Here is a 54,313-nt window from a genome sequence, read left to right on the forward strand (position 1 = left end):
GAAACCGGCTATAGGAGCCAACTTCATGAAGAAGACGCCTACGCTTGCGCGGAAGTGGTTCAGGCCTACTGGCGCAATCCTGGTGATCCTCTCGTTCGCAATCCCGGTACATGCACAGCCCAGTACGTCGACGCCCACAGGACCGTCAGCGCCAGAAACTGAGACGAGGGACACTGTGACCGACGAGCAGCGCGACATGGCCTTCAGAATATTGACCACGGCAATGGCGATCCTGCGGGACGACCAGCCCTTCGATCCCGCACATACGATATTCGGCCGCATTCTTGCGGCGCGGCCTGAGCGCGGTGTGGTGGGTGTTACGGAGTATTCCTTCGTGAATCGGGTCTTGCCGGATACGCAAATCATCGTAGTTGCGATACCCGATCCGCTCGACCCCTCCCCCGACCGCGCAAAAGTGAAGCAAGTCGCGACGCACTTCACGATCCGCTTCAGTCCACTATTGACCGACGTTAACCGCTCGACACTGGAAGATCTCCTCCAGGTCGATATCGGTTACTGGATCGACGGCAATGGCGAGAGGCGGCCCGGCAACGATATGGGAACAGTACCGCCGCAGGTTCGTCTGCATCACTATCGCTATCGTGCCTCAGACCTGCCAACCAGCCGATTTCCGGTGGACGTCGAGTTTGCTTTCGGGGACCCCGACCCAAAGGACTCGGCGCCTGACGAATCCAAAACGCCGGTCCTGATGGACGTTCATCTTGATCGCGACTATTCCGCGCTGCGACCGCACCACCGTGAACAGAATCCGTCGTGAACAGCTGGTGGCAAAGGGTGTCGCCCGATGACGAAGAACAGGAGTGAACTGGCGCGGCCCCATACCGTTTTCACAGGCATTTCAAAAGCAAACGCCAGGCACAAACCCGTTCCCCGGTGAATCTAGCCTCAGCTCCGAAAACTATCCCTCCCCAACCGTCTCGACATAGTTATCAACCGCGCTACTGACCGTCGGATGAAAACACGCATCGCCGATCAGATCGGTCAGCTCGAAGCGCCTGAGCTTGTCGCGAACCGGATCTTTCATCTCCGCAAAGTGCAGTGCAATCCCGCGCTCGTCGAGCGAGCGCGTCAGCTCCCGCAGCATGTCGGCCGAGGTGACGTCCACGCTCGTCACCGGTTCGGCCGCCACCACCACGCGCTTGACGGGTGCCGGCGATTCGGCGACGGCTTCGAGCAGGCGCTCCTGAAACTGCTCGGCATTCGCAAAGAACAGCGGTGCATCCCAGCGAAACAGCACGAGTCCGGGGATTCGCTCCGCGTGCGGATAACGCTCCAGGTCGTGATAGCCGCGCAAACCCTCGACGCGACCGAGCACCGCGTAGTGTGGTCGCCAGCCGTCCCACAGAAACTCGATAATCGCGATCACCACCGCGAAGCCGATGCCTGGAATCGCGCCGAACACCGCGACGCCGGCAAAGCAGGCCATCGACAGCCAGAACTCCCATTGCTGGATGCGGAAAATCCGCTTCAGGTCCGTGATCTCGAACAGGCCGATCGCCGCCGCGATGACAACCGCGGCGAGCGCGCTGTTGGGCAGGTAGTGCATCAGGTTGGGCGCGACCAGCAGCAGCGCCGAGACCGCCAGCGCGCCGACGACGCCCGTCAGTTGCGTCTTCGCGCCCGCCGCCTCGGCGACCGGCGTGCGCGACGAACTGCTGCTGATCGGGAAACCGTGGAACAGGCCGGCCGCGAGATTGGCCACGCCGAGCCCGACCATCTCCTGATTGGGGTCGACGCGGCTGCGAAAACGTGCCGCGAAAGTCCGCGACAGCACGCTGGTATCCGCGAACGAAATCAGCGCGACCGCGCAGCCGCCGAGCAGTATCTTCACCAGATCGGCGTCGGTGAGCCATGGTAGCGCAAAGGTCGGCAGGCCTTGAGGGATCTTGCCGAGCACTCTCACGCCGACGCTATCGAGGTGCAATGCGCTCACGCATAACGTCGCGACGATCACGGCGATCAGGATGCCCGGCAGTTTCTCGAAGCGCTTGAGAAACAGGATCAGCACGAGGCTTCCCGCGCCCACCGCGAAGCTGTACCAGTTGGATTTGCCATCGGCGATGGCCTGCACGAGGCTCACGATGTCCCGCAATGGCCCGCGCTCTTCGATCGAAATGGCAAACAATTTGGGTAACTGACTGATCAGCACGGCGAGCGCGATGCCGTTCATATAGCCGTATCGAATGGGCTTAGACAGCAATTCTGTGATGAATCCCAGCCGCAGCAAGCCCATCACGATACAGAACACGCCGGACACGATCGCCATCATGCTGGCCGCCGCAATCGCGCGCGACGGGTCGCCCGCCGCCACTTGCACGACGACCGCCAGAATCGGAGCCGCAAGCGCGGAGTCGGGGCCGAGCACGAGAATCCGGCTCGGGCCGAACAGCGCGTACGCCAACAACGGGACGATCGTCGCGTAGAGGCCGAACACGCCGGGGACCCCCGATGCCTCCGCGTAAGCGATGCCGACTGGTACCAGCATCGTGGTCAGTACCAGTCCGGCCGTCAGATCGCTCGGCAGCCAGCTCAAGCGGTACGCCTTGAGCACCGTCAGTCCCGGCAACCAGCGCATCCAGCGGTGCGCGCTGCTTGCAGTGGTCTGCTCTTTGTGAGGAACTGGCCTGTCCGCTTCCATTTTTGGAATGTTCGCAGTCGAGGACGCCGCGCCACGGATTGTGGGCGGCCCTGTCATTCGTAGGATAGTCCAGACCTTTCATCGGCGACAGGGAGGAGGCACACCGATTGCGTATCAAGGCCGTTTGCGCCTCAGCAGCCACCCGACGCCCCCTGCCAGCGCCAGCACCGCCGCGCCATACACCGCGTTGCGATGCCGATCGGTAAACAGCTCCCAGCAGTACGCGCGCGCTTCATCGTCAAAGCGGCCATGCGCGGTGTAGTGGCCGGGCACCGGCTCGTAGAGATTCGCGGGCGCATCGGCGGGCAATGGTTCATCGGTCAGTTGCCCGTCGTAACCCGCACGCGCGAGATAGTGGTCGAGCAGCGTCGGCGCGATCCGGTTCGCGAGGATCGCCTTGACCGTCGACCACCCGACCCACACCTGCCGCCGCCGATGAGTGGCCGCAAAGTAGATCGCCCGCGCCGCCACTTCCGGCTGAAATACCGGCGCCACCGGCCGCGCCCTGCGCCCCGTGCGATTGAGCGCCCAGTCGAATTGCGGGGTATTGACCGCGGGCAGATCGACCATCGTCAGATGGATATCGACCTCGTCGTGCAGCAACTCGGAACGCAATGAATCGGTAAAGCCGCGCACAGCGAACTTCGCGCCGCAATAGATCGACTGCAACGGCACCGACCGGTACCCGAGCGCCGAGCCGACATTGACGATCGTCCCGTGCCGGCGCGCGCGCATCACGGGGAGCGCCGCCAGCATGCCGTTGACCTGCCCCAGATAGGTCACCTGCGTGCCGCGTTCGACATCGCGCGCACTGAGCGCGGACACCGGCGCAAACGCGGTCGCCATCGCGACGTTGACCCACACGTCGATGCCGCCCAGCTCGCGATTTACGCGCTGCGCGGCACGCTCGATCGCATCTGCATCGGCGACGTCGGCGGGCAACGCGAGTGCGCGCACGCCATAGGTCGCGGCGATCTCCTCGGCGGCACGCGCGAGCCGTCGCGGCTCGCGCGCGATCAGCCCAACGTCATAGCCCTGCCGCGCGAACTCGGACGCGGTGGCGCGCCCCACGCCGGCACTTGCCCCTGTAATGACGACGACGCCCTCGCGCTCGACGTCGCCGCTGCGGGTGTCGGTTTGCACCGTCATAGCGTCGCTGGCCACTTTGAACACCTCCCAGGTTGCGCATCCAGTGAGGTGTGAAGCAAAGCGCAGTCCCGCCGATTCGAGGCGGACAGAGGCGCCGTAAAAACAAATGGCCGCAGCGCGAGGCTGCGGCCATCCGGTAGCGGCTAAAGAGGCTTAACTCACGTCACGTTCATCGCCAACGCACTCTCGCGATAGTGCTCGCTCGCCTTGTCGGTGTCTCCAAGCTGCTCGTGCAGACGCGCGAGCGCGCGATGCGAACGGATCTTCAGCGTCTCGTTGTCGGCGAGCTTCAGCGCGCGTTCGAGGAACGACTGCGCCTTGCCCCACAACTGCTGATGCAGGCACAGACGCCCCAGCGCGAACATCAGGTCCGCGTCTTCCGGCCGATCCTTCTGCCACGCCTCGGCCTTCTGGATGAGCGGCAACGCATCGCCGCCGGCCGTGTCCGGATAGCGGCGCAACAGGCGCGCATCCCAGTTCTGCGCAAGCGCTTCCTCGACGATCTTGCGCGCCTCCTGCGGACGATTCAGCGCAACCAGCAGTTCGGCGGCGGTATCGGCGAGGCGCGGCGAATGACGCTCGGTCGCCGACAGCGAATGCCACAATTCGAGCAGCGCCTCAGCGTTGTGGCGACGGTCGCGCAGCAAATTTTCCGCCGCCAGCTGACGCAGCCGCACCGCGACCGCCGGATGGATCGCCTCGCGCTTCTCCAGCGTCTTGACGAGCTTCAGCACTTCGCCCCAGTTCTTCAATTGCTGCTGCGCACGCAGCATGATCTGCTGCGCGTGGATGCGCCGCGCCCCTTGCGATTGCATCTCGGTCAGCGCATGGAGCGCGCCGTCGGCGTCGCGGCCGTCGGCGCGCATGTCGGCGGTGGCCATCAGGCGCGCGTCCTGCCACTCGGCTTCGTCGATCTGCGCGAGCCATTCGTCGCGCCGTCCGTACTCATGCATGCGATGCGCGGCGGTCGCCGCGATCAAACCGGCCGCGCCCTTGTTGTCGCCATTCGTGAGCGCGTCCTTGGCAGCCTTTTCCGCGCGCGAGAAACGTCCCGCGTACAGGTTGCCGATCGCGTCGCGCAACGCCGCGTGCGCCTTCGCGACACGCGCGCGCGCCCGGTACGCGGCGACGCGCTGCGGCATGCGCCAGATATTGCGGATAATGCGCAACAGCGCGTAGAGCAGGATGAACAGCACCACCAGCCCGACGATGAACAGATTCAGCGACATGTCGACGCGGTACGGCGGATAGATCAGCAGCACCTGCCCCGCGTCGAAGCGCCCGCCCACCGCGAGCATGACCGCGACGGCGAACAGCGCCGCGAGCCACAGAAGTCCCCGGATCGCCATGATTAACCCCGGTTCCGGTATTGATTGACGGCCTGCAGGCTCGTATCGAGGTTCGGCAGCTCGACCGCGGCCGAACCGGCGTCCACCTGCTTGACGAGATCAATGACCATCTGCGTGTCTTTCGATGAAGTGTCGAAGTAGCGCGTCAACGCAGACTGCGCCGCCTGCAGGTCGGACTTCAGCGTGGTCTGGTTGCGCGACAGCAGCGCGAGACGCGCCGATAGCAGACGCAGCTTCAGGTTCTGGCGCACGAAGTAGCCTTGATCCGGCGTGACTAGCATCGCGTCCGCGTTATCGATACGGCGCACCTGCACGAGGCTCGACAGCTGTTCGCCGATGCCGTGCGTGACCTCGTCGATCCACACTTCCCAGCGCGGCTTGCCAGTGGCCGCCGCCACCTTCGCGGTGTCGGCCCACGCGGCCGCGTGCGGCGTGGCACGCGGAATCGGTGCTTCACCCGACAGCGGCAGGCCGCTCACGTGATCGATCGCGTTGTCGAGTTTGATCGCGAGGCCGGTCAGATCGGTGGACGGTGCGGCCTTCAGCTTATCGATGTCTTGCGCGATCGCCTTGCGCACGGCGAGCGCCTGCGGGCTATCGGACGCCGCGAGGCGCGTATCGGCGCTTTGCAATGCGAACAGCGCGAGCTGGGTATTGCCGGTCAGCTGCAACTGCTGGCTGGCCGCCGACAGCATCTGCCCGACTTCGGCGAGCGTCCAGTCGTCGCGATTGCGCGCGAGATCCGCGTACTGCTGTTGCAGCGCCTGCTGCGCGGCCTGCGCATCGGCAAGCTTGCCTTCGAGCTGCGCGACCTGCGCGTCCGATTGATGCACGGTGGCGAGCGCCTGGTCGATCTTGATGCGCAGCTCGTTGGTCTGCGTGTCGTTGGCCTGCTGACGCTGCGCGAGCTCCTGCTCGGTGCGCACCAGCTTGCGGTTCATCGCGAAGCCGCCCACGCCCACCGCGCATGCGATCACCACGATGACAAGCCACAGCAGCGGTCCGCTCGTGCTGCGGCGCTTTTGCGCTTCGTACGGCGTGAAGGGTTGATTCGGCGGCAAGGCGGCGCTTGCCGGCGGCTGAGGTGAGGCGTTCGTGGATGCGTTCGTTTCAGTCATGCGTGGTTGAGCCGGGTTGGACGATACCGGTTGGACGACGGGAGGCACGGCGGCCGCGGCCACGAGGGCGCGGACTATGCGCTCGTCGCCCGCGCCGGACACCGTAATCCTATCAAAACCCAATGCCCGCGCGGTCTGCGCGATGCGGGGATGCGGCGTGACGAGCGGCGCGTGTTTGATCTGCTCGATCTCGCCGGCGGTTAGATGATCGTGCGCGAGTTCCTGCAGATTGCGTACGCCTTCGGAGCTGGTCAGAAGCCATGCGTGCGGCGCGCCCGCGAGCAGTTCGTGCACGCGCGCCCAGGCGCCGATCGACGGCTCCGGCACGATGCGCCGGTACGCGGCGACCGTGTCGACTTCGGCGCCAGCTTCACGCAGGCGCTCGCTGAGCCATTCGCGGCCGCCGTCACCGCGCACGATCAGCACGCGCTTGCCTTCGAGGCCCGCGGCGCCGAGTTGCGCCTCGATCGCCGCAAACAGGCCCTCGGAGTCGAAGCTCGTCGATTCGTCGTCGGCACCCGCCGCGGGGCTGATCACGCGATGCTCCGGCGCGCTGACGCCGTGGCGCGCGAGCGCATGCACGCTGCCCGGACCGACCACGCCGACCGGCAGCGCGTGCGGCCAGATATCGTGATGGCGCGCGAACGCGTGATCGACCGCGTTCGGCGACACGAACACGACCAGCGCGTAGCGTTCGAGTGACGCGAGCGCGGCGCACAACGGCGCCTCGTCGATGACGGGCGCGATGTCGATCAGCGGAAAGTCGAGCGACGCGAGTCCGGCTGCTTCGAGCCGTTCGACGAGTTCGCTCGACTGGCCGGCCGGCCGCGTGATCACGACCGTGAACGGCGCCTTCCCGGGCGTGCCGGCGGCCATCACTCGCTGGCCGCCGCGCCGGGCGCGGCCGCGGGACCGCTCGCGGTGCTGAGCGCGCGGACGATCTCGAGCGCGCCTTGCTGCGCGAGCGACTGCGCCACTTCCTCGCCGAGCGCGAGCGCACGTTCGATGGTGGGCGCCGGCGCCGACGCCTGCGCGCTCAGTACGCGCTGGCCGTCCGGCGTCGCGACGATGCCGCGCAGATGCAGCGCGCCGTCGCCCCACGTTGCGTAGGCGGCGAGCGGCACCTCGCAGCTGCCGCCGAGCGCGCGCGACACCATCCGCTCCGCTTCGACGGCCGCCGCCGTGTGCTGATGATGCAGCGGCGCGAGCCATGCGGCGAGGTCCGCGCGATCGGCACGAATCTCGATGCCGAGCGCGCCTTGTCCCGCCGCGGGCAGACTATCCTCGGGATCGAGCAGCGCGCGGATGCGCTCGGCGAGACCGAGACGCTTCAGCCCTGCCGCGGCCAGAATGATCGCCGCGTAGTCGCCGCGATCGAGCTTGGCGAGTCGGGTATCGAGATTGCCGCGCAACGGCCGCACGTCGAGATGCGGATAGCGCATGCGCAGCATCGCTTCACGCCGCAGGCTCGAGGTGCCGACCACGGCACCGGCCGGCAGCGCGGCGAGCGAGTCGTACTGATTTGACACGAGCGCGTCGCGCGGGTCCTCGCGCTCCATGATGGTGGATAGCGCGAAACCGGCGGGCAACTCCATCGGCACGTCTTTCAGCGAATGCACCGCAAGGTCGGCGCGGCCATCGGCGAGCGCGGCTTCGAGCTCTTTCACGAAGAGCCCCTTACCACCAACCTTCGACAGCGTGCGATCGAGAATCTGATCACCACGTGTCGTCATTCCGAGGATTTTTACGTCACAAGATGGATATAATTTGTGCAGCGCACATCGCACGTGCTCGGCTTGCCACATGGCAAGGCGGCTCTCTCGCGACGCAATGACAAGCGTGTGGGGTGGCGTGGAAAACGTCTCGGTGTTCATTAGCTTGCTGCTTGATGTCGGGATCGAATAACAATCAATGTTAGCACGCGCCCTTATTTGTGCCCTTGGGTTCCAAGGCACCGCAGGGCGCTGTGCGCAAGCGGTATCGACGGAGGAGACGGGCTCCGCGCCGCGCGCGAAGGCCCCCATTCAGCGTTGTCACGCACGGTCGTTCGCGCGCCGCGCGGCGGCATGCGGGATGATGCAATGCGGCGAACACGCTGCGGCAATGCGTGCCGCGTGTTCAGTCTCTTCGCGGGCTGGCAGCCCGTGGTTCCCTTCTCCCTCGTCGGCGTCGCGCGATCGGCAGCGCTTGCGTGGTTCCTCGCACGCGGTGCGGCACGCGCGGCTCGATTGGTAGCGGGTCGGCAGTCGCCGTTTGCAGTCCGCCGTCTCAGGTCTTTATTGCAGTCGCATTAGCAGTCTGTCTTATAGTCCGTTGCGCAGTCCCTGTTGCACGCAGTTCACGTTGTACTTGCTGGTTGCAGTTCGCAGTCGCAGTTCATCAATCAACAGACCCTGGCTTCCCCGAGGAAACTCATCGTGACGTCTTCCGGATCGGCGCGCCCCGCCCGCCGCAACACTGCCTCGCCCACCGCTCGCCCGGCCGACGCCGCGGCGCCCGACGTCCTGTCCAACGCTGCCGCGCAAGCCGCCAAGGCCTCGAAGGCCTCGCAAACCTCTGTGCCCGTCAAGCAGGACAAGGCGCCCAAAGCAACGAAATCCGGCAAGGCCGAAAAAGCCGCGACTTCGGCCACCGCCAGCAAGCCGGCCAAGGTCAAGATCAAGATCGAAGGCGACGCGACACCCCCGCGCGCCGCTGAAACGGAAAAGCTCGAGGCCGTGTCGCAAGCTGAGCCCGCCGCCGCGCCCACCGTGAAGAACGGCGGCCGCACGCGCGAGGACAAGGACCACCCGCTGTTCCAGGACATCCGCTATCTCGGCCGGCTGCTCGGCGACGTGCTGCGCGAGCAGGAAGGCGACGCCGTATTCGACGTCGTCGAAACGATCCGGCAGAACGCGGTGCGCTTCCGTCGCGAGGACGATAGCGCCGCCGCACAGACGCTCGACAAGAAGCTGCGCTCGCTGACGCCGGAGCAGACCGTCAGCGTCGTGCGCGCGTTCAGCTATTTTTCGCATCTCGCGAACATCGCCGAGGACCGCCACCGCAACCGTCGTCACCGCATTCATGCGCTCGCGGGCTCGGCCTCGCAGCCGGGCACGATCGCGCATGCGCTCGAGCGGCTCGTCGCGGCCGGTGCCGCCGCGACGCCGGTGCTGCAGCGGTTTTTCGACGACGCGCTGATCATGCCGGTGCTGACCGCGCACCCGACCGAGGTGCAGCGCAAGAGCATTCTTGACGCGCAGCACGACATCGCGCGGCTGCTCGCCGAGCGCGACCAGCCGCTGACGAATCGCGAGCGCGCGCACAACGAAGCGATGCTGCGCGCGCGCGTCACGTCGCTGTGGCAAACGCGGATGCTGCGCGACGCGCGTCTGACGGTCGCCGACGAAATCGAGAACGCGCTGTCGTACTACCGCAGCACCTTCCTCGAAGAACTGCCGGCGCTGTATGCCGACATCGAGGAAGCGCTGAAGGAGCATGGCCTCGAAGCGCGCCTGCCGCCGTTCTTCCAGATGGGCAGCTGGATCGGCGGCGATCGCGACGGTAATCCGAACGTCACCGCCGAAACGCTCGAAAACGCCATCACCCGTCAGGCCGCGGTGATCTTCGAGCACTACCTGGTGCAGGTGCACAAGCTCGGCGAGGAGCTATCGATGTCGAATGTGCTCGTCGGCACGAGCGATGCGCTCAACGAGCTTGCGGACATCTCGCCCGACCACTCGCCGCATCGCACCGACGAGCCGTATCGTCGCGCGCTGATCGGCATCTACACGCGGCTCGCGGCGAGCGCGCGCGTGCGTCTCGGCGAAGGCAGCGTGCCGCTGCGCAGCGCCGGCCGCGGCGTCGCGCCGATTCGCGCTATCCCCTACGACGACGCCGCCGATTTCGTGCGCGACCTGCACGTGCTGATCGATTCGCTCGCCGAGCATCACGGTGCGCCGCTCGCCGCGCCGCGTCTCGCACCGCTCGCTCGCGCGGCCGAAGTGTTCGGCTTCCATCTCGCGAGCATCGATCTGCGGCAAAGCTCCGACATCCACGAAGCGGTGATCGCCGAGCTGCTGAAGCGCGCCGGTGTCGAGGACGACTACGCGGGGTTGTCGGAAGCGGACAAGCTGAACGTGCTGCTCGCCGAACTCGCGCAGCCGCGCGCGCTGCGCGTGCCCTACGCCGAGTACTCCGACCTCGTGAAGAGCGAGCTCGCGGTGCTCGAGGAAGCGCGCCTCACGCGCGAGAAATTCGGCGCGCGCGCGGTGCGCAACTACATCATTTCGCACACGGAGACCGTCAGCGATCTGGTCGAGGTGATGCTGCTGCAGAAGGAAACCGGCCTGTTGCGCGGACGTCTCGGCGACGAGCACGACCCAGCGCGCGCGGGCCTGATGGTGATCCCGCTGTTCGAGACGATCCCCGATCTGCGCAATGCTCCGCACATCATGCGCGATCTGTTCGCGCTGCCGGGCATCGGCACGCTGATCGAACATCAGGGCAACGAGCAGGAAGTGATGCTCGGCTACTCGGACAGCAACAAGGACGGCGGCTTCCTGACGTCGAACTGGGAGCTGTATCGCGCGGAGCTGGCGCTCTTGTCGCTGTTCAACGAACGCGGCGTGACGCTGCGTCTGTTCCATGGACGCGGCGGCACCGTCGGCCGCGGCGGCGGCCCGACCTATCAGGCGATCCTGTCGCAGCCGCCGGGCACCGTCGACGGTCAGATCCGTTTGACCGAGCAGGGCGAAGTGATCGCGAGCAAGTTCGCGAATCCGGAAATCGGCCGGCGCAATCTGGAAACCGTCGTGGCCGCGACGCTCGAAGCGTCGCTGCTGCCGCACGACCACACGTTGGCCGAGCTGCCGGTGTACGAGGAAACGATGCAGCAGCTGTCCGATACGGCGATGGCCACCTATCGCGCGCTCGTCTACGAAACCCCGGGCTTCAAGGAGTATTTCTTCGAGTCGACGCCGATCGCGGAGATCGCCGAGCTGAACATCGGCAGCCGCCCCGCGTCGCGCAAGCTGCAGGACCCCAAGCAGCGCAAGATCGAGGATCTGCGCGCAATTCCGTGGGGCTTCTCGTGGGGCCAATGCCGGCTGCTGCTGACCGGCTGGTACGGCTTCGGCAGCGCGGTCACCGAGCATCTGGACAGCGCGCCGTCGGACGCGGAACGCGCGCGCCGCCTCGCGCTGCTGAAGAAGATGCACAAGAGCTGGCCGTTCTTTGCGAACCTGATGTCGAACATGGACATGGTCATCGCGAAGACCGACCTCGCGGTCGCGTCGCGTTATGCGGCGCTCGTGACCGACAAGAAGCTGCGCAAGCACGTGTTCGAGCGCATCGTTGCCGAGTGGGAACGCACGTCGAAGGTGTTGTCGGAGATCACCGGCAAGAGCGAGCGGCTCGCCGAGAATCCGCTGCTCGCGCGCTCGATCAAGAACCGCTTCCCGTACCTCGACCCGCTCAATCACCTGCAGGTCGAACTGCTCAAACGCTATCGCGCGGGCGACACCAATGCGCGCGTGCGGCGCGGCATTCATTTGTGCATCAACGGGATCGCGGCGGGGTTGCGCAATACCGGTTGAGCTCGACGCTGAAGCAGGCAAAAGCCGGGTGTGGCCGACGCAGGTCACACCCGGCTTTTTTCATTGCACGTCGACATGGCGAACAACGCGTTGCGCGAATCCAGCCGCTACAATAGAGCCCGCCATGTACCAGTACAAGTCCGGCAATTATTCTGGTATCTCTATTACTCCCCTCCACGCTCAGCCGATAGCATGACGACGCCGTCCTCCGCCGATCACCCGCCGCCGCTCGACGCCACGCCGGCCCGCGCACTCGGCGACTTCATCCGCGCCCATCGCGAGCGGCTGTCGCCGCAGGCGGTCGGTCTGCCGCCAGGGCCGCGCCGCCGCACGCCCGGTCTGCGGCGCGAGGAAGTCGCGCAGTTATGCGGCGTGAGCCCGACCTGGTACACGTGGATCGAGCAGGGCCGGCCGGTGTCCGCTTCCGCCGATGCGCTCGCGCGCATCGCGGTCGCGTTGCAGCTGTCGCGCGCCGAGCGCGCGTATCTGTTCGAGCTGGCCGCGCAGCGCGATCCGGCCGAGCCCGATCCCGCCGCCGCCGACGCACCCGCCACGCTGCTGCAAACCGTGCAGCTCATCGACACGCCGGCCTACGTCCTCGACCGGCAGTGGAATGCGCTCCGGTGGAACGAGCGCGCGGCCGATCTGTTCGTCGGCTGGCTCGACGGCGCGCACGACCGCAACCTGCTGCGCTACACGTTCACCGAGCCGGCCGCGCGCGCGTTGATCGTCGATTGGGAAACGCGCGCGCGACGGCTTGCCGCCGAATTCCGCGCCGACTCGATCCGCCATCTGAACGATGCGCCCACGCGTGGGCTGATCGATTCGCTTTCAGCCGCGAGCGACGAGTTCGCGCGCTACTGGGCCTCGCAGGACGTCGGCGGGCGCGAGGGCGGCAGGCGCGAGTTCAACCATCCGCGCGACGGGCGCATCGTTTATGACCAGATCACTTTCAAGCCCGCGCATCGCGAAGATCTGAAGCTGGTGGTGCTGGTGCGCGAATAGGCCCGCGAATGGGTCCGCGATGGGCGGCAGCGCCTTGGCCGCCCTCGCCCGGTGTTAAAATCTCCGTCTTTCTTCGCTGCGGCGGCGCTTCTGCACGACTCGCGCACTCGCGTCGCCAGCCTCTTCACCGCTCGTTTTTACCGCCCAACACCATGACGTCCCAACTGCACAAAAAAGGCGAAGCCTGGTCGGCTCGCTTCTCGGAGCCGATGTCGGATCTCGTCAAACGCTATACGTCGTCGGTCTTCTTCGACAAGCGTCTGGCGTTCGTCGACATCGAAGGGTCGCTCGCGCACGCGTCGATGCTCGCCGCGCAGAAGATCATTTCCGCCGACGACCTCGCCGCGATCCAGCGCGGCATGGCACAGATCAAGGGTGAAATCGAGCGCGGCGAGTTCGAATGGCAGCTCGATCTCGAAGACGTGCACCTGAACATCGAAGCGCGCCTGACCGCGCTGATCGGCGACGCCGGCAAGCGCCTGCATACCGGCCGCTCGCGCAACGACCAGGTCGCGACCGACATCCGCCTGTGGCTGCGCGGCGAGATCGACCGCATCGGCGGGCTGCTCACCGAACTTCGCATAGCGCTGCTCGACATCGCGGAGCAGAACGCCGCGACCATCATGCCGGGCTTCACGCACCTGCAGGTCGCGCAGCCGGTCACGTTCGGCCATCACCTGCTCGCCTACGTCGAGATGTTCTCGCGTGACGCCGAGCGCATGGTCGACTGCCGCAAGCGCGTGAACCGTCTGCCGCTCGGCGCGGCTGCGCTCGCCGGCACCAGCTATCCGATCGATCGTCACGCCGTGGCGAAGACGCTCGGCTTCGACGGCATCTGCGCGAATTCGCTGGATGCGGTTTCCGACCGCGACTTCGCGATCGAATTCACGGCCGCCTCCGCGCTCGTGATGACACACGTGTCGCGCTTCTCCGAAGAACTGGTGCTGTGGATGAGCCCGCGCGTCGGCTTCATCGATCTGGCCGACCGTTTCTGCACCGGCTCGTCGATCATGCCGCAGAAGAAGAACCCGGACGTGCCCGAGCTCGCGCGCGGCAAGACCGGCCGCGTGAACGGTCATCTGATGGCGCTGCTCACGCTGATGAAGGGCCAGCCGCTCGCGTACAACAAGGACAACCAGGAAGACAAGGAGCCGCTGTTCGACACCGTCGATACGGTCGCAGACACGCTGCGCATCTTCGCTGAAATGGTCGCCGGCATTACGGTCAAGCCGCAGGCGATGCGCGACGCCGCGCTGCAAGGCTTCTCGACCGCGACGGACCTCGCCGACTATCTGGTCAAGCGCGGCCTGCCGTTCCGCGACGCGCACGAAGCCGTCGCGCTCGCGGTACGCGTATGCGCCGACCGCGGCTGCGACCTCGCGGACCTGACGCTCGACGAAATGCGCAGCGAACTGCCGAACGTCGCGCATCTGATCGGCGACGACGTATTCTCGTATCTGACGCTCGAGGGCTCGGTGGCGAGCCGCAATCATCCGGGGGGCACCGCGCCCGAGCAGGTGCTGGCCGCGGTGAAGGCAGCGCGTGCGGCGTTGAAGTAATCGAGGGCAGCGCCGTGAGCCTGGGCTTGCGGCGTGGCTGGTTGAACCGAGAGCGAAAAGGCGGACCCGTTTGGCGGGTTCGCCTTTTTTGTTGCCGCGTGCAATTGGCGAATCGCAGGTAGAAGAAAGCCCGCGAGAAGCGGGCTAAAAAGACTTCCACCGATGCCTCAGCATGAGGCCGCCAGAGTGTAGGCGGGTTCCGCCCGCCGACCAACGCGCGCATATTTCCGGCCATTACATCCGAAAGCGAAGCGCGTCAGCGGCGCATGCGCAATGACATTCAGCGGGCGAACGCCAATTGAATCCCGCCGGTTTTTGACTACCATTCAATCAGGTTCTCCTCGCGGTTGGTCGACGATGCTCTCACGCACTTCTGCCCGTTCTGTTCCCCGTGTGGCCCCGCACTTCTTCACCGCAGCACCCAGGCATCGGCTGTTGCTCGCCGCGCTTGGTGTCGTTGCCGTGGCCGGTTGCACGATCACTCCGCTCGCGCCGCACGAAACCGTCAGCACACCGGTCGCCGCGATCAACAGCGCGACGCTCGATCAATATCGCGACGCGGTCGCGCGACGAATCGTCGAGCGCAATCCGTCGTATGTGCTCCAGGGCAGGCCTCAGCCGATGCTGCGCTCGCTGGTGGTGGTGTCGTTCACGGTCGATCGTGATGGACGCATCGTCCAGTCGTCGGTGTATCGCACCAACGGCGACGACGAAGCCGAAAGCACCGCGCTCGCGTCGCTGCGCCGCTCGGCGCCGCTGCCGCTACCGCCCGGCAAGCTGCTGAACGGCCGCGGCCAGCTCGAGCTGTTCGAAGACTGGCTGTTCAACGACAACGGCAAGTTCCAGTTGCGCGAGCTCGCCTCGCCGCAAGCGGAAACGTACGAATGAGCGTGCTTGGCGCGTGCGCTGACACGCGTCATCTCGCGCATCACCGCATCGGGCAGGCCACAGGTGACCTGCTCGAGTCATTGCGCATAGCTCTCAACGCACCCCTCGTTGCCGCGCAAGCTTACGCCGCCATTGCTGCGCGACGAGCGCGCTCGCTATAATTTTCCGATTCCCCGCGCCGGAGCCTTCCGGCATGGCTCACGCCGCCCGCACACCCGTCGGCGCGGCGCATGAGCCGACTCAGTGCCGCGGCGCCACCCGCGTGCGGCGCCCAAACCTATACCTCAACGAGGATGCCGCCCTCGCGCGCCGCCTTGCGAAGCAAGGCTCGGCGCGCCGCGGCCTCACGACAATTGGAGACCCCTGCATGTCCACTTCGCCGATTTCCGCGGCTCAGCCCGCGAGCGGGCAAAACAGTCGCGCGCGGATCATCTTCGCGAGCTTCATCGGCACCGCGATCGAGTTCTACGATTTCTATGTCTACGCGACCGCCGCGGCGCTCGTGATCGGACCGGTGTTCTTCCCGCATGGCTCGGCCACCGCGCAAGCGCTGTCCGCGTTCGTCACGTTCGGCATCGCGTTCGTCGCGCGACCGATCGGCTCGTTCCTGTTCGGCCACTTCGGCGATCGCATCGGCCGCAAGTCGACTCTGGTTGCGTCGCTGCTCGTGATGGGCCTGTCGACCACGCTGATCGGCTTCGTGCCGGGCTACGACGCGATCGGCAGCCTCGCGCCGATCCTGCTGTGCGTGCTGCGTTTCGGCCAGGGTATCGGCCTCGGCGGCGAATGGGGCGGCGCCGCGCTGCTCGCCACCGAAAACGCGCCGGCCGGCAAACGCGGCTGGTTCGGCATGTTTCCGCAGCTTGGACCGTCGATCGGCTTTCTCGCGTCCAACGGCCTGTTCTTCGCGCTCGCCATGTCGCTCTCCGACGAGCAGTTCCGTAGCTGGGGCTGGCGCGTGCCGTTCCTCGTCAGCTCGGTGCTGGTCGCGCTCGGCCTGTACGTGCGGCTGAAGATCGCCGAGACGCCCGCGTTCCAGGCCGCGATCGAGCGCAAGGAACGCGTGCGCGTGCCGATCGCGACGCTGTTCTCGCAGCACTGGGTGCCGACCGTGCTCGGCGCGCTCGCGATGGTGGTCTGCTACACGCTGTTCTACAACGCGACGACGTTCTCGCTGTCGTACGGCGTCGGCTCGCTGCATATTCCGCGGCAGACGTTCCTCGGCCTGCTGTGCATCGCGGTCGTGTTCATGGCGATCGCGACGCCGCTGTCGGCCCGCGCGAGCGACCGCTTCGGGCGCAAGCCGGTGCTGATCGTCGGCATCATCGCGGCGATCCTGTCGGGCTTCACGATGGCGCCGCTGCTCGGCAGCGGTGAGCCGTTGCTGGTGCTGCTGTTCCTCGTGATCCAGCTGTTCCTGATGGGCGTGACGTTCGCGCCGATGGGCGCGCTGCTGCCAGAGCTATTTCCGACCAATGTGCGCTATACGGGAGCCGGCGTCGCATACAACCTCGGCGGGATTCTCGGCGCGTCGGTCGCGCCGTATATCGCGCAGGTGCTGGCCGCGCATGGCGGCTTGCCGTGGGTCGGCGCGTACGTGTCGGTCGCGGCGGCCGTGAGTCTCGTCGGCGTGCTTTGCATGCGCGAGACGCGTGACGCGAGTCTGATGAAGTGATGCAATGCGAATCGACGCAACCACGCTTGCGTCGATTCGCGTTTGCCGAAGTTCGACCGATGCCGCTCACGCGCAGTTTTTACGCGTCTGCGCCAATATGCAATGGGCATTATTGCTTCGACATTTCCGCTCGGCGGCCCGGGTAGTCCCCCGCCTTGCGCGTCTTTTTGACTTGCCTATACTCCCTGACATAACCCTATAAAAATCAGGGAGACTCGCATGAACGTCCATCTTCACAATGCCGATATCGTGATGATCATCGCGCTGGCCTTGCTCGGCTCGCTGCTGCTCGCGCTGCGCTTCCGTCCGGCGTCATGGAAATCCATCGTGGTCGAGGCGCTGGCCGCGAACGCCGCGGCTATTGCCGCGGTGGTCGCATTCGAAATGCTGGTCGCCTGAGACCAGTGGATCGAGGAGCTCGAGCGCGGCTTAGCGGTAGTAGCCGTGATGGTAGTAGCCACCGCCGCCGTAGTAGTAGCCCGGCGCCGGCGCAATGACGCAACCGCCGAGCGCCGATGCCAGCAGTGCGCCGGCCACGAGAGTCAGGATCAAGCGTTTCATGTTGTTCTCCATCGAGTCGGATTGATTCGAGCGCAAACCCCGAATGACCCGATTGGACACGATGCGCGCCGCGGCGAACGTTGCCATTTGTAAGGGAAGATCACCGGGCCGTTACAGGATCGGCGCGGTGGACCGGCGTGTTCGAACGACCTGCCCCGCTATCGCCTGATCACGCCGCCCTGGCGAAAAACACCGCCTATACTCCGTTGAGCGCACTGTCGCGATCGAAGCCTTGCTGGCCGCGCCAGCGTCGCCGCAATCGAGCGGTTCAACGCGCGCCGCGCGAGCCTCGATGCACCGCGACCTACCCGCTGGCCGCCTTGGCGTGCGCGCATCGGACGCTGCGGCGTCCAACGAAAAGCGACAGTTTTAACAGACGTGTAATCGATTCCTCTCCGCCCGCTGTTCCCCGACACGGGCGTTCTTCGAGGCGCGACGATGCAGTCCCCGCCCGCAGGGGTGGACTACGCGTCGCGCCTCTTTTTCTTTTGCGCAAACGATTCCGTGAACTCAGGCGGCGGCCGATCCGTGCTGCATAGCGAGGACCGGCTCTGCCGCGTGTACATAGTCGATCGCTTCGAGCGCCGCGCTAATGGGCGGTACCGAGCGACCGTCACCGATCGAGGTCGAGCGATACGGCGTCTCGACGCCGCAATGCGAGGGCGACGTCGCGACGAAGATCATCACGGTGCGCTTCTGCAGCGCATGCGCGAGGTGCACGAAGCCCGTATCGGTACCGACCACGAGCGCGCACGCGTCGATCATCTGCGCGACTTCGGTCACGCTCATTTGCGGCAGCACGGTCGCGCCCGGCACTTGTGCGGAGATCTGCAAGGCTTCGGCAAGCTCACCGTCCGAACCCCACGGCAGAACCACACGAAACCCGCGCTCGCTCAACTCGCGCCCGACAGCCACCCAATGGGTGAGCGGCCATTTCTTCTCGGCTTTCGAGGTGGCATGAAAGAGCGCCGCGACAGGCGCGTCCTGCGTCGCGAACGGCTGCGGCACGACTGCAGGTAGCCGCAGGCCGTAGATGGGCGGGCCTTCCACTTCGTAGCCGAGCACCTCGCTAGCGCTGATGCGCATGCCGTGCCACGCGCTGCCTTGCGGGCGTGGACCGAAACGCCCGGTATAGGCGAACGAGGCGCCCCGCTCGCCCAGATCCTGAGACTGATAGCCGAAGCGCCGCGACGAGCGCGCGAGGAAGGCGATGATCGCGCTCTTGTAGACGCCGTGAATATCGATGATGTAGTCGTAGTGATACGCGCGCAGCTCGCCGATCGATGCCCAGATCGCCTTCAGATCGCTCCAGCGACGCGACTTCTTGAAGCGGCGCAGCGGCGCGCATAGCACGCGATCGACGCCCTGGCTCCACTGCACGACTTCTGCAAATGCTTCGTCCGCCGCCCAATCCACCTGAACACCAGGAAATGCGCGTTTGATATCGGCGACGACTGGCAGCGCCTGCACGATATCGCCTAGTGAAGTGACCTTGACGATTAGGATTCGCTTCATTGAGGGTCTCTTCGTTTTCCGAAGTGGAAACTATTCTAGCCGACGTTATTACCGCTCCCCTGCCAAATGGCCATTGTGCCCGGTCCGGTTTTCAATACGGCGAATTACAACAAAAGATATACGCCTGACAATCCATCGTAGTTCATTTTTTCAAAAGTCTTTCACGCATTCAGGCCTGTCCCGCACGTTTTATACTGGGCCCTTTGCACGAATCCAATTCATGTCCCGGCCCTTCCCTTCCCGTTCGCACGCTGTCATGCGGCGCACGAAACGCCTGTGGCGGCAATACGGCATCTTCTGGCTCGGTGCCATCGCCGTCGGTCTGGTCGCGGTGCTCTATGCGCGTCTGATCGACTGGGGTTATGACGCGTTTCTCGATGTCCGGCAGCGATATCCGTGGGCACCGCTCGTGATCACACCTGTGGTCGCGGCGCTCGCGGTCTGGCTCACGCGCAAGTTCTTTCGCGGCTCCGAGGGCAGCGGCATCCCGCAGGTCGTCGCGACGCTGCACACGAAGCAGCGCGGGTACGGCGCGAGGCTGCTCTCGCTGCGAATTCTGCTCGGCAAGATCGGAGTATCGTTTATCGCGATTCTCGGCGGCTTGACGATCGGCCGTGAAGGACCGACCGTGCAGGTCGGCGCCGCGCTGATGTTCAATCTGCGCCGCTTCTATCCGCGCTCGAATGCGCAGATCGAACGGCAGCTCGCGTTGGCGGGCGCGGCAGCGGGTTTATCGGCGGCATTCAATACGCCGCTCGCGGGCGTCGTGTTCGCAATCGAGGAATTGACGCGCAGCTTCGAGGCCCGCACGAGCGGTGTGCTGATCACCGCGATCGTCGTTGCGGGTGTAGTCGCGCTGGGCCTGAATGGCAACTACACGTATTTCGGCACGATCAGGATCGGCGCGCATTTCCCCGATCTGCTCGCCGTCGCGGTGGTGCTCACCGCAATCGTCACGGGCATCGCGGGCGGCATTTTCGGCTGGCTGCTGCTCAACACCGCGCGCTGGATTCCGGCGCCGCTGCGTCAGTTGCACGGCGAGCGGCCGGTCGTGTTCGCCGCGCTGTGCGGCTTCGCAATCGCCGTGGTCGGCGTAATCGCGGGCGGCACGACGTTCGGCAGCGGCTATACCGAAGCGCGTGGCCTGCTGGAGGGACACGGGCAGTTGTCGGTGTTCTATCCGTTCCTGAAGATGATCGCGATGGTCGGCTCGTACCTGCCCGGCATTCCGGGTGGCATCTTCGCGCCGTCGCTGTCGATCGGCGCGGGCTTCGGCAATCTGCTGCACATGGTGTTCGATTCGATGCAGTTGCCGATGCTGATCGCGCTCGCGATGGTCGGCTATCTGGCCGCGGTCACGCAGTCGCCGATCACGTCGTTCGTGATCGTGATGGAGATGATCGACGGTCACGCGCTCGTGATTTCGCTGATGGCCACCGCGTTGATCGCGAGCCGCGTGTCGCGCCTGTTCGCACCGCCGCTTTATGAGTCGCTCGCCGAGCGCTACATGGCGCCGCTGCCGCAACCGGCGCCCGCGCCGGTGCCGGAAGTGCCCGAGGTCGAGGTGCCGGAAGCGGGAAGCGTCGACGGCGAGCCGCCCGCCGGTGATGCCGCAGACGACATCACGACGGATGCTTCCGGCTCGCCGCGTCAGTAGACGACCACGCGCGGCGCGGCGCAAGCACGATCGACGGCCGCATCAAGCCCAGTGTCCCGGGACCCAGCGATAGTTCGGACCATGCTCGATCCAGTGGCCGGGCATCCAGTGATAGCCGACGCGCTCGGCCTGCCAGTGCCCGGCGACCCACACGTAGCGGCCGTGATCCCAGCGCCAGTGACCGTGATCCCACACATAGCCGGCGCGCGCCGCGGGCACCGTTTCGAAGCGTTCGACGGGCGGCGCGGACGGCGCGACGATGATGACTTCCGCGGCCGAAGCCGAGGCGATCGCGGCGGCACCCGCGGCGATCAGAACGGTGTTGGCAAGCAGCAGGCGAAAGCTTCTGTTCATGATTTCCTCTTAGGTTGAACACCGGATGCGGCGTTACCCGTTTAATGCGCGAGGGCGACACGAGGCTGACGATGCGCGTGTAACGGCACCCGCTGAAGTGCAACGGTTTATTTCGACCGGGAAATGAGGAGCGCCGTGCAGGCGCGAAGAGACGGCTTCAGACAGAAGCCAGAGGAACAGCCGAACGCCGCACGCCATCGCGTCGAACCAACGCGATGCAATGCGACGTCCTGCACATGATGCGAGATGGACCGCGGTCCATCGGAAGCTCAGGCCTGCGGTATTTCGATCTTGACTTCGAGCACTTCGAGATCGTCCTGACGCTCGAGACTCACGCGAATGTCGTCATCGGAAATCTTCACGTACTTCGAGATCACGGCCACCAGTTCGCGTTGCAACGCAGGCAGATAATCGGCGGGCGCATGGCCGCCGGCGCGCTCGTGCGCGATGATCAACTGCAGGCGTTCCTTCGCTACCGACGCGGACTTCTTTTTCTCGCCCAGCAAAAACGAAAGAATCGACATTACGTGCGCTCCCCTTACTTGGTGCCGAAGAGGCGCTGCAGCAGCCCGGGCTTCTGGTAATCGACAAAGCGAAGCGATTTCTGCTCGCCGAGGAAACGCGACACGACGTCCTTATAGGCTTCGGCCACATCGGTGCCGTCCAGATGCACGGCCGGCAGACCCTGGTTCGACGCGTGCAGCACCGCTTCCGACTCCGGAATCACGCCGATCAGATCGATGCGCAGAATTTCCTGGATGTCGGTCAGCGACAGCATTTCGCCTTCGCTGACGCGCTTCGGGTTGTAGCGGGTAATCAGCAGATGCTCCTTGATCGGCTCCTTGCCTTCGATCGCACGCTTGGTCTTCGACGACAGGATGCCGAGAATGCGATCGGAGTCGCGCACCGACGACACTTCCGGGTTCGTAACGATCAGCGCTTCATCGGCGAAGTGCATCGCAAGCAGCGCGCCCGACTCGATACCGGCCGGCGAATCGCAGACGATGTATTCGAAGTCCATCGCGATCAGATCGTTGATGACCTTCTCGACGCCTTCCATCGTCAGCGCGTCCTTATCGCGCGTCTGCGAGGCCGGCAGGATGAACAGGTTCTCGCACTTCTTGTCTTTGATCAGCGCCTGGTTCAGATTCGCTTCGCCCTGGATCACGTTGATCAGGTCGTACACGACGCGGCGCTCGCAGCCCATGATGAGGTCGAGGTTGCGCAGGCCGACGTCGAAGTCGATCACGGCGGTCTTGCTGCCGCGCAACGCGAGGGCCGACGCAAAGCTCGCGCTCGTGGTCGTCTTGCCCACGCCACCCTTGCCCGAAGTCACCACAATGATTTTTGCCATTACCCTTACCTTGTGTTCGTCAAATGCGTCAATTGATGCGCGGCGCGCGTCGCCCTGAAACGCCGCGTGCCGAAATCGCTCGGGCAGCGCGCGTTTCTCGGCGCTTTACGTGAGCCGCAGCGGTTCGATCATCAGTTTTTCGTCTTCGAGCCAGATCTGCACCGGCTTGCCGAGCACGTCGGCCGGCAGCGGGTTCTCAGTCGTTCGATAGATGCCCGCGATCGAGATCAGTTCCGGTTCGAGACACGTACAGAAGATGCGCGCGTCGTGATTGCCCTGCACGCCGGCCAATGCCCGGCCGCGCAGCGGCGCGTAAATATGGATGTTGCCTTCCGCGATCACCTCGGCGCCATAGCTGACGAGACCGAGCACCACCAGATCGCCTTTCGCGTAGATGCGCTGGCCGGAGCGCAGCGGCTTGTCGACCACCATCGTTTGCGGCGACGTGGCGAGGCGCACCGGCTCGGCGGCGGAGGTGGGTTCGACGGCGGCGGAAGCGGTGCTGGCGGTTGCGGATGCGGTGCTGGTGGCCGCGCTCGTGCCGGCGCTTGCCTCGGCGCCTGCCGCCGCGCTTGCCGCGCTCGCCGTGCTGTCCTCATCGGCCTGTCTGGCCGGCGCGCCGCGTCGGTCGCGCGCTTCGAGCAGCGGCAATCCCGACTCCGTCGCCCACTGTTGCTCCGCATTCGCGACCACACCGACCGGACGCATGCGCACGCTGTCGAGCAGTTGCGCGATATCGGCGAGCGGCACGCGTTCGCTGTCGGCGAGACGCCGTACGTCGATCGCGACGACGTCGTTAGCGAAGAATTCGGGGGTCGCCTCGAAGCGTCGCGTCAGCTCGACACGCATCGCATCGAGGTCGGTCGTTTTGACCACGAACATCAGCGTGTCGACAGAGCCGCTGCGCAGTTCGAAAAAGGGCGATTTCTTGGGCGACATAGCGTTCGGCAAAAAATTTTGCGTATTTTACAGGCGTACGTGCGCGCGGCCACTATTTTTCCCGGGAGAATCGGTGCTCGCGCGCGTGGGCGCGACGCGTGTCGTCGATGCTATCGACGCGCGACGGTGCGCAACAAAAATACTGGGGGGAAAAAGACCGTGATGAACGGACGGCGAAGACGAGCGGCACGCGCAACGCGCCGCCCGGGTGATCACTGTTGAAGCACCTGCGAGGTAGTCGGCACGTGCCGCACCAGCAGACTTTCGACCTGCTCGGGCGCGCGCTCGACGCGCCGGTGCTCGCCGGTCGGGCCAAAGCCGAGCGCCTCGTAGAAGCGCATCGCGTTGCGGTTCGTGTCGGCGACCCACGCGTAGATTTCCGTGGCGCCCGCATTCGCGAGCCAGCTGCTCGCGGTGTCGACGAGCAGTTCGCCGCCGCGCAGATGACGCACGGCCGGCGCCACCCACAATTCGCAGACGAACGCGCGGCGCGCCGCGGTGTCGTCGAAATGCGCCTCGACGAGGCCGGCCGGATGGCCCTCGGTGTAGAGCAGGAAGGTGCCGACGGACTGCGAAACCGCGTGATTCGCCGCGGTCGCGTCGAAACTGGCGGCATCGGCCGACAACGCATCCTCGAGCGTCGCGCCGAAGGCATATGGCGCCTCCCGCAGCGAGGCGGTGCGGAGTTCGCGAAAAACGGCGCCCTGATCAGCAGTGATGCGGCGAACGGTCAATGACGGACTCATGCAGACGAAAACCCCTGGAAACCCTAACGCGTAGCTTTAACCGAACCGGCCGGCGAGTCAAATTTATTATTGACCAGAATATGCGATCCCGCTCACGGTGCGTCGTAGTCGCCGGTGCCGTCCGGCCACGGCGTCAGCAGTTCATAGCCGTCGTCGGTCACTGCGACCATGTGTTCCCATTGCGCCGACAACGAGCGGTCCTTCGTGATCACGGTCCAGCCGTCGCGCTGCACCGACGTGCCGGCGCGGCCCGCGTTGATCATCGGCTCGATCGTGAAGACCATGCCCGGCTTCAGGCGAACGCCCTGCCCCGGCTGGCCGTAGTGCAGCACCTGCGGGTCCTCGTGATAGATCTTGCCGATGCCGTGCCCGCAGTAGTCGCGCACGATCGAGAAGCCCTCGCGCTGCGCAACCTTCTGGATCGCGTGGCCGACGTCGCCGAGCGTCGCGCCCGGCTTCACCTCGCGGATGCCGGCCACCATCGCCTCGTAGGTCGTGTCGATCAGCGCACGCGCGACCGTGCTCGGCTGGCCGACGCAGTACATGCGGCTGGTGTCGCCGAAATAACCGTCCTTGATGATCGCGACATCGATGTTGATGATGTCGCCGTCCTTCAGGATCTCGCCGCGATTCGGAATGCCGTGGCACACGACATGGTTGACCGACGTGCAGACGGTTTTCGGAAAGCCCAGATAGCCGACGTTGGCCGGAATCGCCTTCTGCGTATGGACGATGTAGTCGTTGCACAGCGCGTCGAGGTCGTCGGTCGAGACGCCTGCCTTGACGTGCTCGCCGATCATTGCCAGCACATCGGCCGCGAGGCGGCCTGCAATGCGCAGCTTCGCGATATCGTCGGGAGTCTTGTAGGTAATGGCCATGAATTCAGTCGATGTGAGTCGCGGGTCCAAACGCGAGATGACCCGCCGCGCGCGAAAGCCCGGCGGCCCGCAACCGCCGCTCGATGGGCGATTTCGGGCAATTGTACAGAGGATCGCGGAGGGACCCCGGGCAAACCGGCTGAAAAGATGCTCGGAAGGCGGCGGCGCTAAGGGGGGCGATGCCGGGGCACGCGCCCGAATCGGGGTGACCCGTTCGTGCGTGGTCGGCTTGCCCGGCTTGCGCGTTCACATGGACTTGCGGCGAGAAGGCTCGAACGTTGATCGAGCCATGCAACGCCCATCGTTCAGTTTCCCGTACTAAATTGTGGGTCCGCTCGGCTTCGCGGTCGTCGCCGGGCGCGTTGACGGAGGTAATGGAGGGGGTTCGAGTCGCATGAGACACCCGCCCCCTAGCCTCGATACGCTGAGACAAGGGTTCGGGCGCGATTCTGACTGACGCGCAAGGCTGCTTGCGTCGAGATCCCCGGCTTAGTTGTCGGGATTAGCTGCGGTGAAACTTTGGAACGCACTGTACGCCGGGTTCAACGGCGTGCCGTTTTTCACGATGCCGAACGTCTGGTCGCCGCTGTCGAGCACGTAATACATGACGCCCTGGATATTGTGCGTCTTGCGATTCTGATAGAACTCGCCGAGCCTCGTCGTGATGTAGTTCCCACGATAGGTCTCGTCCCGTTCCGGTCCGGTGTTCCACTCGGTGATGAGGAACGGCACGCCGTAACGGGCCTTGCAATAGGTCGGCAGATCGAAGCCAGGTTGGGCGCCGTCCGCACCGAGCGAGAACACGTCGCCATACACCTCGTAGTTGTGCCACGTGGTGATATCCCAGCGCACGGTCGGGTGGCCGCCGCTACCATCGGGCTGCATACCTTCCCACAGCGCGTCCGCTGCGCCGACATCGTTCACGCAGAAGTTGATGCCGCATTTCGCGTTGGACTGAACCGACTTCACGCCGTCGATCATGCCGCGCATCACGCCGCGCATCGCCGGCCAGTTCGCGTTGTTGAAGTCCGACGCCTTCGTGCCCGCAGAGGTGAAGTCCAATACGGTGGCGTTCGTGCGCGTCAACTCGTTGCCGCATTCGTAAATGGTCACGCCATACGGCTTCAGTGCGTTCGCGATGCCTTGGGCGACCGAGTAACCCTGGTTGTAAGCGGCACTCTCGTTGGCGAACACGTTGCCATTGGAGTCGTAGACGCCCTGATTGATCAGCACGACCAACGTCATGCCCGCCGACTGGAAAGCCTGCGCAAGCCCGATCAGTGCGTTCAGCTGGTTCGAAGAGTTGGTGCAGCCCACGCGATAGCTGGTGCAGCCCATGCCCTTCAGGATCGACACGACCTGTTGGGGCGTGTAGGTGTAGTCGAAGTGGCCGTTCATGCCGTAGAACATGCCCGCGGCCGGTGCGATCGCGGTGCGCGGATCGCTACATGGCAGCCAATGACCGGCGGTCTCGTTGTTCACGTAGAACTGGCCACCCGTGCCGCAATGCCAGATCTTGCCGCCGTACCACAACAGCAGCGAGACGTTGTACGTGTTGCCTACGGGCGCCCCATTGCAGAGAATGACACCGTTGTTCACCGTCCAGATGTTGTTGGATTTGTCGATGATGTACGACGAACCGGGGATCGTGGTGCCATCAGCCGAGGTGCCACCGAGGCGCGGGTCGATGCAACCTTTCCAGCCCGAGCCCGTCCATTGGTAGAACTGACCACCCGTGCCCTCGTGATAGATCACGCCGGCGTAAAACAGGACCATCTGCACGTTGTAGGTGTTGCTTGCCGGCGAACCGTTGCAGTAGACCGAGCCACCGACACCTCCGGACAGCGTCCAGACGTTGCCGGAGTTGTCCGTGATGGACGAGGCGGGCGGAATGGAGACACTGTTCGGATCGCTCGTCTTTGCGACGGCCGTTTTGGAAGCCGCGGTACCGGAAGCGCCGGATGCAGCGGCAGCAGCGGCAGTCTTGTCGTCCGCGGTGCCGGATCCACCGCCACCACATGCGGCCAAAAGATAACTTGCGCTCAGGGCCGTGAGACCCCCAATGAATTGACGTCGTTTTATCATCGCAGAGTAATTCCAAATGTCGGGAAAATTCCCGATAAAAAGACCAAAGGTGAATTCGCTGTGATTCGGACGGACAATGCATAAGGATTGGATGCAAATGAATTTGCATTCCTTAAAAACATTAGTCCTGAGGTGCCGTGGAACGCACGTCTGTGATGTCCGATTGAACCGATGCTCGCGAAGAGGCTCCTCGCGGTGGTCCAGATTGACAATGCTGGTGCGCGTCGGTCCGCAAACGTTTGCCTTGCGAACCTTTTACCGATTACTGCCGCAACTCTTGTCTTACAGGAAAATTATTCCCGTAAAAGCTGCTGACGGCGTAAATCGTACCCTGAACGAATGACCGAGCCCAACCAAAAATCGTATTTATTTGTAAAAAAAGGCAGATCTTGCGGAGATGTGTTGGGTCCGCGAAGATTCGCACTTTAAGAAGTCGATCGGGGGGCGGGTCGCCCGCAAATTTTCTTACTTCGACCCCCTATAGCGCGCGACGGCCACATTCCTCATATGTCCCCGCATATGAATCAGGAGACGGCGCAGCATGTATCGTTTAAGGGATTTGTATGGAAATGGGAATGAGAAAGACCACGAGCAGCGAATAGCTCATGTACAAAAAATTGAAACAATAGATTTCGCCAATAGAAATAATGCTTGAACAATATCGGATTGCCTTGGCAAAACAATTCGAAGACCCAAAAACAAAAACCCCTTGATCTCGATGATCAAGGGGTTTCAGAATTTGGCGGAAAGGGTGGGATTCGAACCCACGGTACGGGGAAACCGTACGCCTGATTTCGAGTCAGGTACATTCGACCACTCTGCCACCTTTCCGGGTATTCCAACTCGCTGCTGCTTCGTCGGATCCAAGCGGGCCGTTGCTTGGGAGAAAAAGATTATAAAACAGCTGGAATCAGTTTTCCAAGTCCCTCGACGAAAAAACTTCCAAATTTTTTTTTCCGAGAGGCCTGGGTGCCGGCAGCGGCACCGTCAGAAACGCGACGATACCGCGCCTGCGCACATGCCGGTGACGCTCAGGCCGCCGGCACGTCCAGCCGCTCCACGCCGCCGAGGTAAGGCCGCAGAGCCGTGGGCACCGTCACCGAGCCATCGGCGTTCTGGAAGTTCTCGAGCACCGCGACGAGCGTGCGGCCCACCGCGAGACCCGAACCGTTCAGCGTATGCACGAGTTCCGGCTTGCCCTGCGCGTTGCGGAAACGCGCCTGCATGCGTCGCGCCTGGAACGCCTCGGTATTCGAGCAGCTCGAAATCTCACGATAGGTGTTCTGCGCGGGCAGCCATACTTCGAGGTCATAGGTCTTCGCTGCGGAGAAACCCATGTCGCCGGTGCACAGCGTGATCACGCGATACGGCAGTTCGAGCTTCTGCAGAATCGCCTCGGCATGGCCGACCATCTGCTCGAGTGCGTCGTACGATGCGTCAGGAGCGACGACCTGCACCATCTCGACCTTGTCGAACTGATGCTGGCGGATCATGCCGCGCGTGTCGCGGCCGTACGAGCCCGCCTCCGAGCGGAAGCACGGCGAGTGCGCAGTCAACTTGATCGGCAGTGCGTCCGCTTCGACGATGCTCTCACGCACCGTGTTGGTCAGCGAAATTTCCGAGGTCGAGATCAGATACTGGGTGACCGTGCTTTCACCGCCGCCCTTCTCGACGCGGAACATATCGTCCGCGAACTTCGGCAGCTGGCCGGTGCCGTACAGGATGTCCGGATTCACGATGTACGGCGTGTATATCTCGGTATAGCCGTGTTGCTGCGTGTGCGTGTCGATCATGAACTGTGCGAGCGCGCGATGCAGCCGCGCAATCTGGCCGCGCAGCATCGTGAAGCGCGCGCCCGACAGCTTCGCGCCTGTCTCGAAGTCGAGGCCAAGCGGCGTGCCGACGTCCACGTGATCCTTGACTTCGAAGTCGAACTGTCGCGGCGTGCCCCAGCGGCGCACTTCGACGTTATGGGCTTCGTCGTTGCCGACCGGCACGCTTTCGTGCGCGAGATTCGGCACGCCGAGCAGCAGATCCGACAGACGCTTCTGGATGTCTTCGAGCTTGACCGCCGACGCCTTCATCTCGTCGCCGATGCCGCTCACTTCGGCCATGACCGCCGACGTATCTTCGCCACGCCCTTTCATCGCGCCGATCTGCTTCGACAGGCTGTTGCGGCGCGCCTGCAGTTCTTCGGTACGGGTCTGGGTATCGCGGCGTTCCGCTTCGAGCGCGGTGAAGGCCGCGACGTCGAGGGTATAGCCGCGGTCGGCGAGGCGTTTGGCGACGCCGTCGAGGTCTTTGCGCAGCAACTGGATGTCGAGCATGGGATGGGACGGATGTTCGTTGTATGAAACCGCGATTTTAACGCACCGGCCAAGGCGAAACGCCTCAAGCCTTCTTCGGCTTGTTCTCGGCGCGCCACCGCGCATCGAGCTCGCCAAGCCGCGCGAGCTTTTCGCCGATCTTGCCTTCGAGGCCACGCGGCGTCGGCTCGTACCAATGCGGCTCGCGCATGCCGTCCGGAAGATAGGTCTCGCCGGCCGCGTACGCATCGGGTTCGTCGTGCGCATAGCGATAGTCGTGGCCGTAGCCGAGTTCCTTCATCAGCTTCGTCGGCGCGTTGCGCAGATGCACCGGTACCGCGCGCGACTGGTCCTTGCCGACGAAACGCCGCGCCTCGTTGTACGCGTTGTATCCGGCATTCGATTTCGGCGCGACCGCCAGATAGATGATCGCCTGCGCGAGCGCGAGTTCGCCTTCGGGCGAGCCGAGACGCTCGTAGGTTTCGGCGGCGTCGAGCGTGATGCGCGCGGCGCGTGGGTCCGCGAGGCCGATGTCTTCCCACGCCATGCGCACGATGCGACGCGCCAGATAGCGCGGGTCGGCGCCGCCGTCGAGCATGCGGCAGAACCAGTACAGCGCGCCGTCCGGGTTGCTGCCGCGCACCGATTTATGCAGCGCGCTGATCTGGTCGTAGAATGCGTCGCCGCCCTTGTCGAAGCGGCGCAGATTTTCCGCGAGCGCGCTGCCCAATAACGCGCCGTCGATTTGGGTGGTCTTCTGCTGCGCGGCCGCGCGCGCGACGATCTCGAGGTTGTTCAACAGCTTGCGGCCGTCGCCGTCGGCGGAGCCGATTAGCGCGGCGCGCGCTTCGTCGGTGAACGTGAGGCCGCCGAGTTCTTTTTGCGCGCGCTCGAGCAACTCGCGCTGTTCGTCGTCTGTCAGGCTCTTCAGCACGTAGACCGCGGCGCGCGACAGCAGCGCGCTGTTGACCTCGAACGATGGATTCTCGGTCGTCGCACCGACGAACACGAACAGGCCCGACTCGACGTGCGGCAAGAACGCGTCTTGCTGGCTCTTGTTGAAGCGATGCACCTCGTCGACGAACACCAGCGTCTGATGGCCGTTCGCGCGATGGATCTGCGCGGTCTCGACCGCCTCGCGGATATCCTTCACGCCCGACAGCACCGCGGACAACGCGATGAACTGCGCGTCGAACGCATCGGCCATCAGCCGCGCGAGCGTGGTCTTGCCGACGCCTGGCGGGCCCCACAGGATCATCGAATGGGCCTCGCCCGATTCGAACGCGACCCTGAGCGGCTTGTTCGGACCGAGCAGATGCGACTGGCCGATCACTTCGTCGATATTGCGTGGCCGCAGGCGTTCGGCGAGCGGAACATTGGCACGGGTTTCTTCAAACATGACGTTTTGGGGATAATCTCGGCTTTCCGGGTACGCACCGCGTTCGAGCGGCGCCGCGCAGGACAAGCGCAAAGCCCGCGCACTGCCGCAATCAGAGGCAAGAACGCGGGCAACGTCCTGCATTATGACAGTGACGGCGACCGCGCGATGGCCGACCCGGCGCGCCGACAGCGCATAAATTCACAGCAGAGCTTCACCGCACCACCAGGAGGAACACACATCAGATGGCTCAAGATTCTGTCGCCGGCCAAGCCGGCTCCACCTACGCGCCGCTCTCGCCGGTGCCCGACGCGCGCCGCGCGTTCCGTACCGGCGACGCGTTCGCGCTGTGGTTCTCGCTCGGCATCGGCCTGCTCGTCGCCCAGGCGGGCGCGCTGCTGGTGCCGGGGCTGTCGCTGCCGCATGCGCTCGTCGCGATCGTGCTCGGCAGCGTGATCGGCGTCGTGTTGCTCGCGCTCGCGGGCGTGATCGGCACCGACACCGGGCTCGCGGCGATGTCGTCGCTGCGTCCGACGCTCGGCGTGCGCGGCGCGTCGGTGCCGGCCGTGCTGAACATGGTGCAACTGGTCGGCTGGGGCTCGTTCGAGGTAATCGTGATGCGCGATTCCGCCGATGCGCTCGCGAAGCAGGCTTTCGGCCTGTCGATGCCGCTCGTGTGGACCGTGATCTTCGGCCTGCTCGCAACCTTGCTCGCGATCAGCGGGCCGCTGTCTTTCGTGCGGCGCTTTCTGCGCAAGTGGGGGATCTGGCTGCTGCTCGCGGGCGCCGCGTGGCTCACGTGGAACCTGCTCGCGCGCCACAATCTCGCCGATCTGATGCAGCGTCCCGGCACCGGCGAGATGTCGTTCGGCGGCGCGGTCGACCTCGTGGTCGCGATGCCGCTGTCGTGGCTGCCACTGATCGCCGATTACACGCGCTTCGGCCGTCGCGCTGGCGAGACGTTCCGCGGCACGCTGTACGGCTATGGCATCGCGAACATCTGGTTCTATGCGCTCGGCGCGGTCTATGGCCTCGCGGCCGGCGGCGGCGATGCATTGCTGACCGGCGCGCTCGCGCAAGCAGGCGGCGGGTTTGCGCTGCTGCTGATCCTGATCGACGAAATCGACAATGCGTTCGCCGATATCCACTCGGCCGCGGTGTCGACCGGCACGTTCTGGACGCGGGCGAGCGTGCCGTTGCTGTCGGGCGCGTTCGGCGCGCTGTGCACGCTGATCGCGCTGCTCGTGCCGATGGCGAAGTACCAGAATTTCCTGCTGTTGATCGGCTCGGTATTCGCGCCTCTGTTCGGCGTCGTGCTGATGGATCACTTCATCGTGCGCAAGCGTCGCATCGATGCCGCGGTGCTCGCCGATGTGCGCGGCCGCTACGGCTTCTCGGGCGGCTGGCACCTGAGCGCGTTCGTCGCATGGGCGATCGGCATCGCCTCGTATCAGGTGATCAATCAATGGCTGCCGAATCTCGGCGCGACGCTGCCGTCGCTCGCGATCGGTGCGGTGTGCTACTACGTGTTCGTATCGGCGCGCAAGACTGCGTATGCATGAGCGCATTAGTCTAAGCGCGTTGCGTTAGACGCGGCCGCCAGAAAGTAACAAAGACCTGCAGTGCAATTGCAGGTCTTTTTATGACCTGAAACCGTCAGCCGCTGTTCGCGCCGCCGGCTATTTTTTCGCGGCTTTGCGCCGACGCGATTCGACCTTTCGACACAGGTCCGTGAGCAGCCAACGGGCGACGGTCTCGGGCCGGTTCGGTGCGTACGACGCGAATTTGCTCTCGTTCGCGAAGTGGACGACGACGGTGCCCGTCATGACGCGATAGGTTCCGGCATAGTTCACGCCGTCCAGTTCCACGCTGAGCGCGTGGGTGGTTTCATATTCCGCTAAAGTCAAGGTAAGAGCGATATCTCAAAAACGAGACATTATCGCTACGATTTTTCGGAAGTCAAAAAAGATATGCAGTTGCATATCAAAGTATTACCGACAGGTAACAATTGCGGTTTTCACCGGCGATCGAAATAATGTGCACCTTATATGCATAAAAAATCTATGGCGTTATTGCCGGTCGAGGGAAACCGACGGCGCGTCGGCAAAACGTTCAAGCGCGCGATTGCCTTCCCGATGGGCTTCGGCCTCATCGATAAAGGTTTTTTCGCTGTATGCCACGACCTTGAAACCACTTCCGGCTGACCGTGGAACCGTGATTCCCCAATGCCATCCGCCCTCCTGCTCGAATACATGGAGGGACGGCGACAAGCGTAACTCGTGTGAAGAAGACAATCTCATGACATGCCTCACCTTTCCAGACATTCGAAGCGACAACCAGCTTCAATCAGTTTAGGCGTTATTTTGTTGCGTTGCAGCAAAAAATTGTTAGAGACTGTGCGCCCAATCCTGGAAATGATCGTACGCGCTAACTCGGCCCATCAGCGATGGCGGTCTTTACAGTCTCGCACTAAATCATTACGTCTGCCGGCACGACGATTTGATTTTCATCGCGGCACAGAGCGCGCATCGTGAGCAATCCACGCGCCTCGTGCCGCGCACAATAAAAAAGCCGCGCTCGAAAAGCGCGGCTTCGCCGGCGCGCACCGCGCGATTCACCCGTTGATCACATCCGCGCCCTTCGGCACCGTGAACTTGAACGCATCGGACGGCAGTGGCGGATTTTTCTGGATGTTCGAGAACGTCAGCAGCGTGACGTTGCCGAACACGTCGTGCAATTCCATCGCTTCCAGATTGCCGTCCTTGAAGCCGATGCCGACGCGCTCGAACTGCGTGTCCTTCGCCTTCGGCGTCAGTTCGAGCCAGTCGATGCCGGCTTTCATGCCCGCGTCGCGCAGCGTGAAATTCTTCTCCAGGTCGTTGCTGCCGAACAGGATCGCCGCCGGGCTCGCGCCGAGCGCGTTGCCGAGCGCGCGCACCGTCACCTGGTTCAGATCCTTGTCATAGACGAAGAGCTTGTCGCCGTCCGCCTGCAACAATTGCGAGTAGGGCTTCTCGTATTGCCAGATGAACTTGCCGGGCCGCGCGAACATGAACGTGCCGCTCGACGTGGTCGGCTTGCCCGGGTTCGCGGTGGACAGCGCGCCGCTCGCGCCCTGCGCCTTGCTCGGCGCGCGCACTTCCTGTTGCACGAAGGTGCCGCGCGCCGAATGGACCTGCGAGACGAAGGCCTTCAGTTGCTCGGTGCCGCTTGCGAACGCGTGCGACGCAACGAGCAGCGACGCACCGATCGCGACACTGCCGGCGGCGCGCGCGATCTTGCGCATGCCGCGGCACACGCGCTCGCCGAGGCGGCCCGCTTTACGCTGTCGGGCATCCTGCTGCGCGATTGCTTGCATAGGTATTTCTCCGTTGAATGAATTCGGTGATGGGCTGTGCCGGCTCGCCGCCCTCGCTGAACACAAAGGGACTGGCCCGGCGTCGAGCCGCAATAGCGCACAGGCGGTATACGCAGCAGCGCTCGCAATAGCCGCAATGGCTTGTTGCGGCTATTCCGCTTCGCGCGCCGGCGCCAGAATCTCGCGATTGCCGTTCGACGACATCGCCGACACCACGCCCGAATTCTCCATCTGTTCAAGCAGACGCGCCGCCCGGTTGTAGCCGATGCGCAGATGCCGCTGCACCAGTGAAATCGACGCGCGGCGGTTCTTCAGCACGACGTCGACCGCCTGGTCGTATAACGGGTCCGACTCGCCTTCGGTGGACGCGGTTCCCGCCGAACCTTCGTCGCCCTCGCCGCTCACGCCGCCTTCGAGAATGCCCTCGATATAGTTCGGCTCGCCCTGCTCCTTGAGCTTGTCGACGACGCGATGCACTTCGTCATCCGACACGAACGCGCCGTGCACACGCACCGGCAAACCAGTGCCCGGCGGCAGATACAGCATGTCGCCCATGCCGAGCAGCGACTCGGCGCCCTGCTGGTCGAGGATCGTGCGCGAGTCGATTTTCGACGACACCTGGAACGCCATACGGGTCGGCACGTTGGCCTTGATCAAGCCGGTGATCACGTCGACCGACGGACGCTGCGTCGCGAGTATCAGATGGATGCCGGCCGCGCGCGCCTTCTGCGCGATTCGCGCGATCAGCTCTTCGACCTTCTTGCCGACGACCATCATCAGGTCGGCCAGTTCGTCGATGACGATCACGATGTTCGGCAAACGCGTCAGCGGTTCCGGATCGTCCGGCGTGAGGCTGAACGGATTCGGCAGCTTCTCCTCGCGTTTGGCCGCTTCGTCGATCTTGTTGTTGTAGCCGGCGAGGTTACGCACGCCAACCTTGCTCATCAGCTTGTAGCGCCGCTCCATTTCGGCGACCGCCCAGTTCAGCGCATGGCCCGCCTGACGCATGTCGGTGACGACCGGACACAGCAGGTGGGGAATGCCTTCGTAGACGCTCATTTCGAGCATCTTCGGATCGATCAGGATCATGCGCACCTGCTCGGCGCTCGCCTTGTACAACAGCGACAGGATCATCGCGTTGATACCGACCGACTTGCCCGAACCGGTCGTGCCGGCGACGAGCAAATGCGGCATCTTCGCGAGGTCCGCGCACACCGGCTTGCCGCCGATGTCCTTGCCGAGACCCATCGTGAGCGGCGACGCGGCATCCGCATACACGGTCGAGCCGAGAATTTCGGACAGGCTCACGGTCTGACGGCGCTGGTTTGGCAGCTCCAACGCCATGTAGTTCTTGCCCGGAATCGTTTCGACGACGCGGATCGACACGAGCGACAGCGAACGCGCGAGGTCCTTCGCGAGGTTGACGATCTGACTGCCCTTCACACCGGTGGCCGGCTCGATTTCATAGCGCGTGACGACCGGGCCCGGATACGCGGCGACCACGCTCACTTCGACGCCGAAGTCCTTCAGCTTCTTCTCGATCAGGCGCGACGTGAATTCGAGCGTGTCCGCGGAAATGGTTTCCTGCGCGGCGGGTGCGGGGTCGAGCAAGGAGATGGGTGGCAGCGTGGAGTCGCCGGGCAGATCGGTGAAGAGCGGCACCTGGCGTTCCTTCTCGACACGCTCCGACTTCGCCGGCGTGGCGAGCGGCGGCACGATCACCACGGGCTCGTGCTCCTCGATGCGCACGCGGCCCTTCTCGACCTTGCCTTCGCGCTTCACGGCGGCCGCTTCGCCGAGCTTGCGATCGAGCCCGGCCTCGCGGCGCAGCTTCGCGAACGTCACCGCGGAAATGATCGATTCGCCGACCTTCTCCGCGACCGACAGCCACGAAAACCGGAAGTACAGCGACAATCCGATCCCCAGACCGAGCAGCAGCGCGAGCGTGCCGCCGGTGAAGCCGAGCGCATGCGAGATGCCGCGCGCGACGGCCTCGCCGATCACGCCGCCCGGCGCGCGCGGCAACTGCACTCTCAGCGACCACATGCGCAGCGCCTCGAGGCCGTTGCACGACAGCAGCACGAGCATGAACGCGAACGCGTCCGCGAGCCAGCTGACGCCGCGCGGCGCGTCGTCGTCCTGCGGCTCTTCGTTGCGGGTGATGCGCCGGTAGTTCGCGGAGATGTGGCGGCCGAGCAGCACGATCCACCAGTAGGCGGACAGGCCGAACAGCAGCAGCAGAATGTCCGAGGTCCACGCGCCGACGCGGCCCGCCCAGTTCGAGATATGGTCGACCTGCGCGGCATGGGTCCAGCTCGGGTCGTGCCTGCTGTAGCTGACGAGGGACATCAGCAGGAACACGCCGAGGGCCACCTGCAGAATCCAGCGGATTTCGGTGAAGAGGCGCGACATGCGGTGCGGCAATGCCTGTGCGCTCGCGGTATAGGGAGCTTTTGCCATTGATCCTGTTGCCTGGGGTAGCCGGTTCAGGCTGAAACTGCCGCCGGGAACGCGGCCCGAGCCGCGCCGCGCGCGGCTTCAGGCCCGATCCCGGCTACCGGAAACTTCGATCCGGGCTATTGTAAACGCTGTGTCCCGCGCGAGGCTGTAAATGACGGTAACTTGGCGGTTTGACCACAAATGGATGAGCGACGCGCGCTGAATTCGTCGTATCGCGCCGCGTGCTCGCACCGCGCGCCCACGCCGCCACGCTATCGCGGCGATCAGAAAGCTTGATGGCGCAGCCGTAGGCCCCGCCCTTTATAATGCCGGTCTGATACCCATCTACAGTTTCAGTTCAAAAACGCACGGCTACGCAATGGCGAGCCGCGCGCCGTACAAGGATTCGATCATGCCCGCAACTGCAACGAAACACGCCAAGGTTCTGATTCTCGGTTCCGGCCCCGCCGGCTACACGGCGGCGGTTTACGCGGCGCGCGCCAACCTCGCGCCGGTACTCGTCACCGGCCTCGCGCAAGGCGGCCAGCTGATGACCACGACCGACGTCGAAAACTGGCCCGCCGACGCCAACGGCGTGCAAGGCCCGGAACTGATGGCGCGCTTCCTCGAGCACGCCGAGCGCTTCAACACCGAGATCATCTTCGACCACATCCACACGGCGAAGCTCGATGAGAAGCCGATTCGCCTGATCGGCGATTCGGGCGAATACACCTGCGACTCGCTGATCATCTCGACGGGTGCATCGGCGCAATATCTCGGCCTGCCGTCGGAAGAGGCGTTCATGGGCAAGGGCGTGTCGGCCTGCGCCACCTGCGACGGCTTCTTCTATAAGCAGCAGCACGTTGCCGTGATCGGCGGCGGCAATACGGCCGTCGAAGAGGCGCTGTACCTCGCCGGCATCGCGAAGAAGGTCACCGTGATCCATCGCCGTGACAAGTTCCGCGCCGAGCCGATTCTGATCGACCGTCTGCTCGCGAAAGAGAAGGAAGGCGTCGTCGAAATCAAGTGGAACCATGTGCTCGAAGAAGTAACCGGCGACGCCTCCGGCGTCACCGGCCTGCGCATCAAGCACACGCAGACTGGCGAGACCACCGACATCGCGCTGCAGGGCCTGTTCGTCGCGATCGGCCACAAGCCGAACACGGACATCTTCGAAGGCCAACTCGAGATGAAGAACGGCTACATCATCACCAGGGGCGGCCTGAACGGTTTCGCGACCGCGACGAGCGTGCCGGGTGTGTTCGCCGCCGGCGACGTGCAGGACCATATCTATCGCCAGGCGATCACGAGCGCGGGCACCGGCTGTATGGCCGCGCTCGATGCACAGCGCTATCTCGAGACCATCAACGAGATGGCCGGCGAGCACGCGATGAGCGCGGAAGCGGACCGGTGATCCGCTGATCCGCGGCGCCATACGGCGACACAATGTCGCGACAACGGGCGCGACAGTAAAATGACGGTAGCGCGCAGCGCTGCCGTCGTTGGCTCACGAAGGCCGCGGCTGCAATGCCGGCGGCCTTTGTCGTTTTTGCCGCCTCAGCTTCGCACCACCCACCGACCTCTCCGCCTGTATTGCCGACATGCCGAAGAATCAGCCCCATCCGAACGAACCGAAACGCCCGCAAGCCGCCCCGCGCCCCGCACCCGCAATAGCCGCGCCCGCCGTTGCGCCGAAGCTCGATCGCGCGTCCGGGCTCGCCGGACTCGGGGCGTTGCGTGAAGCGTTGAAGGGCGACGCCGAGCGGCGCGAGCGCGAACAGGCGGCGGCGCGAGCGGCGCAGCGCGAAGCGGCCGCCGACGCCGATCTGTTCCGCCGCGAGATCGGCGAAGTCGCGCCGCTCGCGATTCCGCCACGTGCGACGCTCACGCGCAATCCCCCGCCGCCGCTGCCGGTGCAGACGCTGCTCGATGAGGAAGCGGTGCTGCACGAAGCGATTTCCGATGAGTTCGACCCCGAAGTGCTGCTCGAAACCGACGAAACGCTGTCGTATTGCCGCCCCGGCGTGAGCCGTGACGTCGTGCGCAAGCTGCGGCGTGGCGACTGGATCGTGCAGGCGCAGATCGACCTGCACGGCATGCGGCGCGAGGAAGCACGCGAGGCGCTCGCGGAATTCATTCGCGAATCGGTCAAGCGCGGCCTGCGCTGCCTGCGCGTGATTCACGGCAAGGGTTTGGGGTCGATCGGCAAGGAGCCGGTGCTGAAAGGCAAAGTGCGCGCGTGGCTCGTGCAGAAAGCCGAAGTGATCGCGTTCTGTCAGGCGCGCCCGCATGACGGCGGCGCCGGCGCGGTGGTCGTGCTGTTGCAGCCGGGTTCGTTGCCGCCGCAGACGAACCTGAAGGTCTGAGGTCGATTTTTTCGGCCGTCGTTCGTCGTGGGGTAAACGGCCAGCCTGGCCGTCGCGCGGTGGCTCTCGTCGCCACCGTGGATTCGTGCTGTGCAACCTTCAAAGGTGATCGCGATGCCCCTGAAGCTTTATGCCCATCCGTTCTCGTCGTACTGCCAGAAGGCCTTGACCGCGTTGTACGAAAACGGCACGCCGTTCGAGATGCGCGTGCTCGCGTACGACGACCCGCAGATCATGGCCGAATTCGCCGCGCTGTGGCCGATCAAGCGCTTCCCGGTGCTCGTCGACGGCGGGCGCACGGTGGTCGAGGCGACCATCATCATCGAATATCTGGGCCTGCAGTATCCGGGGCCTGTCGCGTTGTTGCCGGCCGACCCGCGCGCCGCGCTCGATGTGCGCATGTTGGACCGCTTCTTCGACAACTACATTTCGACGCCGCAGCAAAAGGTCGTGTTCGATAGCCTGCGTCCCGAAGCCGAGCGCGACGCGCGTGGCGTCGCCGATGCACGCGCGATGCTCGACACCGCTTATGCCTGGCTCAACCGCCACATGGCCGAGCGCGAATGGGCCGCCGGCGACAGCTTCAGCCTCGCCGACTGCGGCGCCGCCCCGTTTCTGTTCTACGCCGACTGGACGCATCCGATCGACTCCGCGTTCGCGCACGTGCGCGCGTACCGGCAGAGGCTGCTCGCGCGGCCGTCGTTCGCCCGCGCGGTCGACGAGGCGCGGCCGTATCGGCCGCTATTTCCGCTGGGTGCGCCAGACCGGGATTGAGCCGCGAGCGGCGGTGGCAGATTCGCGCGAACGGGGCACGGCAGACAACCTGATTTCGTGGCTGTAGACTTCCTGTCGTGTCGCAAGCCTGCCCCGCCCTTCTTTTGGCTCACCACCCACAAGGCACACCATGGACCGTTTCGAAGCGATGGAGATCTTCACGCGCGTGGTCGAAGCGAACAGCTTCACCAAGGTCTCGGAATCGCTCGATCTGCCACGCGCGAAGGTCAGCCGCACGATCCAGGCGCTCGAGGAACACGTCGGCGTGCGGCTCCTGAACCGCTCGACGCGTCAGGTCAGCGTGACCGAAGACGGCGCGTCGTTCTACGAGCGCTGCGTGCGCATTCTCGCCGACGTCGCCGATGCCGAGTCGTCGCTATCGAACAAGCGTGAGAATCCGGCCGGCACGATCCGCGTCGACACGTCCGGCACGCTCGCGCGCTCGCTGCTGCTGCCCGCGCTCGACGACTTCTACGAACAATACCCCGCGATCGACGTGCGTCTCGGTCTCGCGGATCGCAACATCGATCTGATCCAGGACGGCGTCGATTGCGTGATCCGCATGGGCACGCCCGAAGAGTCGAGCCTCGTCGCGAAGCGCATCGGGCTTGCGCGCATCGTCACATGCGCGTCGCCCGCGTATCTGCAGAAGTTCGGCACGCCGACCACGCTGGCCGAGCTCGGCGAGCATCGCGCGGTCAACTACGTGTCCGCGCGCAGCGGCCGGACCTTCCCGTTCGAATTCGAAGTCGACGGCGAAATCGAGCGCGTCGCGATGGACAGCACGCTCGCCGTCAACGACGGCTCCGTCTACATCACCGCGGGCGTGCTGGGCCACGGCATCATCCAGCCGTCGCGCTTCATGGTCGCCGAGCTGATCGAGCAAGGCGCGCTCACGGAGATTCTCGGCAACTACACGAGCCCCGGCACGCCGCTGTCGATCCTGTATGCGCACCGCCGCAATCTGAGTTCGCGGCTGCGCGCGTTCATCGATTGGGTCGGCGAGCTCGCGCGCAGCAATCCGGATTTGCGTTTGCCAGAGTCGGCATGACGGCTGCAAAAAAAGCAAAAGCCCCACGCGCAACTGAACGCATGGGGCTCTTCTGAAGCGGCGTCTCTAGCGCGTATGCGACCGCTTACGCAATGCGCTCTTCATTCGCGGGATCGAACAACACCGCCTTCGACGTATCGAACAGCAGCGTCGCGTTCTTCTCCGGTTGCGGGTTCGACGCCGGGTGCACGCGGCTCACGATGCGCTTGCCGTTGACCTGCGCGAACACCAGCGTGTCCGGACCGGTCGGCTCGATCACGTCGACCTTCACTTCGACCGGCTGCAGCTTCGAGTCGTCGCCGTGCGCGCTGCGCGCATCGGTGATGCGCTCCGGACGCAGGCCGAGAATCACGTTGTTGCCGACGTGCGAGCGCACCTTCGCCGAATCGAACGGCAGCACCAGCACCTTGCGCGCGATGCCCGTATCGAGTTCGATGCCGACGCCCGAGCCCTGCTCGACCAGCTTGCCTTCGATGAAGTTCATCGGCGGCGCACCGATGAAGCCCGCGACGAACAGGTTCGACGGCGAGTCGTAGATTTCCTGCGGCGCGCCGAACTGCTGCACGATGCCGTCCTTCATCACCGCGATGCGGTCGCCGAGCGTCATCGCTTCGATCTGGTCGTGCGTCACGTAGACGATCGTCGTGCCAAGGCGCTGATGCAGCAGCTTGATTTCCGAGCGCATCTCGATACGCAGCTTCGCGTCGAGGTTCGACAGCGGCTCGTCGAACAGGAACATCACCGGATCGCGCGCAAGTGCGCGGCCCATCGCGACACGCTGACGCTGGCCGCCCGACAGCTGGCCCGGCTTGCGGTCGAGCAGATGCTTGATCTGCAGCGTGTTCGACACGCGCTCGACGATCTGCGTCTGCTCCTGCTTCGGCACCTTGCGGATGTTCAGGCCGAACGAGATGTTGTCGCGCACCGTCATCGACGGATACAGCGCGTACGACTGGAACACCATCGCGATGTCGCGATCTTTCGGCGACAGGTTGTTGACGGTCTTGCCGTCGATCTGGATCTCGCCCTTGGTCACGGTTTCGAGACCGGCAATCATGTTGAGCAGCGTCGACTTACCGCAGCCCGAGCCGCCGACCAGAATCAGGAACTGGCCGTCTTCGATGTCGATGTTGACACCCTTCAGAACCGGCACCCCGTTCGGGTAGGTCTTGTACACGTCACGGATGGAAAGGCTTGCCATGCTGTGAATCCTCTTGTCTCTGGTACTGCCTGAAAACGTCTGTCTGACGGCGGCGCCCGATCAGTCACGCTGATTGGCCGAAGCGCCGCCGCGCTCTCGGGGGCACGCCCCCGGGGTCAAATCTGGTCAGCCCTTCACCGCGCCCGCGGTCAGGCCGCGCACGAAGTAACGTCCGGCGATGATGTAGACGAGCAGCGTGGGCAGCGCCGCGATGATCGCGCCGGCCATGTCCACGTTGTATTCCTTCACGCCGGTCGAGGTGTTCACGAGATTGTTCAGCGCCACGGTGATCGGCATCGAATCGACGCCGGAGAACACGATACCGAACAGGAAGTCGTTCCAGATCTGCGTGAATTGCCAGATCAGGCACACCATGAAGATCGGCAGCGACACCGGCAGCAGAATCTTCGTGAAGATCGTGAAGAAACCCGCACCGTCGATACGCGCCGCCTTCACGAGTTCAGCCGGCACGCTCACGTAGAAGTTGCGGAAGAACATCGTGGTGAACGCGATACCGTAGATCACGTGCACGAGCACCAGACCGCTCACCGTGTTCGACAGGCCGAGGATGCCTTCGAGGCGCGCCATCGGCAGCAGGATCGCCTGGAACGGGATGAAGCAGCCGACCAGCAGCATCGTGAAGATCGGATCGGCCCCGCGGAAGCGCCAGTGCGTGAGCACGTAGCCGTTGAACGCGCCGATGATCGACGAGATCAGCACGGCAGGAATCACCATGCGCACCGAGTTCATGAAGAACGGCTGCATGCCTTCGCAACGCACGCCCGTGCATGCGCCGCTCCACGCCTTGAGCCACGGCGCGAAGGTCCAACTCGTCGGCGGGGTCAGCAGGTTGCCGGTGCGCAGCTGATCGATGTCCTTGAACGACGTCGACAGCATCACGTACAGCGGAAACAGGAAGTACAGCGCGAACAGAAGCAGGGCCGCGTAAATGACGGCACGGCTTATCGTCATCTTAGATTGCATTGCGGGTGCTCCTCGATTCCAGATACATCAGCGGCACGAGCACGGCCACCACGGTGGCGAGCATCATGATCGACGAGGCCGCGCCGACGCCGAGCTGTCCGCGATTGAACGAAAACGTGTACATGAAGATGGCCGGCAGCGACGACGACGTGCCCGGACCGCCGGCGGTCAGCGCGACGACCAGGTCGAACGTCTTGATGGTGATGTGGCAAAGAATCAGCAGCACGGAGAAGAACACCGGCCGCATGCTCGGAATCACGATCTTGCGGTAGATGGTCGGCAGGCCCGCGCCGTCCATCTGCGCGGCCTTGAAGATTTCACTGTCGACGCCGCGCAAACCGGCGAGGAACAGCGCCATCACGAAGCCGGTGGATTGCCAGACCGCCGCGATCACGATACAGAAGATCGCCCGGTCCGGGTCGCCGAGCCAGTTGAACTCGAAGCTCGTCCAGCCCCAGTCGTGAAACACCTTCTCGATGCCGATGCCCGGCGACAGAATCCATTGCCACGCGGTGCCGGTCACGATGAACGACAGCGCCATCGGATACAGGAACACGGCGCGCAGCGCGCCTTCGTTGCGGATCTGCTGATCGAGCAGGATCGCGAGCAACAGACCCAGACCGATGCAGATACCGATGAACGGAATGCCGAACCAGCCGAGGTTCGCGGCCGAAGTCCAGAACACGTCGTTCTGGAACAGCTCGCGATAGCGGTCGAGACCCGCGAACTCCCAACGAGGCATCAGTCGCGAAGTAGACAGCGACAGATAGCCGGTAATTGCGATAAAGCCATACACGAAGATGAGGCTGATCACGACGCTGGGTGCGAGCACCAGCTTCGGAATATAGCGATCGGCAAGGGCCGCCATGGGCGACGTGCGGCGGGCGACGGTGGCCGTTTTCCCGTTCCCGCTGATGGAAGCAGTCACTACTCGACTCCTGCTGAAACTGTACCGCCGGGCTGCCCGTGCGCGAATGGCGCGGGACCGCGACGGCCTGGGTGTGACTCCATGAAACCCGGGTAAGCCGCGTTGTGCCGGACTGCGCTGCGAATCAAAGCAGATGAGGTCCGACCCGACACGGCCCGAAGGGCGCGCCCAGCGCTTCAGATGCAAGCGGCCGGGCGCAACGCTTCGTACTTGCGCTTACTTGGTCTTCGCTGCCTTCGCGAGAGCCTGAACCGCGGTCTTCGAATCCTGTTGCGAGTTCATGAACTTCGTGACCACGTCGGAGATCGCGCCTGCCGCGGCATCCGGCTGAGCCATGCCGTGAGCGAGCGACGGCACATAACCGCCGGCCTTGATCGCGATCTGCTCATCCGCGTACGACTTCTTCGCGCAGTCGTCGAACTTGTCCATCGGCACGCCGAGACGCACCGGGATCGAACCCTTGTACAGGCTGAACTGCTCCTGGAACTCCGGCGACATGATCGTCTTCGCGAGGGAGAGCTGGCCCGGCGTCGCGGCCTTCTGGCCCTTCTGCTGGAAGAACACGAACGAGTCGACGTTGAACGTGTAGGCCTTGTCCGTTTGCGGCACCACCGCGCAGATGTAGTCCGTGCCCGACTTCTTGCCGGCGTTGGTGAACTCGCCCTTCGCCCAGTCGCCCATGAACTGCATGCCGGCCTTGCCGTTGATGACCATCGCCGTGGCGAGGTTCCAGTCACGGCCCGTGCGGCCCGCGTCGAAGTAGCCCTGGATCTTGCGGACCGTGTCGAACACCTGGACCATCTTCTCCGAGGTCAGGGTCTTCTCGTCGAGGTCGACGAGCGCCTTCTTGTAGAAGTCCGCGCCTTCCGACAGCACGACGTCTTCCCACAGCGTCAGGTCTTGCCACGGCTGGCCGCCCATCGCGATCGGCTGGATGCCCGCGGCCTTCATCTTGTCGGCCACCGCGAAGAACTCAGGCCACGTGGTCGGCACCTTGCCGCCTGCCTTGTCCAGTGCCGCCTTGTTGATGTACAGCCAGTTCACGCGATGCACCGAGAACGGCGCGCCGACATAGTGGCCGTCCGCTTGCATGATCTTGTCGACTTGCGGCGGCAGGTTCTTCTTCCAGTCGCCAGCGACCGAGTCGATCGGCACCAGCACGCCCTGCGAAGCCCAGTCCTGGATCAGCGGACCCTTGATCTGCGCGGCGCTCGGCGCGTTGCCCGAGATCACCTGCGTCTTCAGTGCCGTCATCGCAGCCGCGCCAGCGCCGCCTGCGACCGCGAAGTCCTTCCACGTGTAGCCCTGCTTCGTCATGTCGTCCTTGAGGACGCCGACGGCCCTGGATTCGCCGCCCGAAGTCCACCAGTGCAGCACTTCGATCGACTCGGCGGCCTGCACGGCCGACACGCCACACATCAGACCCGCAGCGCACAGAGCGCCCATGATCGCGCGAAATTTCATTGCTTATCTCCTCCAGACACCTGAACAAAAAAACGAATGGCCCCTGATGTCGCCAGGGTGCTGTGGTTGGTTCAAACAGGCAAAAACTGGGCGATCGAGCACGGTCGGGCGCATGCGCGAGGGCATGTGCCGGCGGACCGATGTCCGGCCGCTAGACGCTCAAGAGGTGAGTGATTCGGGATGCAACTGACTGTCTCCTCTTTTGATTTTTGCCTGCCCGCATCGCGCGGCAGACTCGAGGTACCTCATACACCAATCCGACGCCAGCCTGACGTCGGCCACGGAAACGACCCGCAAGCCCGTCGACTCCCCGGCTTTCCGTAAGGTCCGCCGGCACCCTGCTGGCGCGTACCGGAAAGCGTTGCCCCATTGTCCGTTAGCATGCCGGGGACGCCCGCCGATTCGCAAAAAGCGTGCAATTCGTCTGCACAGCGCACGCTTTTTTCTTCGAATTAACGCTACCTCTTGATTTGGATTGTAGTTAAACTACAATTCAGTGTCAAAAAATATTTTATCGGACTACGGTCGCTCTTCCAGGTCGCTGCGCGTGCGGTGTCCGATCAGCGCGGCGGCCTTTCAGGACATCGACGGAGACTCATGCATACCGACTCAAGCTTCACCTTCGTTCTCTTCGGCGGCACCGGCGACCTGTCGATGCGCAAGATCCTGCCCGCGCTGTTCGAGGCGCACCGCGCGGGCGGCATGCTCGCCGATAACGGCAAGATCGTCGCGGTCGCGCGGCACATCGCGGATCGCGGCGAGTACCTGCAGTGGGTCGACGGGCACGTCAAGCCGCACGTGTCGAAAAACGGCCTCGACGAAGCCGCGTGGACGAGCTTCCTCGCGCGCATCGAGTTCGTGAAGATCGATCTCGGCAATCCGGATGACTTCGCGCAACTGCGCGACGCGATCCAGGATATGCCCGGCATCCGCGTGTTCTATCTGGCGACCGGTCCGTCGCTGTTCGTGCCGATCTGCCATGCGCTCGCCGCGGTGGGTCTGAATAACAACGCGCGCATCGTGCTCGAGAAGCCGCTCGGCTACGACCTGAAGTCGTCGAATGCAATCAATGACGCGGTCGGCGAAATTTTCGCGGAAGAGCAGATCTACCGGATCGACCATTACCTCGGCAAGGAGCCGGTGCAGAACCTGCTCGCGCTGCGCTTCGGCAATGCGCTGTTCGAGCCGCTGTGGCGCCGCGAATGGGTCGAAAGCATCCAAATCACGATCGCCGAGGAACTCGGTGTCGAAGCGCGCGGCGATTTCTACGACAATACCGGCGCGCTGCGCGACATGGTGCAGAACCACCTGCTGCAGCTGCTGTCGATCGTCGCGATGGAGCCGCCCCACTCGATGGATTCCGACTCGGTTCGCGACGAGAAGCTGCGCGTGCTGCGCGCGCTAAAACCGGTCGATTCGCAGGAAATCGGCAAGGTCGCGGTGCGCGGCCAGTATCATTCGGGCGTGATCCGCGGCAACACGGTGCCGGCCTACGCGACCGAGCACGGCGTGAAGCCGGACAGCTCGACCGAGACCTTCGTCGCGCTGAAGGTCGAGATCGAGAACTGGCGCTGGGCCGGCGTGCCGTTTTTCCTGCGTACCGGCAAGCGGCTCGCCGATCGCGTCGCCGAGATCGTCGTGAATTTCCGTGCGGTGCCGCATTCGGCGCTTGGCGCGTCGGCGCTGCGCGCGGGCGCGAATCGCCTCGTGATCCGTCTGCAGCCGAACGAGACGATTCGTCTGTACTGTCTCGCGAAGCAGCCCGGCGAGGGTATGAACCTCGCGAGCGTGTACCTCGATCTCGCGTTCGACCGGTTCTTCCGCGAAGGCCAGATGGAGGCGTATCAGCGGCTGCTGCTCGACGTGATTCACGGGCGCCTCGCGCTGTTCGTGCGGCGCGACGAACAGGAAGCCGCATGGCGCTGGGTCGAGCCGATCCTGAACGAATGGAAAGCCTCGACCAAGCCGCCCAAGCCGTACGCGGCGGGCACGTGGGGACCGGCCGCGGCGAGCGCGATGCTCGCCCAGCACGGCACCTGCTGGCTCGAAGAAGAGAATTGAGTTTGATGAATTGACAGACGGCGCCGCGCGCGATGAACATTTCGGCGCGCGGCGCCGGCAACACCACCGACGAACTGAACGGAGTCGCGCCGGTATCGCGTCAGGCATCTGCGGGCCACCCCGCCATGCAGGCATCGCGCGACAGCAGTCAGGCTGATTCCGCAGATCCAACAAGAATGCAGCACGGAGGAGAAGTGATCGAGCTTCACGCTTTCGACGACCAGCGCGCCCAATCCGACGCGCTGGCGAAAGCGGTGGGCGACGCGTTGCATGCGTCGCTTGCCGCACAGGCGGCCGGCACCGGGACGTCAACCCCGCTCGCGCGCCCGGCCATGCTGGCCGTGTCCGGCGGCAGCAGCCCGCGTCCGTTTCTGCAAACGTTGTCGACGCAGACGTTCGACTGGCCCCGCATCGCGATCACGCTGGTCGACGACCGCTGGGTGCCGGAGACCGATAGCGCGAGCAATGCGCAGCTGGTGCGCGCCACGTTGCTGCAGAACGCCGCGCAACACGCGACCTTCTGGCCGCTCGTCGACACCAGCCAGGATCTGCACTCGCACGTTGCCGCGCTGAACGCGGACGCGCGCTTCGCCACGGCACCCGACGTCGCGGTGCTGGGTATGGGCGAAGACGGCCACACCGCGTCGATCTTCGCCGATGCGCCCGAATGGGATCACGCGATCACCACGACCGAGCGTTTCGTCGCGGTGCATCCGGGCGCGGCGCCGCACGCGCGCGTGAGCTGGTCGCTGTCCGCGCTGAAGGACGTCAAGCATCTGTTTCTGCTGATTGCAGGACCGCGCAAGATGGACGTGCTCAACGCCGCATCCGCTGCGCTACAAAAAAATGCCATCTCGCAACTGGCAAACGACAAGGGAGTGAGACTCGATGTCTACTGGTGTGCAAACTAAAGCTGTGCCGGGCGCGGCCCAGCACGCCGATGGACCGAGGCTGCTGGCCGACATCGGCGGTACCAATGCGCGTTTCGCGCTCGAGACGGGCCCCGGCGAAATCGGCTCGGTGCAGGTCTATCCTTGCGCCGAGTATCCGAGCGTCGCCGACGTCATCAAGAAGTATCTGCAGGACACGAAGATCGGCCGCGTCAATCACGCGGCGATCGCGATTGCGAACCCAGTCGACGGCGACCAGGTCAGCATGACCAATCACGACTGGACCTTTTCGATCGAAGCGACGCGCCGCACGCTCGGCTTCGACACGCTGCTCGTCGTCAACGACTTCACCGCGCTCGCGATGGCGCTGCCCGGCCTCACCGACACGCAGCGCGTGCAGGTGGGCGGCGGCCAGCGCCGGCCCAACAGCGTGATCGGCCTGCTCGGCCCCGGCACCGGCATGGGCGTGTCGGGCCTGATCCCCGCCGACGACCGCTGGATCGCGCTCGGCAGCGAAGGCGGCCACGCCACCTTCGCGCCCGCCGACGAACGCGAAGAGATCGTGCTGCACTACGCGCGCAAGAAGTGGTCGCACGTGTCGTTCGAACGGGTGGCCGCGGGTCCGGGCCTCGAGGTGATCTATCGCGCGCTCGCGGGCCGCGACAAGAAACGCGTGCCGGCCAGCGTCAATCCGGCCGAGGTGGTCAAGCGCGCGCACGAAGGCGAGCCGCTCGCGGCCGAATCGGTCGACGTGTTCTGCGGCATTCTCGGCACCTTCGCCGGCAACATCGCGGTGACGCTCGGCGCGCTCGGCGGCATCTATATCGGCGGCGGTGTCGTGCCGCGTCTCGGTGAGTTGTTCGCGCGTTCGTCGTTCCGCCAGCGCTTCGAGGCGAAGGGCCGCTTCGAGGCGTATCTGCAGAATGTGCCGACCTACGTGATCACCGCCGAATACCCGGCGTTCCTCGGCGTATCGGCGATTCTCGCGGAGCAGTTGTCGAACCGCGCGGGCGGCAGCTCGTCGGCGGTGTTCGAGCGGATTCGCCAGATGCGCGACGCGCTGACGCCGGCCGAGCGCCGCGTCGCCGACCTCGCGCTGAACCATCCGCGTTCGATCATCAATGATCCGATCGTCGACATCGCGCGCAAGGCCGACGTCAGTCAGCCCACCGTGATCCGCTTCTGCCGCTCGCTCGGCTGCCAGGGGCTGTCCGATTTCAAGCTGAAGCTCGCGACCGGTTTGACCGGCACGATTCCGGTCAGCCACAGCCAGGTGCATCTCGGCGACACCGCGACCGACTTCGGCGCGAAGGTGCTCGACAATACTGTGTCGGCGATCCTGCAGTTGCGCGAGCATCTGAACTTCGAGCACGTGGAACGCGCGATCGACCTGCTGAACGGCGCGCGGCGCATCGAGTTCTACGGGCTCGGCAACTCGAACATCGTCGCGCAAGATGCGCACTACAAGTTCTTCCGCTTCGGTATTCCGACCATCGCGTACGGGGATCTGTACATGCAGGCGGCCTCGGCCGCGCTGCTCGGCAAAGGCGACGTGATCGTCGCGGTGTCGAAGTCGGGGCGCGCGCCCGAGCTGCTGCGCGTGCTCGACGTCGCGATGCAGGCCGGCGCGCAGGTGATCGCGATCACGTCGAGCAACACGCCGCTCGCGAAGCGCGCGACCGTCGCGCTGGAAACCGATCACATCGAGATTCGCGAGTCGCAACTGTCGATGATCTCGCGCATTCTGCACCTCGTGATGATCGACATTCTTGCGGTCGGCGTAGCGATTCGCCGCGCGGTGCCGAGCGATGAAGTAGCCGAGACCGTCGAGAAAGCGCGCGAAGGCGCCGACGACGACGCGACGGCCGTACTCGACTGGCTGAGTCACGGCGCGGCTTCGTCGGCGCGCGACTGAGGCTGACTTAGCGCTGTCCGCTTCGCTTGCGGTGGACGAACCCGCGGCGTGCGCATCGGAGACGATGCACCCGCCGCGGGTTTTTCTGTTCGGGGGACACGAAAAGCGATCGATAATGAGCGCTCTATCGCTTCAGACGAACCGCGCGTCCATGATCATTCGCCCGCATCTCCACTGGTTCCGCATGCTGCTCGCGTGGCGCGGCTCGGTGCTGCCGCAGTTGCTGCCGCGGCTTTTTCTGATCTTTGTCATCTCGATCATTGCGCTCGCCGCGCACGATCATCTGCTGCCCGTCAGCCTGAACCTGAATTCGATCGCGCCGTTCTCGCTGGTCGGCATTGCGCTCGCGGTGTTTCTCGCCTTTCGCAACAACGCGAGCTACGACCGCTGGTGGGAAGCGCGCAAGCTGTGGGGGCAATTGCTCAACGAGTCGCGCTCGCTGACGCGCCAGGCGCTGACGTTGCCGTCGCCCGAGTTGCCCAAAGAAGAAGCCGCCGCGTTCCTGGCGATTCTTAGCGCGCTCCCGCATGCGCTGCGTCACCAGTTGCGCAAGACCGAACCGCGCGACGACCTTGCCGCGCGGCTGCCCGGCGCACTGCTCGAACGAGTGATGGGATCACGCTACAAGCCGGCCACGTTGATGCTGTGCCTCGGCGAATGGGTGCAGCGCGCGGCGCGCGCGGGCACTCTCGATCCGATCACGGCGCTCGCGTTCGACCGCAATCTGAACGGACTATCGGACGTGATCGGCGGCTGCGAGCGCATCGCTTCGACGCCGTTGCCGTTCGCATATTCGGTGATGATCCACCGCACCGTGTACTTCTTCTGCGCGTCGCTGCCGTTCGGGCTCGTCAACAGCATCGGCATTTTCACGCCGGTGTTCGCGGTGTTCGTCGCGTACACGTTCATGGCGCACGAAGCGATCGCGTCGCAGCTCGAAGAACCGTTCGGCACCGACGACAACGACCTCGCGCTCAACACGATGTCCGCGATCATCGAGGATGCGATGCGCGATCTGCGCGGCGAGCCGGCGCTTGCGCCGCCTCAGCCGCGCGCAGATGGGGTTCGATGGGATTGAATCTGCGGCGGGTCGCGCCGCTCGGCGGCCGTCAGTGGTTGCCGGCCGTTTCGGAGAGCCGTTTGATCGTCGCGACGCGCGCGCCGATGATGTCGATACGTCCGCGCTCGTCGACGAGCGGCGTCGATGCCGTCAGATACGCATTCCACGCGCGTTGCGCGTGCACCAGCGTCGGCCGCGACTTCGCCGGCATCTTCGCTTCGAGCACACGGTAGTAGCGGTTCAGATCGAACATCGCGTGTTCGCAACGCGCATCGGCGTTGCACGCGCGCGGCCGGCGCGGCGCCGGACCGCTCGCATCGGCGAGCGCGCTGCGCAGCACGAGCGCGCGGTCGCGCACCGGCTGCAGTTGCATGTCGGCTTCGGAAAGCACGTACATCGAGCCCTGGGTCGTTGCGAACACCGCGGCGAGCAGCTGCTTCTCGGCATCGCGCGACGCGAGCCAGCTCGACTGGCTCTTTTCCCATAGCCTGCGCCGCGCGGGCGGCACCTTCGCGAGCAACTGCTGGTACGCGCTATCGACCGCGGCCATCCAGCCGATGCGCGCATTGTCCATGCACTGCACCTGCCCGATCGTCGTCGACATGTCGGCGCGCGCGAGACACGTGCGCATCGCCGCATCGATCGGATCGGCGGCGGCCACCTCCGCATGCGCCGCCGGACTAGCGATGGCGACGAGCACCAGGGTACCGGCCGTGAGCGCGAAGCTCAGCACGCCGGCCGCGCGCCGCCAAGGCCCGATAGCGGGCAGGCCCGTCAGCAACTTCACCCACGCCATCGTCAGAAGCGCACGCAATCGACGAAATATTCGATGCGCCCGTTGACCATTTCGCCGACGAGCCCGTGGATATCCGTATGGAAGCCTGGGAAGCGCTCGTTGAACTCGCGCGCGAAACGCAGATAGTTGACGATGGTCTTGTTGAAGCGCTCGCCCGGAATCAGCAGCGGAATGCCCGGCGGATACGGCGTCAACAGGATCGACGTGACGCGGCCTTCGAGTTCGTCGATCGGTACCCGGTCGATCTCGCGGTGCGCGAGCTTCGCGAATGCGTCGGACGGCTTCATCGCCGGCTCCATGCTCGACAGGTACATCTCGGTCGTCAGACGGGCGATGTCGTTCGCGCGATACACGCTGTGGATCTGCTGGCACAGATCGCGCAGGCCGACACGCTCGTACATCGGATGATGCGCGACGAACTCGGGCAGCACGCGCCACAGCGGCTGGTTGGTGTCGTAGTCGTCCTTGAACTGCTGCAGCTCGGTCACCATCGAGTTCCAGCGGCCCTTCGTGATGCCGATCGTGAACATGATGAAGAACGAGTACAGGCCCGTCTTCTCGACAATGATGCCGTGCTCGGCCAGGTACTTCGTGACGATCGCCGCCGGAATGCCGGTGTCGTCGAAGCCGCCGTCCATGTTGAGACCGGGCGTGACGATCGTCGCCTTGATCGGGTCGAGCATATTGAAGCCTTCGGCGAGCGGGCCGAAGCCGTGCCACGCGTCGTCCGGACGCAGCATCCAGTCTTCGCGCGAGCCGATGCCTTCCTCGGCGAACTGGTCCGGGCCCCACACCTTGAAGAACCAGTCGTCGCCGTATTCGGTGTCGACCTTGGTCATCGCGCGGCGGAAGTCGAGCGCTTCGGCGATCGATTCCTCCACGAGCGCGGTGCCGCCCGGCGCTTCCATCATCGCCGCGGCCACGTCGCACGAAGCGATGATCGCGTACTGCGGACTCGTCGACGTATGCATCAGATACGCCTCGTTGAAGCGATGCTTGTCGAAGCGGCTGTTCTTCGAATCCTGCACGACGATCTGCGACGCCTGCGAGATGCCGGCGAGCAGCTTGTGCGTGGAGTGCGTCGCGTACACCATCGCGCCGATGCGCGGACGGCCCGCGCCGATCGCGTGCATGTCCTGATAGAACTCGTGGAATTCAGCGTGCGGCAGCCACGCTTCGTCGAAGTGCAGCGTGTCGAGCCATTCGCCCAACATCTCCTTGATCATCTCGACGTTGTAGACCACGCCGTCGTACGTGCTTTGCGTGATCGTCAGGATGCGCGGCTTCAGGTTCGGGTTCTTCGCGAGCGCTTCGCGCGCGAACGGATTCGCCTCGATCTTCTTGCGGATGTTCTCCGGTTCGAACTCACTGCGCGGGATCGGGCCGATGATGCCGAAGTTGTTGCGGGTCGGCGTCAGGAACACTGGAATCGCGCCGGTCATCGTGATCGCGTGCAGGATCGACTTGTGGCAGTTGCGGTCGACCAGCACGATGTCGCCCGGCGCAACCGTGCCGTGCCAGACGATCTTGTTCGACGTCGACGTGCCGTTGGTCACGAAGAACACGTGGTCGGCGCTGAAGATGCGCGCGGCGTTGCGCTCCGAGGCCGCGACCGGACCGGTGTGGTCGAGCAGCTGGCCGAGTTCGTCGACCGCGTTGCAGACGTCGGCGCGCAGCATGTTCTCGCCGAAGAACTGGTGGAACATCTGGCCGAGCGGGCTCTTCAGGAACGCGACGCCGCCCGAGTGGCCCGGGCAGTGCCACGAGTACGAACCCTCTTCCGCGTACTGCACCAGTTCCTTGAAGAACGGCGGCGCGAGCGAATCCAGGTACACCTTCGCCTCGCGGATGATATGGCGTGCGACGAACTCCGGCGTGTCCTCGAACATGTGGATGAAGCCGTGCAGTTCGCGCAGGATGTCGTTCGGCAGATGGCGCGAGGTGCGCGTCTCGCCGTACAGGAAGATCGGGATATCGGCATTGCGACGGCGCACTTCGGTCACGAACGCGCGCAGCGCGACGATCGCGGCCGCGAGTTCGGGTGTCTCGCCTTCGACGACCACGTTGTCGACGTACGGCAGCAGTTCGTCGTCGTCGATCGAGAGGATGAAGCACGACGCGCGGCTCGACTGCTGCGCGAACGAGGTCAGATCGCCGTAGCTCGTCAACCCGAGCACTTCCGCGCCTTCTTTCTCGATGGCTTCGGCCAAAGCCCGGATGCCGGAACCCGAGATGTTCTCGGAGCGGAAATCTTCGTCGATGATGACGACGGGGA

General features: G+C 64.5%; 43 protein-coding genes and 1 tRNA gene. 17 read left to right on the forward strand and 27 right to left on the reverse strand.

What is annotated here, in order from left to right:
• Positions 1 to 175 precede the first annotated feature (175 nt).
• Positions 176 to 778 (forward strand): hypothetical protein, encoded by a 603-nt coding sequence (locus AB3X94_RS36270; protein WP_368614020.1) that lies wholly within the window; start codon positions 176 to 178, stop codon positions 776 to 778.
• Positions 779 to 919: 141 nt separating this feature from the next.
• Here the strand turns inward: AB3X94_RS36270 and AB3X94_RS36275 are convergent, their stop codons facing one another.
• From AB3X94_RS36275 to hemC, 5 genes are all read right to left on the reverse strand, one after another.
• Positions 920 to 2,659, reverse strand: a complete 1,740-nt coding sequence (locus AB3X94_RS36275) for a SulP family inorganic anion transporter (RefSeq protein WP_176109266.1) — start codon at positions 2,657 to 2,659, stop codon at positions 920 to 922.
• A 114-nt stretch (positions 2,660 to 2,773) separates the two neighbouring features.
• Entirely contained in the window at positions 2,774 to 3,808 is a 1,035-nt protein-coding gene (locus tag AB3X94_RS36280) for an SDR family oxidoreductase (RefSeq protein ID WP_176110632.1), read from the reverse strand.
• A gap of 158 nt (positions 3,809 to 3,966) precedes the next feature.
• Positions 3,967 to 5,157 (reverse strand): heme biosynthesis protein HemY, encoded by a 1,191-nt coding sequence (locus AB3X94_RS36285; RefSeq protein WP_176109267.1) that lies wholly within the window; start codon positions 5,155 to 5,157, stop codon positions 3,967 to 3,969.
• 2 nt (positions 5,158 to 5,159) lie between these two features.
• Positions 5,160 to 7,151, reverse strand: a complete 1,992-nt coding sequence (gene hemDX, locus AB3X94_RS36290; protein ID WP_368614021.1) for a fused uroporphyrinogen-III synthase HemD/membrane protein HemX — start codon at positions 7,149 to 7,151, stop codon at positions 5,160 to 5,162.
• Positions 7,151 to 8,149, reverse strand: a complete 999-nt coding sequence (gene hemC, locus AB3X94_RS36295; RefSeq protein WP_368614023.1) for a hydroxymethylbilane synthase — start codon at positions 8,147 to 8,149, stop codon at positions 7,151 to 7,153. Before hemC ends, hemDX begins: the two co-directional genes overlap by 1 nt.
• Before the next feature lie 543 nt (positions 8,150 to 8,692).
• Between hemC and ppc the strand changes: the two genes are divergently transcribed.
• The 6 genes from ppc to AB3X94_RS36325 all read left to right on the forward strand — a co-directional run bounded on the left by ppc (position 8,693) and on the right by AB3X94_RS36325 (position 17,377).
• Positions 8,693 to 11,851 carry a phosphoenolpyruvate carboxylase gene (gene ppc, locus AB3X94_RS36300; protein WP_368614024.1) on the forward strand — a complete coding sequence of 1,053 codons (3,159 nt, stop codon included), beginning with the start codon at positions 8,693 to 8,695 and terminating at the stop codon, positions 11,849 to 11,851.
• A 192-nt stretch (positions 11,852 to 12,043) separates the two neighbouring features.
• A complete protein-coding gene (locus tag AB3X94_RS36305; RefSeq protein ID WP_176109271.1) occupies positions 12,044 to 12,856 on the forward strand; it encodes a helix-turn-helix transcriptional regulator in 813 nt (270 codons plus the stop codon).
• A 152-nt stretch (positions 12,857 to 13,008) separates the two neighbouring features.
• Positions 13,009 to 14,415, forward strand: coding sequence for an argininosuccinate lyase (argH, locus tag AB3X94_RS36310; RefSeq protein WP_368614025.1), 1,407 nt, complete (start codon positions 13,009 to 13,011; stop codon positions 14,413 to 14,415).
• Positions 14,416 to 14,772: 357 nt separating this feature from the next.
• Positions 14,773 to 15,303, forward strand: a complete 531-nt coding sequence (locus AB3X94_RS36315; RefSeq protein ID WP_368614026.1) for an energy transducer TonB — start codon at positions 14,773 to 14,775, stop codon at positions 15,301 to 15,303.
• A 367-nt stretch (positions 15,304 to 15,670) separates the two neighbouring features.
• Positions 15,671 to 16,978, forward strand: coding sequence for an MFS transporter (locus tag AB3X94_RS36320; protein WP_176109274.1), 1,308 nt, complete (start codon positions 15,671 to 15,673; stop codon positions 16,976 to 16,978).
• Between the two features lie 219 nt (positions 16,979 to 17,197).
• Positions 17,198 to 17,377 carry a hypothetical protein gene (locus AB3X94_RS36325; RefSeq protein ID WP_013088754.1) on the forward strand — a complete coding sequence of 60 codons (180 nt, stop codon included), beginning with the start codon at positions 17,198 to 17,200 and terminating at the stop codon, positions 17,375 to 17,377.
• A 30-nt stretch (positions 17,378 to 17,407) separates the two neighbouring features.
• On the opposite strand, the gene AB3X94_RS36330 is transcribed toward AB3X94_RS36325, so the two are convergent.
• Both AB3X94_RS36330 and waaC read right to left on the reverse strand, forming a co-directional pair.
• Positions 17,408 to 17,539, reverse strand: a complete 132-nt coding sequence (locus tag AB3X94_RS36330; RefSeq protein ID WP_013088753.1) for a hypothetical protein — start codon at positions 17,537 to 17,539, stop codon at positions 17,408 to 17,410.
• 510 nt (positions 17,540 to 18,049) lie between these two features.
• The gene (gene waaC / locus AB3X94_RS36335) at positions 18,050 to 19,054 is read right to left on the reverse strand and encodes a lipopolysaccharide heptosyltransferase I (RefSeq protein WP_368614027.1); all 1,005 of its coding nucleotides are present in this window, start codon (positions 19,052 to 19,054) and stop codon (positions 18,050 to 18,052) included.
• 220 nt (positions 19,055 to 19,274) lie between these two features.
• On the opposite strand from waaC, the gene AB3X94_RS36340 reads away from it, so the two are divergent.
• Positions 19,275 to 20,711: a chloride channel protein gene (locus AB3X94_RS36340; RefSeq protein WP_368614028.1), complete on the forward strand. Its 1,437-nt coding sequence runs from the start codon at positions 19,275 to 19,277 to the stop codon at positions 20,709 to 20,711.
• Between the two features lie 42 nt (positions 20,712 to 20,753).
• Here the strand turns inward: AB3X94_RS36340 and AB3X94_RS36345 are convergent, their stop codons facing one another.
• The 10 genes from AB3X94_RS36345 to AB3X94_RS36390 form a co-directional block, all read right to left on the reverse strand.
• Positions 20,754 to 21,065: a YXWGXW repeat-containing protein gene (locus AB3X94_RS36345; protein WP_176109276.1), complete on the reverse strand. Its 312-nt coding sequence runs from the start codon at positions 21,063 to 21,065 to the stop codon at positions 20,754 to 20,756.
• Positions 21,066 to 21,334: 269 nt separating this feature from the next.
• Complete coding sequence (gene minE / locus AB3X94_RS36350; RefSeq protein WP_008922443.1) at positions 21,335 to 21,589, reverse strand: cell division topological specificity factor MinE; 255 nt, start codon at positions 21,587 to 21,589, stop codon at positions 21,335 to 21,337.
• Positions 21,590 to 21,603: 14 nt separating this feature from the next.
• Entirely contained in the window at positions 21,604 to 22,419 is an 816-nt protein-coding gene (minD, locus tag AB3X94_RS36355) for a septum site-determining protein MinD (RefSeq protein WP_013088749.1), read from the reverse strand.
• Positions 22,420 to 22,524: 105 nt separating this feature from the next.
• Complete coding sequence (minC, locus tag AB3X94_RS36360; RefSeq protein ID WP_176109277.1) at positions 22,525 to 23,358, reverse strand: septum site-determining protein MinC; 834 nt, start codon at positions 23,356 to 23,358, stop codon at positions 22,525 to 22,527.
• Positions 23,359 to 23,570: 212 nt separating this feature from the next.
• Positions 23,571 to 24,104 carry a GNAT family N-acetyltransferase gene (locus AB3X94_RS36365; protein ID WP_026227959.1) on the reverse strand — a complete coding sequence of 178 codons (534 nt, stop codon included), beginning with the start codon at positions 24,102 to 24,104 and terminating at the stop codon, positions 23,571 to 23,573.
• Between the two features lie 92 nt (positions 24,105 to 24,196).
• Complete coding sequence (gene map / locus AB3X94_RS36370; protein ID WP_176109278.1) at positions 24,197 to 24,982, reverse strand: type I methionyl aminopeptidase; 786 nt, start codon at positions 24,980 to 24,982, stop codon at positions 24,197 to 24,199.
• Between the two features lie 489 nt (positions 24,983 to 25,471).
• Entirely contained in the window at positions 25,472 to 27,067 is a 1,596-nt protein-coding gene (locus AB3X94_RS36375) for a hypothetical protein (RefSeq protein ID WP_368614029.1), read from the reverse strand.
• 740 nt (positions 27,068 to 27,807) lie between these two features.
• Positions 27,808 to 27,898 (reverse strand) — tRNA-Ser (locus AB3X94_RS36380).
• A 200-nt stretch (positions 27,899 to 28,098) separates the two neighbouring features.
• Positions 28,099 to 29,394, reverse strand: coding sequence for a serine--tRNA ligase (gene serS, locus AB3X94_RS36385; protein ID WP_176109280.1), 1,296 nt, complete (start codon positions 29,392 to 29,394; stop codon positions 28,099 to 28,101).
• Positions 29,395 to 29,458: 64 nt separating this feature from the next.
• Positions 29,459 to 30,772, reverse strand: coding sequence for a replication-associated recombination protein A (locus AB3X94_RS36390; RefSeq protein ID WP_368614030.1), 1,314 nt, complete (start codon positions 30,770 to 30,772; stop codon positions 29,459 to 29,461).
• A 224-nt stretch (positions 30,773 to 30,996) separates the two neighbouring features.
• Between AB3X94_RS36390 and cytX the strand changes: the two genes are divergently transcribed.
• A complete protein-coding gene (gene cytX / locus AB3X94_RS36395; RefSeq protein WP_176109282.1) occupies positions 30,997 to 32,313 on the forward strand; it encodes a putative hydroxymethylpyrimidine transporter CytX in 1,317 nt (438 codons plus the stop codon).
• 117 nt (positions 32,314 to 32,430) lie between these two features.
• Here the strand turns inward: cytX and AB3X94_RS36400 are convergent, their stop codons facing one another.
• The 4 genes from AB3X94_RS36400 to AB3X94_RS36415 all read right to left on the reverse strand — a co-directional run bounded on the left by AB3X94_RS36400 (position 32,431) and on the right by AB3X94_RS36415 (position 36,569).
• Complete coding sequence (locus tag AB3X94_RS36400; RefSeq protein WP_176109283.1) at positions 32,431 to 32,658, reverse strand: hypothetical protein; 228 nt, start codon at positions 32,656 to 32,658, stop codon at positions 32,431 to 32,433.
• Between the two features lie 162 nt (positions 32,659 to 32,820).
• Positions 32,821 to 33,051 carry a hypothetical protein gene (locus AB3X94_RS36405; protein WP_176109284.1) on the reverse strand — a complete coding sequence of 77 codons (231 nt, stop codon included), beginning with the start codon at positions 33,049 to 33,051 and terminating at the stop codon, positions 32,821 to 32,823.
• Between the two features lie 314 nt (positions 33,052 to 33,365).
• Positions 33,366 to 34,109, reverse strand: coding sequence for an outer membrane lipoprotein chaperone LolA (gene lolA / locus AB3X94_RS36410; protein ID WP_368614031.1), 744 nt, complete (start codon positions 34,107 to 34,109; stop codon positions 33,366 to 33,368).
• Positions 34,110 to 34,259: 150 nt separating this feature from the next.
• Complete coding sequence (locus AB3X94_RS36415; RefSeq protein WP_176121170.1) at positions 34,260 to 36,569, reverse strand: DNA translocase FtsK; 2,310 nt, start codon at positions 36,567 to 36,569, stop codon at positions 34,260 to 34,262.
• Positions 36,570 to 36,960: 391 nt separating this feature from the next.
• Between AB3X94_RS36415 and trxB the strand changes: the two genes are divergently transcribed.
• The 4 genes from trxB to AB3X94_RS36435 all read left to right on the forward strand — a co-directional run bounded on the left by trxB (position 36,961) and on the right by AB3X94_RS36435 (position 40,739).
• Entirely contained in the window at positions 36,961 to 37,962 is a 1,002-nt protein-coding gene (trxB, locus tag AB3X94_RS36420) for a thioredoxin-disulfide reductase (protein WP_368614032.1), read from the forward strand.
• 187 nt (positions 37,963 to 38,149) lie between these two features.
• A complete protein-coding gene (locus tag AB3X94_RS36425; RefSeq protein ID WP_368614033.1) occupies positions 38,150 to 38,914 on the forward strand; it encodes a Smr/MutS family protein in 765 nt (254 codons plus the stop codon).
• A gap of 114 nt (positions 38,915 to 39,028) precedes the next feature.
• Entirely contained in the window at positions 39,029 to 39,688 is a 660-nt protein-coding gene (locus AB3X94_RS36430; RefSeq protein ID WP_176109289.1) for a glutathione S-transferase family protein, read from the forward strand.
• A 130-nt stretch (positions 39,689 to 39,818) separates the two neighbouring features.
• Positions 39,819 to 40,739, forward strand: a complete 921-nt coding sequence (locus tag AB3X94_RS36435; protein WP_176109290.1) for a LysR family transcriptional regulator — start codon at positions 39,819 to 39,821, stop codon at positions 40,737 to 40,739.
• Positions 40,740 to 40,824: 85 nt separating this feature from the next.
• Here AB3X94_RS36435 and AB3X94_RS36440 read toward each other — a convergent pair whose 3' ends face one another.
• The 4 genes from AB3X94_RS36440 to AB3X94_RS36455 all read right to left on the reverse strand — a co-directional run bounded on the left by AB3X94_RS36440 (position 40,825) and on the right by AB3X94_RS36455 (position 45,316).
• Positions 40,825 to 41,940, reverse strand: coding sequence for an ABC transporter ATP-binding protein (locus AB3X94_RS36440; RefSeq protein ID WP_013088733.1), 1,116 nt, complete (start codon positions 41,938 to 41,940; stop codon positions 40,825 to 40,827).
• Positions 41,941 to 42,066: 126 nt separating this feature from the next.
• Positions 42,067 to 42,924 (reverse strand): carbohydrate ABC transporter permease, encoded by an 858-nt coding sequence (locus tag AB3X94_RS36445; protein WP_176109291.1) that lies wholly within the window; start codon positions 42,922 to 42,924, stop codon positions 42,067 to 42,069.
• Positions 42,914 to 43,852 carry a carbohydrate ABC transporter permease gene (locus AB3X94_RS36450; protein WP_368614034.1) on the reverse strand — a complete coding sequence of 313 codons (939 nt, stop codon included), beginning with the start codon at positions 43,850 to 43,852 and terminating at the stop codon, positions 42,914 to 42,916. Before AB3X94_RS36450 ends, AB3X94_RS36445 begins: the two co-directional genes overlap by 11 nt.
• A gap of 216 nt (positions 43,853 to 44,068) precedes the next feature.
• Positions 44,069 to 45,316, reverse strand: coding sequence for an ABC transporter substrate-binding protein (locus AB3X94_RS36455; RefSeq protein WP_176109293.1), 1,248 nt, complete (start codon positions 45,314 to 45,316; stop codon positions 44,069 to 44,071).
• A 597-nt stretch (positions 45,317 to 45,913) separates the two neighbouring features.
• Here AB3X94_RS36455 and zwf point away from each other — a divergent pair.
• The 4 genes from zwf (at position 45,914) to AB3X94_RS36475 (ending at position 51,260) form a co-directional block, all read left to right on the forward strand.
• Positions 45,914 to 47,377: a glucose-6-phosphate dehydrogenase gene (gene zwf / locus AB3X94_RS36460; protein ID WP_368614035.1), complete on the forward strand. Its 1,464-nt coding sequence runs from the start codon at positions 45,914 to 45,916 to the stop codon at positions 47,375 to 47,377.
• Positions 47,378 to 47,571: 194 nt separating this feature from the next.
• Complete coding sequence (gene pgl, locus AB3X94_RS36465; RefSeq protein ID WP_368614038.1) at positions 47,572 to 48,288, forward strand: 6-phosphogluconolactonase; 717 nt, start codon at positions 47,572 to 47,574, stop codon at positions 48,286 to 48,288.
• On the forward strand, positions 48,266 to 50,182 hold the full coding sequence (locus AB3X94_RS36470; RefSeq protein ID WP_176109295.1) for a bifunctional transcriptional regulator/glucokinase: 1,917 nt from the start codon (positions 48,266 to 48,268) through the stop codon (positions 50,180 to 50,182). Before pgl ends, AB3X94_RS36470 begins: the two co-directional genes overlap by 23 nt.
• A gap of 151 nt (positions 50,183 to 50,333) precedes the next feature.
• Positions 50,334 to 51,260, forward strand: a complete 927-nt coding sequence (locus AB3X94_RS36475; protein WP_368614036.1) for a bestrophin family protein — start codon at positions 50,334 to 50,336, stop codon at positions 51,258 to 51,260.
• Between the two features lie 31 nt (positions 51,261 to 51,291).
• Here AB3X94_RS36475 and AB3X94_RS36480 read toward each other — a convergent pair whose 3' ends face one another.
• Positions 51,292 to 52,038, reverse strand: coding sequence for a lysozyme inhibitor LprI family protein (locus tag AB3X94_RS36480; RefSeq protein WP_176110635.1), 747 nt, complete (start codon positions 52,036 to 52,038; stop codon positions 51,292 to 51,294).
• A gap of 2 nt (positions 52,039 to 52,040) precedes the next feature.
• On the reverse strand, positions 52,041 to 54,313 hold a 2,273-nt coding region (locus AB3X94_RS36485; protein ID WP_368614037.1), incomplete at its 5' end, for an Orn/Lys/Arg decarboxylase N-terminal domain-containing protein.

It is taken from the genome of Paraburkholderia sp. BR10923, from assembly GCF_040948765.1.
GTDB classification, from domain to species: Bacteria; Pseudomonadota; Gammaproteobacteria; order Burkholderiales; family Burkholderiaceae; genus Paraburkholderia; species Paraburkholderia youngii.

Bases quoted from the DNA above. Each gene is read 5' to 3' on its own strand.
- AB3X94_RS36275 (WP_176109266.1), bottom strand. From the start codon at position 2,659: ATGGAAGCGGACAGGCCAGTTCCTCACAAAGAGCAGACCACTGCAAGC.
- AB3X94_RS36280 (WP_176110632.1), bottom strand. From the start codon at position 3,808: ATGACGGTGCAAACCGACACCCGCAGCGGCGACGTCGAGCGCGAGGGC.
- AB3X94_RS36285 (WP_176109267.1), bottom strand. From the start codon at position 5,157: ATGGCGATCCGGGGACTTCTGTGGCTCGCGGCGCTGTTCGCCGTCGCG.
- hemDX (WP_368614021.1), bottom strand. From the start codon at position 7,151: ATGGCCGCCGGCACGCCCGGGAAGGCGCCGTTCACGGTCGTGATCACG.
- hemC (WP_368614023.1), bottom strand. From the start codon at position 8,149: ATGAACACCGAGACGTTTTCCACGCCACCCCACACGCTTGTCATTGCG.
- AB3X94_RS36305 (WP_176109271.1), top strand. From the start codon at position 12,044: ATGACGACGCCGTCCTCCGCCGATCACCCGCCGCCGCTCGACGCCACG.
- argH (WP_368614025.1), top strand. From the start codon at position 13,009: ATGACGTCCCAACTGCACAAAAAAGGCGAAGCCTGGTCGGCTCGCTTC.
- AB3X94_RS36315 (WP_368614026.1), top strand. From the start codon at position 14,773: ATGCTCTCACGCACTTCTGCCCGTTCTGTTCCCCGTGTGGCCCCGCAC.
- AB3X94_RS36320 (WP_176109274.1), top strand. From the start codon at position 15,671: ATGTCCACTTCGCCGATTTCCGCGGCTCAGCCCGCGAGCGGGCAAAAC.
- AB3X94_RS36325 (WP_013088754.1), top strand. From the start codon at position 17,198: ATGAACGTCCATCTTCACAATGCCGATATCGTGATGATCATCGCGCTG.
- AB3X94_RS36330 (WP_013088753.1), bottom strand. From the start codon at position 17,539: ATGAAACGCTTGATCCTGACTCTCGTGGCCGGCGCACTGCTGGCATCG.
- waaC (WP_368614027.1), bottom strand. From the start codon at position 19,054: ATGAAGCGAATCCTAATCGTCAAGGTCACTTCACTAGGCGATATCGTG.
- AB3X94_RS36340 (WP_368614028.1), top strand. From the start codon at position 19,275: ATGTCCCGGCCCTTCCCTTCCCGTTCGCACGCTGTCATGCGGCGCACG.
- AB3X94_RS36345 (WP_176109276.1), bottom strand. From the start codon at position 21,065: ATGAACAGAAGCTTTCGCCTGCTGCTTGCCAACACCGTTCTGATCGCC.
- minE (WP_008922443.1), bottom strand. From the start codon at position 21,589: ATGTCGATTCTTTCGTTTTTGCTGGGCGAGAAAAAGAAGTCCGCGTCG.
- minD (WP_013088749.1), bottom strand. From the start codon at position 22,419: ATGGCAAAAATCATTGTGGTGACTTCGGGCAAGGGTGGCGTGGGCAAG.
- minC (WP_176109277.1), bottom strand. From the start codon at position 23,358: ATGTCGCCCAAGAAATCGCCCTTTTTCGAACTGCGCAGCGGCTCTGTC.
- AB3X94_RS36365 (WP_026227959.1), bottom strand. From the start codon at position 24,104: ATGAGTCCGTCATTGACCGTTCGCCGCATCACTGCTGATCAGGGCGCC.
- map (WP_176109278.1), bottom strand. From the start codon at position 24,982: ATGGCCATTACCTACAAGACTCCCGACGATATCGCGAAGCTGCGCATT.
- AB3X94_RS36375 (WP_368614029.1), bottom strand. From the start codon at position 27,067: ATGATAAAACGACGTCAATTCATTGGGGGTCTCACGGCCCTGAGCGCA.
- serS (WP_176109280.1), bottom strand. From the start codon at position 29,394: ATGCTCGACATCCAGTTGCTGCGCAAAGACCTCGACGGCGTCGCCAAA.
- AB3X94_RS36390 (WP_368614030.1), bottom strand. From the start codon at position 30,772: ATGTTTGAAGAAACCCGTGCCAATGTTCCGCTCGCCGAACGCCTGCGG.
- cytX (WP_176109282.1), top strand. From the start codon at position 30,997: ATGGCTCAAGATTCTGTCGCCGGCCAAGCCGGCTCCACCTACGCGCCG.
- AB3X94_RS36405 (WP_176109284.1), bottom strand. From the start codon at position 33,051: ATGAGATTGTCTTCTTCACACGAGTTACGCTTGTCGCCGTCCCTCCAT.
- lolA (WP_368614031.1), bottom strand. From the start codon at position 34,109: ATGCAAGCAATCGCGCAGCAGGATGCCCGACAGCGTAAAGCGGGCCGC.
- AB3X94_RS36415 (WP_176121170.1), bottom strand. From the start codon at position 36,569: ATGGCAAAAGCTCCCTATACCGCGAGCGCACAGGCATTGCCGCACCGC.
- trxB (WP_368614032.1), top strand. From the start codon at position 36,961: ATGCCCGCAACTGCAACGAAACACGCCAAGGTTCTGATTCTCGGTTCC.
- AB3X94_RS36425 (WP_368614033.1), top strand. From the start codon at position 38,150: ATGCCGAAGAATCAGCCCCATCCGAACGAACCGAAACGCCCGCAAGCC.
- AB3X94_RS36430 (WP_176109289.1), top strand. From the start codon at position 39,029: ATGCCCCTGAAGCTTTATGCCCATCCGTTCTCGTCGTACTGCCAGAAG.
- AB3X94_RS36435 (WP_176109290.1), top strand. From the start codon at position 39,819: ATGGACCGTTTCGAAGCGATGGAGATCTTCACGCGCGTGGTCGAAGCG.
- AB3X94_RS36440 (WP_013088733.1), bottom strand. From the start codon at position 41,940: ATGGCAAGCCTTTCCATCCGTGACGTGTACAAGACCTACCCGAACGGG.
- AB3X94_RS36445 (WP_176109291.1), bottom strand. From the start codon at position 42,924: ATGCAATCTAAGATGACGATAAGCCGTGCCGTCATTTACGCGGCCCTG.
- AB3X94_RS36455 (WP_176109293.1), bottom strand. From the start codon at position 45,316: ATGAAATTTCGCGCGATCATGGGCGCTCTGTGCGCTGCGGGTCTGATG.
- zwf (WP_368614035.1), top strand. From the start codon at position 45,914: ATGCATACCGACTCAAGCTTCACCTTCGTTCTCTTCGGCGGCACCGGC.
- AB3X94_RS36470 (WP_176109295.1), top strand. From the start codon at position 48,266: ATGTCTACTGGTGTGCAAACTAAAGCTGTGCCGGGCGCGGCCCAGCAC.
- AB3X94_RS36475 (WP_368614036.1), top strand. From the start codon at position 50,334: ATGATCATTCGCCCGCATCTCCACTGGTTCCGCATGCTGCTCGCGTGG.
- AB3X94_RS36480 (WP_176110635.1), bottom strand. From the start codon at position 52,038: ATGGCGTGGGTGAAGTTGCTGACGGGCCTGCCCGCTATCGGGCCTTGG.